Origin of the sequence: Pseudomonas putida (assembly GCF_026625125.1) — a bacterium.
Lineage (GTDB): Bacteria > Pseudomonadota > Gammaproteobacteria > Pseudomonadales > Pseudomonadaceae > Aquipseudomonas > Aquipseudomonas putida_X.
Window position 1 is genome coordinate 3,830,001 of record NZ_CP113097.1, and the last position, 55,340, is coordinate 3,885,340.

The window sequence follows — 55,340 nt, forward strand, 5'->3', positions numbered from 1 at the left end:
ACACCTAGCCCTCATCCGAAGGATTGCCGAGCACAAATGAACACCCAGCCCCGCAGCCTGGCCACTACGCTTTTTCCTATAGGCCTGCTGCTTATCGCCATGGCATCGATTCAGTCCGGTGCGTCTCTGGCCAAAAGCATGTTCCCCATCATTGGCGCACAAGGCACCACAACACTGCGCCTGATATTCGCCAGCATCATCATGCTGCTGATTCTGCGCCCCTGGCGCGTACGGATGACCATACAGACACTCCGTAATGTGATCATCTATGGCATGGCCTTGGGCGGGATGAATTTCCTCTTCTATATGGCACTGCAGACAACACCACTGGGCATCGCTGTAGCCCTCGAGTTCACCGGCCCATTGGCCGTAGCGCTTTTCGCATCGCGGCGGGCCGTTGATTTCCTGTGGATTGCGCTGGCAGTCAGCGGCCTGCTGCTGCTGATCCCGGTCGGCCATGGCGGCCAGCCCCTCGACCTCACGGGCGCCGTCTATGCACTGGGTGCCGGCGTGTGCTGGGCCCTGTACATTCTGTTTGGCCAACGCGCCGGAGCAGAACATGGGATTCAGAGCGCAGCACTGGGTGTCGTGGTCGCAGCGATATTCGTTGCCCCGATCGGCATCGCTCATGCAGGCACCGCACTGTTGACACCTGCCCTCATCCCGCTGGCCCTAGGCGTCGCAGTACTCTCGACTGCCCTCCCCTATAGCCTGGAAATGGTCGCCCTGACCCGCATGCCGGCACGCACTTTCGGCACGCTGATGAGCATAGAACCCGCCATTGGCGCCCTTTCCGGCTTATTGTTCCTCGGTGAGCTGCTGAGCTTGACCCAGTGGCTGGCCATTCTCGCCATCATTGCCGCGTCAGTGGGCGCCACGCTGTCCATGCGCCGCGACGCCAAGCCCCCGGTAGCGGCGGATTAGTTGAGAAATATTTTCATTGGCCCGGAATTGACCATTGTAGCGAGCAGCCCTGCTGATTAAGCTGTCACAGAACCATAATCTCTACGCTATCTACTTGCATGTACACGGATGCCAAAGACTATTCAGGAAGAACCGAAGCGATAACGACAGGGTCAGACAACTGATCAGCCCTGCATTTAAGGACAGGAATGAAACGTATTTTGCTCATCCTGGCCGTCTTGGCCATTGCCGGATGTGCCGCGACGGCCAAGACCGAGGTCAAAAGAGGGAAGAAGGGCCTGCACATAAACTGCTCCGGCCTCTCCTCGTCCTGGGACAAGTGCTATAGCAAGGCCGCCACGGCTTGCAGCACACGCGGTTACAAGGTCATCGCCCGCTCTGGAGACACCGACGAGGAGCCGGGTGATTACCTCTTCGGCATCAACCCCGCCGGTTATACCAGCCGCAGTATGATCGTTATCTGCAAGTGAACAGAAAGGGCAGCTCGTGAGCTGCCCTTCTTCTATTCACTGCCCAAATCGGCTGCTTACAAAGCTGCTGTTCGCGCCTCAAGCCAGGCCAACCCATCGCCTGACAGCAGGGGAGCAAGGCGCTCGCGGACCGTCGCGTGGTAGCCGTTGAGCCAAGCGAGTTCATCCTGGGTGAGGGACTCGGTGAGCAGGCAACGCGTATCGATAGGGCATAACGTCAGGGTCTCGAAAGTGAGAAAATCCCCGAACGCGCTTTTGCCCGATGCACGGTTGACCACCAGGTTCTCGATGCGCACACCCCAAGCCCCAGGGCGATAGGTCCCAGGCTCGATGGAGCTGATCATCCCCTCCTGCATGGCGGTCTGCGGTGTGGTTGCAGCCTGATACGCAATGACCTGCGGCCCTTCATGCACATTCATGAAATAGCCGACACCGTGGCCAGTGCCATGGCCATAGTCGACCTGATCCGCCCAAATCGGTGCCCTTGCGATAGCATCGAGCAGTGGCGACAGAATACCGCGCGGGAACGTGGCGCGCGACAGAGCGATCATGCCCTTGAGCACCCGGGTGCAATCCTGTTTCTGCTCAATGCTTGGCGTGCCGACCGGCACCATCCGCGTGATGTCGGTGGTACCCCCCAGATACTGTCCTCCCGAGTCGATCAGCAGCAAACCGTTACCTTCAATAACTGCGTGAGATTGCTCCGTGGCACGGTAATGGGGCATTGCACCATTGGCGTTGAAGGCAGCAATGGTAGAGAAGCTCAGCGAGACAAAATCGGGGCGCCGTGCACGTGCAGCACTCAATTTCTCATCGATGGTCAGTTCGGTGATGGCCTCCTTTCCCTGACTCGCTTCAAACCAAGCGAAGAACTCGCACAAAGCTGCGCCATCCTGCTCCATGACGCGGCGGATGTGCACCAGCTCCTCTTCACCCTTGCGTGATTTGCTCAACGTCGTCGGGTTCAACCCCTCAATCAGCGACACCTGCGGGCCCAGGTTCTTGAGCAGGCCACACGTCACGCGCGCAGGGTCGACCAAAAGCCGGCAGCCGGCAGGTATCGCTGACAGCGCCTCGCCAACCTGCGAATAATCACGCACCTCGATACCATCGGCTTCCAGTACTTGGCGCAAATGCTCATCAACCTTTCCAGCACCGACGAACAAAGTGGCCTGCTGTTGGCTGATCAATGCGAAGGAAACGAATACCGGGTTGTAGGAGACATCACTACCACGCAAATTGAACAACCAGGCGATGTCATCCAGGGTCGCGATGAAGTGCCAGTCTGCGCCCTTCTCTTCCATGGTGCGGCGCAACTGGGCAAGTTTTTGCGACCGACTGACAGTGGCGTGAGGCGGCAAGTGCTGATACACCGGGTTACCTGGCAGCGCAGGGCGCCCTTCCCAAACTTCGGCCAGCAAATCCTGATGGGTTAGCAAGCGAATGTCCCTGCTCTTGAGACGTTCCTCGAGCTGGCGCGCAGACGCCAGGGCCATGACCGCCCCGTCCACGGCCACTGCGCCTTCGGCCCGGACATTGTCGCCCAGCCACTCCAATGCACCCGGCTTACCCGGCAGCAGCTTCATGAGTTCGATGCCGCTACCTGCCAACTCCTTGAGGGCTTGTTCCCAGTAACGGCTATCGGCCCACACGCCGGCGAAATCCGCAGTGACAACCAACGTACCCACCGAGCCATCGAAGCCCGACAGCCACCGCCGCCCCTGCCAGTAGCCCGGTAGATACTCAGAAAGGTGCGGGTCGGCAGAGGGCACCAGCAGGGCATCAATCCCATCCCTGGCCATTACCTCGCGCACGCGCATCAGGCGCTCGGGCACACTCTGCTCATGGGTGGTTTGAACGTTCATTCGCACTCCTGCGGTATCTCGATTGATCCAGAGGCACGATAATGGAACAGCCAACCTCACCCTGCAATCTCGACGACCGACTCCCGGCCTGCAGGCCATCCCTGCGCGCGCAAGAATAAAAGCAGTAAGAGCCTCCACGAACCACCGATCGCTTCCACCTGAACTTCCCCAAGCCACGGGCTTCACAAGCAGTACATCCATTGCAGACAGGCTGATGCCCATGCCCAGCACCTGCGAATCAAAAGCGGGGGTCGTCCTCCTCGATACTCGCGAGCACACTCCAGAGCACGAACACACAGTGCACCTGAAGCTGGCTGAGGGCCTGGCCGAGCTTCTGGGATGCACGCGAGTGACCCCTGACAAGCCCCCCAACGCGGCCGACCACTATTATTACCTCCCCACAGAAACCCTCATCGATCCGCAACGCTATGCCCACCTGGGCATCCGCACTGAACATGACCTGTTCGGTGGCTTGGTCAGCCACCCTTATATGGCAACCAAGGCGATCTCCCATCCTTTGCCTGCCAATGCCACCTTCCCCGTAGGCTGGACTGACGACTTCGCCCGCCAGGCCAGCGATGCGCTGCTGTGTGGTTACACCGTATTCAGCAAGGCCGATGCCCGGCGAGCCGCACAGCTACTGCTGCGGGATCGCGCAGTACGGCTCAAACCCGTGCTGGCTTGCGCGGGGCGCGGCCAACAGGTGATCGTTGAACTGGATGAACTGGAGCCCTTGCTGGCCAACATTGACGATCAGGACCTGGCGTTGTGGGGGCTGGTGCTGGAGGAAGACCTCAGTGAAGTCGAAACTTTCAGCGTCGGCCAAGTGCGTGTCGCCGGCCTGACCTGCAGCTACTTCGGCACCCAGCAACTGACCCTGGACCACCAAGGCACCGAGGTTTACGGAGGTTCCGATCTGGTGGTGGTGCGCGGCGACTATCATGCCTTGTTGCAACTACCGCTGGAGGACCACCTGCGCCTTGCCGTCAACCAGGCCCTGACCTATGAGCATGCGGCCGAGCAGCACTTCCCTGGCTTCATCGCCTCCCGGCGCAACTACGACATCGCCCGCGGCAAAAACCATGAGGGCCATGTGCGCAGTGGCGTGCTCGAACAATCGTGGCGTCTGGGCGGCGCCAGCAGCGCAGAGCTACTGGCCCTACAGGCCTTTGCCGATGACCCGGCACTGCAACGGGTGCATGCCTCCACCCACGAAATATTCGGCACGCCCAACCTTCCCACTGACGCCACCCTCTTCTATCAAGGAAACGACAGTGAACTCGGACAATTCTGCAAATACGCGCGGATTCGCGAGCATGGCCATTCTGAGTGAAACCATCGAGCTGCAGGTCGAGGATGAAAGCATTACCGGCACTCTGGTCAGCCCCGGCAGCAAGATGCCCGGCATCCTTTTCGTACATGGTTGGGGCGGCAGCCAGCAACGCGACCTTGCCCGGGCCCGGCACATCACCGGCTTGGGATGTGTCTGCATGACCTTTGACCTGCGCGGTCACGAAAAAACCGAAAGCCAGCGCCTCACCGTAACCCGCGAACAGAATCTCAAAGACCTGCTGGCAGCTTACGATCGCCTGGTCAGCCATCCCGCCGTAGACAGCAGCGCCATAGCCGTCATTGGCAGCAGCTACGGTGGTTATCTGGCCACCCTGCTGACACTGCAACGGTCAGTGAAATGGCTGGCCCTACGCGTACCCGCATTGTACTGGGACGAGGAATGGGACACGCCCAAACAAACGCTGGACCGTCAACGCCTGAATGCCTACCGCCAACGCCTGCTCGGCCCCAGTGACAATCGTGCACTGGCCGCTTGCGCGCAGTTCGCGGGTGACGTGCTGCTGGTGGAGTCTGAACAGGATGACTATGTGCCGCACACCACGCTGATGAGCTATCGCTCGGCCTTCATCAGCGCCCATTCACTGACCCACCGCATAGTCGATGGTGCCGACCACGCACTATCGAGTGAAGAAAGCCAAAAAGCCTACAGTTCGATCCTCGCTTCGTGGGTCAGCGAGATGGTGACGGGTGCACGCCTGGACCGCTATCCCCACTACGCCCCCTGGTATGCCTGAAGATGGCCTTGTGAAAAACTGACCGTTCAAATCACCACATTGCGTACGAAACGCGTCGGCACGTCACCATCGTTGCGGTAGGCGTACAGGCAGTTACTGGGGAACACGTGAAACTGGCCCACGTGCAGGCAGTGTTCGGTCTGCTCAATGATCAGGGTCAGTTGCCCTTCGGCCACATAGATCTGTTCGCTCCAGCCCTCGGCATCGGCTTCACTGGTGTAGCACTCACCCGGCGCCAGCGTCCACTCCCAGATCTCCACCTCTCGCCGCGCGGCGCTGCTGGCCAGGAGCACCGCTTTGCTCTGGGGATGCTCACCGGCCCAGGCCAGCTCGTCGATGCGGCTGGTATCGCGCTGGTCGGGCGCCTGGATCAGCCGGCTGAAGGCGACCCCCAACGCTTCGGCTATCAGGTCGAGCGTCGTCAGGCTGACGTTCTTGTCACCGGCCTCGATCGCCACCAGCATGCGCCGGCTGACCCCTGAGCGCTCGGCCAAGGCACTCTGGCTCATCCCCACTGCATTGCGCAGGCCACGAACGTTGAGGCTCACATGCTGCAGCACCGAAGCACGGTGCGCGGAATCTTTGTGCACTATATTGCTCACTTTCACCGGTTGCGCAGTATACTGCCCACTTTGCGGCGATTGTGCGCTGCCCCTTCAGAGTAAGCAAGACCATGAGCCAACCGATGAACCGCCAGCAAACCACCGTCTCCTTGCGCCTGAGCAAAGCCGAGGTGGTACTGGTGTTCATCACCATGCTGTGGGGCGGCACCTTCTTGCTGGTGCACAACGTCATGACCGTGAGTGGCCCTATGTTCTTCGTCGGCCTGAGGTTCGCTGCAGCGGCCTTGTTCGTGGGGCTCGTCTCGGTACGCGCGCTGCCTGGGCTGACATTCACCGAAATGAAGGCTGGCGTGCTGATCGGCGCGACCATCATGCTGGGTTATGGTTTGCAAACCATGGGCCTGCAAACCATCAGCAGCAGCCAGTCGGCCTTTATTACTGCACTGTATGTTCCCTTCGTACCGCTGTTGCAATGGCTGGTGCTTGGCCGCCGTCCAGGGCTCATGCCAAGCCTGGGTATCTGCCTGGCGTTCCTCGGCCTGATGCTGCTCGCTGGCCCCGAAGGCGGGTCCCTGCATTTCAGCGAGGGTGAAGTGGTGACATTGGTGAGTGCCGTGGCCATCGCCGCTGAGATCATTCTGATCAGCCGGTATGCCGGACAGGTCGATGTGCGCCGCGTCACCGTTGTGCAACTGGCCACCGCCTCGCTGCTCTCGTTCCTGATGATCGTACCGACGCAGGAGCCCATCCCCGACTTTTCCTGGCTGTTGCTGCTCAGCGCACTGGGCCTGGGCGCCATGAGTGCCGTGATCCAGGTGGCGATGAACTGGGCGCAAAAATCAGTATCGCCTACCCGCGCCACCCTGATCTACGCCGGCGAGCCGGTGTGGGCCGGGATCGTCGGCCGCCTCGCCGGCGAGCGTCTGCCCGGGGTGGCCTTGCTCGGCGGGCTGCTGATCGTCATCGCCGTGGTGGTGAGCGAACTCAAAGTTCGACGCCATCGCCCGGCCAGCGAAGCGCTCGAGCTGGAGGGCGAACGCGAAGGCGGCCTGTAAAACAGCGAACAGCAGCTATGCTCTGTAAGAAACTGTTATAAAAAAACCGCCTGTCACACCTTGTTTGTATGATTCTGCGACAGCTTGCGTGTTGGTGATCAACCGCTCGGCACGTATGATCCTTGACAAACCTTTCCAGAATAGAACGCTATGTCCTTGATAGTGCTACTGCTTCTGCCGTTCGTGGGCAGTTGCCTGGCAGCTGTGCTGCCGCACAACGCACGTAACGCCGAGTCCATCCTGGCTGGGCTCGTGGCCCTGGTCGGTACCGTTCAGGTAGCACTGCTATACCCCCAGGTTGCCCACGGCGGTGTAATCCGCGAAGAGTTCCTCTGGTTGCCAAGCCTGGGCCTGAACCTGGTCCTGCGCATGGACGGCTTCGCCTGGCTGTTCTCGCTGCTGGTGCTGGGCATAGGCACCCTGGTGTCGCTGTATGCGCGCTACTACATGTCGCCACAGGACCCGGTACCACGCTTCTTTGCCTTCTTTCTGGCGTTCATGGGCGCCATGCTCGGCCTGGTAATCTCAGGCAACCTGATCCAGCTGGTGTTTTTCTGGGAGCTGACCAGCCTGTTCTCGTTCCTGCTGATCGGCTACTGGCACCACCGCGCCGACGCCCGACGCGGCGCCTATATGGCGTTGATGGTGACCGGTGCCGGCGGCCTGTGCCTGTTGGTCGGCGCCTTGTTGCTCGGCCATGTGGTGGGCAGCTATGACCTGGACAAAGTGCTGGCTGCTGGTGAGACCATTCGCCAGCACGCGCTGTATCCAGTGCTGCTGCCGCTGATCCTGGTCGGCGCATTGAGCAAGAGCGCGCAGTTCCCCTTCCAGTTCTGGCTACCTCATGCCATGGCCGCACCCACCCCGGTTTCAGCTTATCTGCACTCGGCGACCATGGTGAAAGCCGGGGTGTTCTTGCTGGCACGGCTGTGGCCGGTGCTTTCGGGCACCGAAGAGTGGTTCTGGATCGTCGGCGGCGCGGGGGCCATAACCTTGCTGCTGGGTGCTTTCGCAGCGATGTTTCAGAATGATCTCAAGGGTCTGCTGGCTTATTCGACCATCAGCCACCTGGGCCTGATCACGCTGCTGTTGGGCTTGAACAGCCCGCTCGCGGCAGTGGCCGCGGTGTTTCACATACTCAACCATGCCACGTTCAAGGCTTCGCTGTTCATGGCCGCCGGGATCATCGACCACGAAAGCGGCACCCGCGACATCCGCCGCCTCAGCGGGCTGATCCGGCTGGTGCCGTACACCGCGACCCTGGCGATGGTGGCCAGCGCCTCGATGGCCGGCGTGCCATTGATGAACGGCTTCCTGTCCAAGGAAATGTTCTTCGCCGAAACCGTGTTCATCAGCTCCACGGCCTGGGTCGAAGCCACGCTGCCAGTGATAGCTACCCTGGCCGGCACCTTCAGCGTGGCCTACGCCTTGCGCTTCACCGTCGACGTATTCTTTGGCCCTGCCGCCCAAGACCTGCCTCACACACCTCACGAACCGCCTCGCTGGATGCGCGCACCCGTCGAACTGCTGGTTCTCACCTGCCTGGTGGTGGGCATTTTCCCTGCCCAGTCGGTTGGCCCCTTGCTGGCCGCTGCAGCCCTTCCAGTGGTGGGTGGTACGCTGCCCGAGTACAGCCTGGCTATCTGGCACGGCTGGAATGCCCCGCTGATCATGAGCCTGGTGGCCATGAGCGGCGGTATCGTGCTCTACCTGCTGTTGCGCAAGCAGTTGCGCCGAGGGCGCTTCCCGTATCCCCCCCTGATCGAGCGGTTCAATGGCAAGCGCCTGTTCGAGCACGGCCAGGTGCACCTGATGTTACTGGCCAGGCGCATCGAGGGGCTGCTGACCACTCGCCGCCTGCAAGCGCAACTGTTCATGCTGGTGCTCGCCGCCTTCCTCGCGGGGCTCACACCCATGCTGTACAGCGGCCTGAGCTGGGGCGACCGCCCGAAAATCCCGGGGTCAGGTGTGTTCGTCGCCCTCTGGGTGATCGCTATCGCCTGCGCCATCGGCGCGGCCTACCAAGCCAAGTATCACCGCTTGGCGGCCTTGATCATGGTCGGCGTCTGCGGCCTCATGACCTGCATCACCTTCGTCTGGTTCTCCGCACCTGACCTGGCACTGACCCAACTGGTCGTCGAGGTGGTCACCACGGTCCTGATCCTGCTTGGCCTGCGCTGGTTGCCGCGGCGTATCGAAGGTGTCTCGCCGCTGCCCGGGAGCCTCGACCGCGCCCGCATGCGGCGCCTGCGCGACCTGCTGCTGGCGATCCTGGTCGGCGGTGGCATGGCGCTGCTGTCCTACGCCATGCTGACACGACCTACGCCGAACGACATTTCTTCGTTCTATCTGAGCCGGGCATTGCCACAAGGTGGCGGTACCAATGTGGTCAACGTGATGCTGGTTGACTTCCGCGGCTTCGACACACTGGGCGAGATCACCGTGCTGGTGGCCGTCGCCCTGACCGTATTCGCCCTGCTGCGCCGCTTCCGCCCACCCAAGGAGAGCATGCAGTTGCCCGCTCAGCAGCGCCAGCTTGCACCTGACGTGGTCACCGACCTGATCAACCCGCGCCATGCCACCGACACAGCTTTGGGCTTCATGATGGTGCCTGCAGTGCTGGTACGGCTGCTGCTGCCGATCGCCCTGCTGATCTCGATGTACCTGTTTATGCGCGGCCACAACCAGCCTGGCGGCGGCTTTGTCGCGGGGCTGGTGATGTCGGTGGCATTCATCCTCCAGTACATGGTCGCAGGCACCCAATGGGTCGAGGCCCAGATGAGCCTGCGCCCACTGCGCTGGATGGGCACCGGGTTACTCTGTGCGACCCTGACCGGGGGCGGCGCCATGCTGCTGGGCTACCCGTTCCTGACCACCCATACCGCCCACCTGCACCTGCCAGTGCTCGGCGATGTGCACGTGGCCAGCGCGCTGTTCTTCGACGTCGGCGTGTACACCGTGGTGGTCGGTTCGACCCTGCTGATCCTCACTGCCCTGGCCCACCAGTCGGTGCGAGCCTACCGCCCGGGTAATCCGTCGAAACCCAGCCAAGCAGGAGCCGCCTGATGGAAGAAGTCATTGCAGTCGCCATCGGCGTACTGGCCGCATCGGGCGTGTGGCTCATCCTGCGCCCTCGGACCTACCAGGTGATCATGGGCCTGTGCCTGCTATCGTACGGCGTCAACCTGTTCATCTTCAGCATGGGCAGCCTGTTCATCGGCAAGGAGCCGATCATCAAGGAAGGCGTGACCCAGGACCTGCTGCACTACACCGACCCGCTGCCCCAGGCACTGGTTCTGACGGCCATCGTCATCAGCTTTGCCATGACCGCCTTGTTCCTGGTGGTGCTGCTGGCCTCTCGCGGCCTGACCGGCACCGACCATGTGGATGGCCGGGAGCGTGAAGAATGAGCGAGATGAGCCGACTGATCATCGCCCCCATTCTGCTGCCGCTGCTGACCGCCGCAGTGATGCTGATACTGGGCGACAAGCACCGCCTGCTCAAGGCCCGCCTCAACCTGCTGTCGACCTTCAGCGGGCTGATCATCGCCGTCAGCTTGCTGTTGTGGGTGCGCGTCCAGGGCCAGGCGGAATCGATTGGCGTGTATCTGCCGGGCAACTGGCCCGCGCCTTTTGGCATCGTGCTGGTGGTTGACCACCTTTCGGCGCTGATGCTGACGTTGACCGGGGTCATCGGTATCAGCGCCCTGCTGTTCGCTCGCGCCCGCTGGGACAGCGCCGGCGCCAGCTTCCACGCACTGTTCCAGATCCAGTTGATGGGCCTGTATGGCGCCTTCCTGACCGCCGACCTGTTCAACCTTTTCGTCTTTTTCGAAGTGCTGCTCGCGGCCTCTTATGGCCTGCTGCTGCACGGTTCGGGACGAGCGCGGGTGCGCGCCGGCCTGCATTACATCGCCATTAACCTGTTCGCCTCTTCGCTGTTTCTGATTGGCGCCGCGATGCTTTACGGTGTGACCGGCACCCTGAACATGGCCGACCTCGCGCTGAAAGTACCGTTGGTGCCCGAGGCCGACCGTGGTTTGCTGCACGCGGGCGCGGCAATCCTGGCCGTAGCCTTCCTGGCGAAGGCCGGCATCTGGCCGCTGAATTTCTGGCTGGTATCGGCGTATGCCTCGGCCAGCGCACCCGTCGCCGCATTGTTCGCCATCATGACCAAGGTCGGCTTGTACGCTGTATTGCGGCTCTGGTCCCTGTTGTTCTCGGGCCAGGCCGGTGCATCGGCGCATTTCGGTGGGCAATGGCTGATCTACGGGGGCTTGGTCACCCTTGCCATCGCAGCCGTATCGATCCTTGCCGCACAGCGACTGGAGCGCATGGCGGCACTGAGCATACTGGTTTCGGCAGGCACCCTGCTGGGCGCGATCGGCTTCGCCCAGCCGGCCCTGACGGGTGCGGCCCTGTTCTATCTGGTCAACTCAACGTTGGCACTGGGTGCCCTGTTCCTGCTCGCCGAACTGGTGGAACGCTCTCGCTCGGCCAACGAGCCCCCGCTGGAAGACGAAGAAGGCAGCATGCCCTCGCCACTGGAATCACTGCACCCGCCCAAAGGGATCAACCTCGACGATGAGCAGAAGGCCGTGATCGGCCAGATCATTCCCTGGACCATGGCGTTCCTGGGCCTGAGCTTCATTGCCTGCGCCTTGCTGATCATCGGCATGCCACCGCTGTCTGGCTTCGTCGGCAAACTCAACTTGATCAGTGCGCTGTTCAACCCACTGGGGTTGGGGGTGCCGAACGAACGCCCGCTGTCCGCAGCCGGCTGGGCGCTGGTAGTTCTGCTCGTCCTGTCTGGCATGGCCTCGCTGATCGCTTTCGGCCGCGTGGGCATCCAGCGCTTCTGGAAGCCTGAAGAGCGCCCCTCTCCAGTACTGCGGCGCTATGAATGCCTGCCGATCGTGATTTTGCTGGGCCTGTGCATCATGCTCAGTTTCCGGGCCGAGCCCCTGCTACGATACACCCAGGACACGGCTGCCAGCCTGCAGGCCCCTGACACCTACATCAAGGCCGTGATGGCCGCGCAGCCGATACCCGGCCCGACCACGCTCGACGCACAGGTGCAGCCATGAGCCGACTTTTCCCCGCACCGCTGCTGTCTGTCGCGCTGTTCGTACTGTGGCTGCTGCTGAACCTCTCGCTAAGCCCGGGCAACCTGCTGCTCGCCGCCGCGCTTGGCATTCTGGCGCCGCTGCTGATGGCGCCACTGCGCCCCCAGCACGCCCGCGTGCGCAGGCCGCTGATGGTCGTAAAGCTGCTGGGCCGCGTGGGCATCGACGTCATCCAGTCCAACCTGCAAGTCGCCTTCAGCGTTTTGCGCGCCGGGCAACACCCGCCTCGCTCAGCCTTTGTCCATATCCCACTGGACCTGCGCGATGCCCACGGCCTGGCAGCACTGTCGATGATCACCACCGTAGTGCCCGGTACCGTCTGGTCAGAGCTGGCACTGGACCGTAGCGTCCTGCTGCTGCACGTGTTCGACCTCAAGGATGAAAACGCCTTCATCGAGCACTTCAAACACGCCTACGAACGACCGCTGATGGAGATTTTCCAATGACAGGCCTGCTAGCCTACGCAGTGCTCGCCAGCTTGTTCATCTTTGCCCTGGCCATGGGCCTGACGCTGATCCGGCTGTTTCGCGGCCCCTCCGCCCAGGACCGGGTACTGGCACTGGACTACCTGTACATCCTGGGCATGCTCATGATGCTGGTACTGGGGATCCGCTATGCCAGCGATACCTACTTTGAGGGTGCGCTATTGATTGCACTGTTCGGCTTTGTCGGCTCGTTTGCCTTGGCCAAGTTCCTGCTGCGTGGCGAGGTAATAGAATGACCGAGGTTCTTGAATTACCGCTCTGGCTCGAGCTCGTTACCGCCGCCCTGCTGCTGCTCGGCAGCCTGTTCGCGCTGATCGGGGCCATTGGCCTGCTGCGCCTCAAGGATTATTTCCAGCGCATGCACCCGCCAGCCCTGGCCTCGACCATCGGAGCCTGGTGCGTTGCCTTGGCTTCGATCATCTACTTTTCATGGCTCAAGCAAGGCCCGGTACTGCACGCCTGGTTGATCCCTGTTCTACTGTCGATCACCGTACCGGTCACTACCCTGCTACTGGCCAGGGCGGCGCTGTTTCGCAAACGCATGGCCGGGGAAGCGGTACCCGAAGAAGTCAGTAACAGCCAGGAGGGTGGCAATTGAGGTGCGGCAGGCTCATTGCTGGCTGATCCGCTGCAACTCTCGCCGCACCATCGCGACGTAGGGAGGTGGGCCTAATTGATAGAGCTGGGCCGCCACCCAGGTCAACCAGGCCCCCTTCATCTCATCGCGTCGCGCCAGCAAACGTTCTGCCTGTGCCAAGGCCATGGCCTGATGTTGTCGATGGAACGCGGCACGGCCGCCATCCGCCTCTTGCGCCTCGTTCATTCACTCGCCTTGAACGTGGTCAATTCACCCTTGCGCCATTTGGCGACCTTACCGGTCACGGCCTTGAGCAGCTTGCCCAAGCCCTCCTGGACTTGCTGTTGAGCCGCGAACACCAGCATTACGCCTTGGCCTTCACGAAACACGATACCTTCACCTTGCGGCACCGAGACAAAGGCATAGTCCCCGACACCATAGACGTTCAGTTTGATCTCGCGAAAGCGCATTTCCAACTTGCCGCCTTCACGACTGGGCAATACGGCAGCACGAAAGTGATCCCCCACCTTCAATTCCAAACGCTGCTTGTCATCGACTACCAACGCACTCTCGGTGTCGATTTCGGCCATATAGAGGCCTTCGGGACTTTGCTCGGTGACATAAACGAAACGGCCCTGAAACAGCTTGGCCAACTTACCGCGCAAATCGCCAAGGGCGAACAGAGCGTGGGTATCCAGAGTACTGACTGCCAATGAAGTAATCCTCAAATCGGTAACATCCGCCCCCACTCACCATCGGTGAGGCACGGCCCTTTCATTTCGATAGGCGAAAAGAGTAATGAAGCGATGTGCATAACGTCTGTGCCTTCTGGCTATAGAGCATGGAGGAATCTTTACTCCTGCTTGCCAGACTTCGCCCAAAGGACGGGTTTAGGCACATTCCCCAACCGGGAAGCGTAATGTCTTACAACTATTCCGTCAGAAAAGATGCGATAGATAACGCCAGGCCCTTCGGCAGAACGGGCTCTGCAATCCATCAGCGCATTACTGGGAAGGAAATATGCACGAAAACACAGAAACACGTCGAGAGGCAAAGCGCATTTATTCTCGCCTCACACCGCGTTACGTCGTGATACCTGCCGGCATCGAGTTCTTCCACGTCACCGAAAGCGCTACCGGTAGAGTAAAGGGGTTTCGACGTCGCCACCATGATGCCTGCGAGCTGGCCCGTAGCCTCGAAAACTGAACCACAGTCAGGCGGCTCGGCCCTTCTCGAGCTGTTCCAGCCAGGCCACCTGACACACCCGCGCCTCATCACGTGTCGCAAACGCAGGGCCCCGACGTTCACCGTCCACCAGAACCACCCAGCAGACTCGGCGGCCCAATACCTGCAAGGCAGCGGGCACACCTGAGCCAATCATCACGGCTACATCGACTCGGCTATTCATCATTCCCTCCGGAATTTACTTAGCTACCTAACGATACAGCCATGGTACGCCCGACACCCGGCCGAAAAAAGCCAACATTGGTATAGCACTATTGCGTCAGCAGCAACGAATCAGCCCGTACCCGCCAGCAAACGCAAAAAGCCCCAAGGATTGCTCCGTGGGGCCTGGCACACAACGCTCGGTCAGATCTGGCGCTGGTGGCGATCGAGCTGCTCGTGGCGCTCCTGGGCTTCGATGCAGTACTTGGTGGTCGGGCTGATCAGCAGACGCTGCAGGCCGATCGGTTCACCACTGTCATCGCACCAGCCGAAGCTTTCGTCAGCGATACGGCCCAAGGCCATTTCCAGCTGCGGCAGCAAACGCTGATCACGTTCGATGGCATTTACCAACCAGTGACGCTCTTCTTCGACCGAGGCCACGTCGGCAGGATCCGACGGGGTATCCAGGCTTTCGATGGTGGCACGGCTCAGCTCGATGCGTTCATGGGTTTCTACTTTCATCGCCTGCAGCAGGCCAGTGAAGAAGGCCAGCTGATCAGCGTTCATGTAGTCATCGGCCGACATGGCCAGCAACTGTTCCTTGGTCATCGATTTCTCTATGAAAAAATGTGCATTTGGGCGATTCGGGTGTCGCCAACGCCTCGGCATTGGCAACAGAATTCTTCAAGCGCCAATCGGCACTCTTTTGCAGGGGGCGGCAGTCTAAGGCCCCACGTCGCGAGGGGCAACACCAATCACGGGGTAATTGACCGAAATGACATGGTTTACGCCTGACGGCATCAAGTTGCCCCCGGACGATGTCACTGGCAGTACATCTTTAAAGCCAAGGCAGATAACCAACCCGGGCGGTTTCATGGCCCCCGCCCCTAGACAGCAAGAAGCAGCCTGGCCCTGATGCAAGGCACCAAGGCCAACACTTATCTGCCAATGGAGATCGAAAAGATACTGCTGCTGCACCGCGAAGGCCTTGACCACCACCGCGCAGCCATCGAACTGCGCTTGACCCGTGCCAACCAGACGGACGAGTGCGTTCACGATGCCGATGCGGCACTGAACATCAAGGCAATCGAAGACCTGTCGGCAACGCTGACAACGCAGGCGGTGGAGCAGAGAACGCAGGCGGGCATGAGACCGAAGTGCATCGCAGCCCGATCGACCTGGCTGCGGCAAAGCGGTACTTCTTCAACCATCAGGCCTGATCATAGGCAGGGGCAGTTTCGCTGCCCCTGCTGGTGCAGCTCAGCAGTCCTTGAACTGAGCCTCACGCTTGGCAATGAACGCCGCCATCCCTTCCTTCTGGTCTTCAGTGGCAAATGCGGCATGAAACACACGGCGCTCGAAACGCACACCTTCGCTCAGCGTGACTTCAAAGGCCCGGTTGACGCTTTCCTTGACCATCATGCTCACCGGGATCGACTTGCCAGCAATGGTTGCAGCCACCTTCAATGCCTCCTGCACCAGTTCGGCCTGTGGCACCACGCGCGCAACCAGGCCTGCCCGCTCCGCCTCCTCAGCCCCCATCAGGCGCCCCGTCAGACACAGCTCCATGGCCTTGGCCTTGCCCACGGCACGGGTCAGGCGCTGGGTACCGCCCATGCCCGGCAGTACGCCCAGGTTGATTTCCGGCTGCCCGAACTTTGCATTGTCGCCAGCCAGGATGAAGTCGCACATCATCGCCAGCTCACAACCACCGCCCAACGCAAAACCCGACACCGCAGCGATAATCGGCTTGCGGCGGTTGGCAATGCGGTCGGCATCGCTGAACAGGTCATCGACGTAGATCTGCGGGTATTTGAGCTCGGCCATTTCCTTGATATCGGCGCCGGCGGCAAAGGCTTTGGCCGACCCCGTCAGCACCACGCAGCCGATATTCGGGTCACGCTCGAGCTGGTCCAGGGCCTGGTTGATCTCACTGACGATCTGCGCGTTGAGCGCATTGAGCGCCTGGGGCCGGTTAAGGGTAATCAGGCCGACCTTACCGTGAATATCCAACAGGATGGTTTCGAATGCCATGCAGACTGCTCCTTCAAAGATTGCGCGCAATGACCATGCGCTGAATGTCGCTGGTGCCTTCGTAGATCTGGCAAACCCGCACGTCGCGGTAGATCCGCTCCAGCGGGAAGTCACTCAGATAGCCATAACCGCCCAGGGTCTGCAAGGCATCCGAACAGACCTTTTCGGCCATTTCCGAGGCAAACAGCTTGGCCATCGACGCTTCCACCAACGCCGGGCGCCCGGCATCACGCAGCGCGGCGGCGTGCAGCACCATCTGCCGGGCCACGGCAATTTTCGTCGCCATGTCGGCCAGGCGGAAGGCCACGGCCTGGTGCTCGATCAGCGCCTTGCCGAAGCTTTGCCGCTCCTTGGCGTAGTCACGCGCCACTTCGAACGCTGCACGGGCCATGCCCACGGCCTGCGAGGCAATACCGATGCGCCCGCCTTCAAGGTTGGCCAGAGCGATCTTGTAGCCCTCGCCCTCTGCGCCCAGGCGGTTGGCCACCGGCACATGCACGTTGTCGAAGACGATCTGGCAGGTGTCGGAGGCGTGCTGGCCGAGCTTGTCCTCGACCCGCGCTACCTGATAGCCCGGTGAATCGGTGGGCACGATGAAGGCGCTGATCCCGCGCTTGCCGGCCTCTGGGTCAGTCACGGCAAACACGATGACCACCCCGGCGTTCTGCCCGGAGGTGATGAACTGCTTGCTGCCATTGAGCACATAATGGTCACCCTCCAGGCGCGCACGGGCCTTCAGGCTGCTCGCATCGGAGCCAGCCTGAGGCTCGGTGAGGGCAAAGGCACCCAGCATCGCGCCAGTTGCCAGGGGGGTGAGAAACTGCGCCTTTTGCTGCTCGCTGCCAAAACGCAGGATCGGTACACACCCTACCGAGTTGTGCACGCTCATGATGGTCGAGCAGGCACCATCACCCGCGGCGATTTCTTCCAAGGCCATGGCGTAGGCCACGTAACCGGTGTCACTGCCACCCCATTGTTCCGGGACCAGCATGCCGAACAGGCCCAGCTCGGCCATCTCCTTGATGGCCTCCTTGGGGAAGCGGTGTTCCTGGTCCCACTGCCCGGCAAAGGGTTTCAGCCGTTCCTGAGCAAAAGCGCGTACTGCATCGGCGATCTGTTGTTGCTCGTCAGTTACCAGCATGGTTCACCTCAGTACAGGCATTCGACGGCCATGGCCGTGGCCTCGCCGCCGCCAATGCAGATGGCCGCCACGCCGCGGCGCAGGTTGTTCTGGCGAAGGGCCGACAGCAAGGTCACCAGGATGCGTGCGCCGGAAGCCCCGATCGGGTGGCCAAGGGCGCAGGCGCCGCCGTGGATGTTGACCTTGTCGTGCGGCAGGTCAAGGTGCTTCATGGCCGCCAGCGTGACCACGGCGAAGGCCTCGTTGATCTCGAACAGATCGACATCGGCCAGGTTCCAGCCGGTGCGTTTCATCAACCTGTCGATGGCCCCGATCGGCGCAGTCGGGAATAGCGCCGGGGTGTCTGCGAAGGCCGCGTGGCCGTGGATGACTGCCAGGGCTTTGAGGCCGCGCTTGTCGGCTTCGGAGCGGCGCATCAGGACCAGCGCCGCAGCACCGTCGGAGATCGAACTGGCGTTGGCGGCGGTCACCGTCCCCCCTTCACGGAAGGCAGGCTTGAGCTGCGGGATCTTGTCCAGGCGCGCCTTGGGCGGCTGCTCGTCGTCCTTGATGACGCGCTTGTCCTTGCCCTCGGTGACTTCCACCGGCACGATCTCGGCGGTAAAGCGGCCGCTGCGGATCGCGTCCTGGGCACGGGTCAGCGAGGCAATGGCGAACTGGTCCTGGGCTTCGCGGCTCAAGCCTGTGGCCTGGGCGCAGTCTTCGGCGAAGGTGCCCATCAGGCGGCCCTTGTCATAGGCGTCTTCCAGGCCGTCCATGAACATGTGGTCGATGATCCTGCCGTGGCCCATGCGGTAGCCGCCACGGGCTTTGTCCAGCAGATACGGGGCGTTGCTCATGCTCTCCATGCCGCCCGCCACCACCACGTCCGCGGTCCCGGCCAACAGCAGGTCATGGGCCATGATCGCGGCCTGCATGCCCGAGCCGCACATTTTGTTCAGGGTGGTGCAGGTGGTGTGCTTGTCCAGCCCGGCACCCAGTGCGGCCTGGCGCGCTGGCGCCTGGCCCAGGCCGGCCGGTAGCACGCAGCCAAACAGCACTTGCTCGACACTGGCGGCATCGATGCCGGCACGCTCCACGGCACCACGAATGGCCGCGCTGCCCAGCTGTGGCGCGGTCAGGCTTTTCAGATCGCCCTGCAGGCCGCCCATGGGCGTGCGCACGGCGCTGACGATAACGATCGGATCATTGGCGAGGGTCATGTTCACGCTCCTTACTTGGCAGCCATGCGCAGTGCACCGTCGAGGCGGATCACCTCGCCGTTGAGCATGCTGTTCTCGATGATGTGACGGGCCAGCGCCGCGTATTCCTGCGGGCGGCCCAGGCGTGGTGGGAACGGCACACCGGCAGCCAGCGAAGCACGTACCTCTTCGGTCATGCCAGCCATCATCGGCGTTTCGAAGATGCCCGGAGCGATGGTCATCACACGGATGCCAAAGCGTGCCAGTTCGCGAGCGGCCGGCAAGGTGAGGCTGGCAATGGCGCCCTTGGAGGCAGCGTAGGCAGCCTGACCGATCTGGCCGTCGTAGGCAGCGATGGAGGCGGTGTTGATGATCACCCCACGCTCGCCCGCCTCATCGGCGGCCCCTTCGGCCATGGCTGCAGCGGCCAGGCGCAGCAAATTGAAGCTGCCGATCAGGTTGACGTTGATGACCTTGGCGAAGCTGGCAAGGCCATGCGGGCCCTGTTTGCCCAGCACCTTCTCGGCGCCGACGATGCCGGCGCAATTGACCAGGCCATGCAAGCTGCCAAAGGCGCTGACGGCTGCGTCGACGGCCGCCTGGGCAGCCTGCTCGTCGCTGATGTCGGCCACGGCGAAGCGGGCGTTGTCACCCAGTTCACGGGCCTTGGCCTCGACGGCCTGAGCGTTGAGGTCGACCAGCATGACCTTGGCGCCAGCCTCGACCAGCATCTGCGCAGTGGCACCACCCAGCCCGGAGGCGGCACCGCTGACAATGAAGTGTTTATTGGCTATCTGCATGATCGGTTTCCTTTCAGGCGCTGGCAGGGGTGGCCTGTTGCGCGTGTTGTTTGGCGACTTCCTGGTTGCGCAGGATGAAGCGTTGCAGCTTGCCGCTCGGGGTCTTGGGCAGCTCGCTGACGAATTCGATTTCGCGGGGGTAGGCATGGGCATACAGGCGCTGGCGCACATGCTGACGCAGCGCTTCTTCCAGTTCGGCACACCCGACGACGCCCTGGGCCAGCACCACGAAAGCCTTGATCAGCTCGGTCCGTTCCGGGTCCGGCTTGCCGATGACGGCGGCCTCGACCACCGCAGGGTGCTCGATCAACGCGCTCTCGACGTCGAACGGCCCGACGCGATAGCCGGAGGTGGTAATCACATCATCGCTGCGGCCAACGAAGCTGATGCTGCCATCCGCGTTGAGCTCGACGGTGTCACCACTGAGGTAGTACTTGCCGATGAACGCTTTGGTCGGCAGCCCGTGGTAGCCAGCGAACCAGCAAAGTGGCGATTGCTCGCGGTCGACGGCAAGGATGCCCGGCTGGCCGACCGGCAGTTCTGCGCCCTGCTCGTCCAGCACCACAATGCGATGGCCGGGGACGGCGAAGCCGGCAGACCCCAGGTGCACGGGGTGTGAAAGGCCGTGGTGGTTGCACAGCACCATACCCAGTTCGGTCTGGCCGTAATGGTCGTGGATGGTCACGCCCAGCTCATTGGCGAACCAGCGGATCACCTCGGGGTTGAGCGGCTCACCGGCACTGCTGACTGCGCGCAGGCGGCCCTTGACGGGCGCCGAGAAAGCACTGCCGGCCGCAATCAGCATGCGGTACGCAGTGGGCGAGCCTGCCAGGTTGGTGATACCGAGCTTGTCGATCACCCGCGCGCAGCTTTCGACGCTGAACGGGCCATCGTAGAACGTGGTGGCGTGGCCCAGTGACAACGGGCCGGTAACTGCGTAATACAGGCCATAGGCCCAACCCGGGTCGGCCAGGTTCCAGAAGTTGTCTTCGCTGCGCAGGTCGATGGCGTCGCGCATGTAGCCCTGAAACGCGACAATGGCACGCAGCGGCACCTCCAGCGGTTTCGCCGGGCCGGTGGTGCCTGAGGTGAACATCAGCAAGAACGGATCGTTACCTGTGCGCATTACCGGTTCGCAGTCGCTCGGGGCGCCCGCCAGGCACTGCTGGTAGTCCAGCTCGCCGGCGCGGGCATTGACCGTGATGATGGTCGGGCAGGCCTGCACCTCGTCCAGCTTGCCACGGTTGAGGCTGTCGGTAACGACTACGCGGGCATGCGACTGCTCAAGGCGGTGCTCGATAGCCTTGGGGCCAAACGCAGTGAACAGAGGCTGGTACACAGCGCCAAGGCGCCAGGTGGCGAGGATGGTGACAAGAAGCTCGGGAGTACGTGGCATCAGCCCAGCCACCCGATCACCGGGGCCCACGCCGTGGGTTCTGAGCACATTGGCAAAACGCGCAGACTGCGCCTTGAGCTGGTCGAAACTGAACCGCGCCGTGTTGCCATCGCGGTCTTCGTGAATCAGCGCCAGCTTGCCGGCACCGGCATGGCGGTCACAGCATTCGACACAGGCATTGAGGGCTTGGAGGTCGCCATGCAGCGCCGCGGCAGCAGCCTGGCCTTGGTCGAACGCACGAGCAGCCTCGATGTAATCGCGCATCGTCGGACTCCTGGTTTCTTGTTTTTGGTGTTAACCATCGGTCCGACGATGTTCGCGCCGCTCAAGCAAGGCGGCAATGGCCAAAGCTGTCAATCTGGATGACTGGTTTGGCCGCCTTGGCCGTCAGCCGTCTCCACGGCCCAGCCCATGCAAGTAAGACTCGGTCAAACCTGCCAGCAGCCGCTCTGCATCGCGCTGTTCTTGGTCGTCCAGATCAGCGAGCTGCGAACGCAGCTGATCGGCCGGGATGGGTGGCCGGACAACGCGCAAGTTTGCCCTGCGCTGCAGATAGTCGGCATTGAGCGCTTCGAACAGCGGCCGGTGCTGTTCACGAAGGCAGGTTTGCCAGAACAGTCGGCTCAACAGGCTTTGGCTCAGCGCCTCGATCGTTTCACTGGCGAGCACAGCGGCAAGCACGTCATTGACTTGCTCATCGCTCACCCCGGCGGAGTCCGGGTAGCGCATCGCTCGTGGTTGGCCCGGCAAATCAAGGCGCTCGCGCAAACGCACCCGGTATGCCAACGACACGGCTGAACGCCCCACGTGTTCACCCTCGGCGCCCAGGCGCATGATCGCCCGGCTGGCCTGCTGCCATACCAGGTCAAGCCGAAATAGTTGCCGGCCGAATGCCATCAATCGTCCCCGCTGCGTCGGGTCTCGCGCATCGGTTTCAGCCTGGGCCAGCAAGACCCTCACATGAATATCACTGAAAATGTCACGGACCATGTCCGTGCACGAAACCGGTTGGCTGGCCACTTCAAAAACGCGTATGCGCAACGCCGGGTTGCTCTCGACCGCCTGCAACGCGGCCCATACATCCCGCGCAAGCGCATCCCGGCCGCCATCAGCAATGGCCGGGGCATAATCAGCCGTATGCTCCAGCCACGCCAGAATACGGAAGAAGCTCGCGCTGCCCGGTTCGGCCACCAGGCCGTCCCACAGCAACCCGCGCGCTGCTTGATCGGTTTCGGCGACATGCCCCAGCCACAAGGCTCGGGCACGGGGCAAGTCGACCCTTGCCATCGATTCTGGCAAATGTCCGTGTTCCTCGATGGGGTCCAGCACGTACAGCCGTTGCAATTGCGCCCGCCTTAGCGGGTTCCGGTCGACGACCAGCCCCCGGCGCCAGGCATGAGGCATTGCCAGCAACGCCTGCGGTGGTTCGCGCAACTGGTTGTCGCTCAGGTCGCAGTGCACCAACTGGCCGCACAGCTCGAGCCGGCTGGGCCAGGCTCCCAGCCGGCAGTGGCGCAGGTTCAGATGAGTCATTGCCGAGAAATGGTTGAAGTCCAGATAAAGGTGCTCCAGCCGGTTGTAGCTCAGGTCAAGATGGGACAAGGCAGTCATTGCCTGCAGCACACCGACGGTCTGCGCGTTGAAGCGGATCTGGTTATGCGCCAGGCGCAAGCGCTGTAGTTGCGGCAGGTAAGCGATCCCGAGCGGGATGTTGCGCAACCGGTTGAAACTCATGTCAAGCTCGGTCAGCGCAGTAAATGGGCGCAAGAAGTCCACTGGCACCAGATCGACCGCCGAGTTTTGCAGACTCAGGCGGGTTACACGGTGGAAATCGATGACACCCGGTAGGTCCGGCAAACTGTTGAGCAACATGCCGCTCAGGGACAAGTTCTGGCCTGTTGCTGTACCCGCATCGTCGTAAATCCAGTCCCCCTGCAAACGCCAAGCCCGCAGAATGGCGTCGGCCACTCGCCGCCGGAGTACCCGTCGCCGTGCGTCCAATTGAGCACTGCTCCATCGGTTGAGGTGGCGAATCAACTGATCATGGTCATCCTCAAGCTCGACGAGGCGTTCATAGGCCGGCCGCTGCCCGCTTGCAAGAAGCGCCTGCTCCTGGTCCAGTTGCGCCTCATCCAGCCCGGGATAAAGCTGACGCAAACGCTCGCGAATGCGCGCAGGGAACGAACGGCTGTCGCCCTCGGCACGGCCACTGAGCGGATAGCCAACACGCCCGTCCGGCAAGCGTCGTCCTGGGTTGAACCACTGAGCCTGAGCCGGCCATTGCAAGAGCTCAGCCACCTCGCGGTGCGTGGCAGGAAGCCTGGCCAGCAGTCGCTGGCGTAGCTGTGGACCGGCGTCGGCCTGGGCCATACCCAAGGCCGCGCGATGCTCAGGCGCCAACACCGCGGCAAGCATTTCATACAGGCTCGCCGGGTTGCCAGGGCCGAACGGCAACCCGCGCCCCAAGCCATCGTAAAGGTGGAACTGCCCGTCTTTACGCACCACGATCCTGCGCACGAAAGGGTCAACAGCGGTGCCAACGGCCTTTAGCAGCCGCCCGTGCGGGCCGGTATCGCGCAACTCGATGCTCAGCGCCTCGCAACTCACGCCTGCGTTGTTTTCCATCTCGCCCTGAAGCAGGGTGAGCGCCAGTTGGCCAGTGTCGTTGCAATAGCTGGCGGGCAGGTAAAGCCCCTCGAGCGTACGATTCAACCTGGCCAAGCGCAGCAGGGAGCGGGCTTTGTTCGCCAGCCCCAGCGTCACGTGCCCAGCTGACGTCGCCACGAAGCGTTCACCCTCGCTGGCCTGGGTGGCCAGTGCCTGCGCATAGGCTTGCGGTAAACCGGCGAAGTCACGTTTTATCAAGGGCAGCAGGGCGTCGTCGACAGCCGGTGGCGTGCTCAGTTGTTCGAGAAGAGGCCCCTGCAGCGCAGCGCGCTGACGCAACAGGACATCGATGTCGGTACTGGCGGAACGGGCCTGGCACCACTCCAGCAATGCATTGTCCTGTGTGGCCAGCGAGTAGCTGGCCAGGCGCGTGAAGAACGACTCGATACGTGCATGGGCCTCGAAGCGCCGCAACGTCTCACGCAGGTTTACAGGCGCCGGCCGGTTTTCGACCAGCACGCCCCGCAACTCCTCGGCATCCATACCGGCAACCCGCAGCACTTGCGCCGCCTGCTGTGCATCAATGACCGGATGCTGCGGCCACAGGGTGTCGAGCATCCAGCGCACGTCGCTCCAGCGTTGCGGCTGGTCGCGCAGCAGTCGCCAGCCGCGCTCGCCGTTGTGCAGTACCGTTGGCCCGTACGCCTTGTCCACGCCAGGATGACGCAAGCGGTATGGGGCTTCAGGCTCACTGCGCTGTACTTCATAGTAACGCTGGCCCCTGCGCATCCAGCGCCTGTTGCCATCGCCATAGAGGCCATCGTCACGCAGGGCGATGGTGCCGGGATTGGACGCGTAGGCGGTGATGTCATCGGAACACAACAGGCCACGCCGTCCCCCCACGTTCACAGGCTGCAAGCCATCGACAAAGCTGCTGCGCAGAAAACTCACGGCGGCGGCGGTCACCCCTGTGGCAGCCACTGTCTCGGCGACCCCCAGCATGTGTTCCAGAGCCTCGTGCTGATGCCCCCGGACCCAGTCCTCGACGCCCTCGAAGACTTCGCCAAGCGTCTGCGCCACCAGTTGGCCCAGCAGCAGCGCGCCGACGACAGGGATGAACAGCCCAGCCAGGTTGAACAAGTCAAGGCCGGCAGCATGCCAGGCCGCATGGCGAGCGCGGGCGGCAGCCGTATCAGCGTCTGCTGTGGGTACCAGTAACAGCCTGGCATCGTCCTTGACTCGCTGCAGCTGTTGCGCGGCCAGCGCGGCGAACAGGTCGCCAGGCGCAGTAGCGCCCTTGAGGGCCAGATCGGGCCTTGCATCCCTGAGGCGTCCGCTGAGCACACCTGCGACGCTTGCCCGATGCCGCAAGCTGATGAGCTGAAGGAAATAGTCCCGGTAGGCCTTCTCTTGCAAGGCTGCAACCATCGCAGTGTTCATCGCCTCGGTGGAGTCGAAGCGGCGAAGGGCCTGCACCGGATCACTGGGCAGGTAGACGACCACACCCCGATCATTGCCCACACCGTCGCGCAAGCGAATGAACAGCCCGTCAGCCACGCGTTGGCCCAACATCTCCAGCAAGCCGGGGTAACCGTGCAGACCCGAGTCGGGATGGGCACCACCCCCCTCAACCATCTTGCGCAAGGCTTGCTGCACCTGCTCGTCGATATCACCCTTGAGGGTTGCGACCTGCGCAGCCAGTGCCAGGCCCGAACGCTTGTCCTGGGCAAGAATGTCTTGGGTGGTGGCACTGAAAATACGCTGCAGCTCGGTCTGGTAGAGCTGGCCGACATCCAGCGCACGGCACGTCTCAACCAGTTGCTCGGGCGTGCCGGTCAACAGAGTGTCCCGCCCAGGGGGGACGAGCCCGGTACCCTGAAAAAACGATTCGTCAGGGCCGAAGTTACTCATGAGCCTGAGCAATCCATTCTGCCGAGCCGCCGAGTAACGGTAAGTCTGCTGGAATGTTCCGGGCAGTGTGCCGATGCGCGGCGATACCTGCAGCCACTCCAGCCCTGCCAGGGTCATGCCTGCGGGCAGCGGCTTGATCAGCACTGCGGACAGGTGTTTCTCGGCGAACTGCTGCAGAGGCTCGAGGGTCAACGTGAGCCCGCGAAGACGGGCCTGGCTGGCGTGGTGGGCGTTGAGGCTGGCGCGCAGGGCGGCGATCTGAGGCTGACTGGCCCGTTTGAGCCAGTCGGGTAGCCTGGCAGCGATGAAGGCATCGGTTGCTTGTTCATGGCGGGTAACAGGGTTCAAGGCGATGGAAGTCATGGGTGTGCCGGGAGCAAAAGATGGGGCTGGCATGCTCGCCAACCGGCACTGGGCAAGGCATGAGGAAATACCACCGTAGCCACCGCCTGAGGTCGCAGTGGCGCCCTTTCAGCCTGCCGCGCCCCGAGCCAGGATCAGCGCACGGTAATGCCCGGGGTTGCAGCCGAACCACTTGCGAAACGCCTTGTAGAACGAACTGCCGTCGGCAAAACCAAGGCGCTCGGCGATTTCCCCCATGGGCGCTTCGGCCTGGCTCAACCAGGCGATGGCCAGCTCACGCCGGACGCTGTCCTTGAGTACCTGGTAGCTCTGCCCCTCCTCCGCCAGTCGACGGCGCAAGGTTGACGGCGACAGGCACAAATCCCGTGCCAGGGCGTCGGCATCCGGCCAATGGGACGGGTCCAGTTGCAGCAGGTCGCTGCGGATGCGCCACGCCAGGCTGGCCGGATCACGGTACTTGACCAGGATGTTGCCAGGCGCTTCGGCCAGAAAGCGCTGCAGGTCCTCGGGGCTGCGGCGCAGTGGCACGTCAAGGCAATCGGCACTGATGATCATGCGGGTGCGCGGCCGCTCGAACTGCAGGTTCTGCGAGAACATCACCCGGTAATCGTCGCAGTACGGCGGCTCGGCACAGCGCAGCTCGATGGCCAGGATGGCAATGCGTCGCCCGGCCAGCCAGCAGGCCACGCCATGCACGATCATCCAGAAGGTGAAATAGGTGAACGCCCGCCGTGGGAGGTCGCGCGGCTCATTGATGACAATCTCGGCCAGGCCCTGCTGGCGCACCAGGCTCGGCTGCAGGTCCTCGAGCATCAGCGAAAGAAACGCCAGCGCGGTTTCCAGGCCCTCGCCCAAGGTTGGCTGAGCCATGCTTGCCCGGCACAGGAACGCCAGGCTGCCGCTGCGCAGGCCGCGCGGGTCCATGGCAAAGAATTCATCGTTGCAGCGCCGCGCCAGCAACCGCCAGAGCCGGGCATAGGCCTGGGCACTGACCCGTGCATCCGGGGCCTGCAACTGCCCGGCGTCGATACCGGCACGGGCCAGCAGCGGCGCATCCGGCTCACCCGCCGGGCAGGTCTGCAACAAGGCCTCACGCACCAGTTGCATGGAAATGGTGTCTTTCTCGCTCATCTGCAGTCCATCAGGTTATGCCGGCATCTCGGCCCGGCTCAAAGGCTGGCCGCCAGGCCCAGGAATGCCTGGATCAAGCGTAACTCACGGCGCCGCTCCAGGCAGCCAACCATGTGCTGGTTGACCAGGCCCTGGCCGCCTAACGGTCGCGCCACCACCCGGGGGTCGTTGGCCACTTCGGTAGACGACACCACGCCGATGCCCAGTTGCGATGCGACTGCCTCGGTGACCGCCTCACGGCTGTCCAGCTCCAGCTGCACCCGGGGCTGCACGCCAGCTGTAGCGCAGGCCTTGTCGAAGGTGCGCCGGGTAGTGGAGCTGGGTTCGCGCAGCACCATGATCTGCTGGTGCAGCTCGGCCAAGGCCAGGTCACCCTCGCCCCCAGCCCAGGCGTGCCCTGCTGGCAACAACGCACACAAGCGGGATTGGCACAGGCTCTGAAGATACAGGCCCTTGCGTGGCTCGATCTCTGTCAGCACCGCCACATCGGCATGCTCGGACAACAGGGCAGCCAGCGTCTCCTGAGCGTTACCCAGGCGCAGATTGACCGTAATGCCGGGGTAGCGCTCGCGTAACTGCGCCAGCATGGGCATGACCCGGTGCGGGCCATCGGCAGCCACCTCCAGGCGCCCGGTCAGCAGTTGCTGGTTGGCTTCGAGCATGGCCTGTGCCTCTTCAGCCAGGCCGAACATGGCCCGGGTGATGGCCGCCAGCCGCGTGCCCTCTTCGGTCAATTCCACGCGCCGCGCCGTGCGCCGCAGCAAGGTGATCTGGTAGTGCTCCTCCAGAGCCTTGACGTGCCCGGTCACTGCCGGCTGGCTGATGAACAGGCGCTCGGCAGCACGGGTAAAGCTGCCCTCACGGGCCACTGCATCGAAGGCACGCAGCTGAAACAGGTTCATATTTATCGGCCTGACTTATAGCTGGGATAACAACAAACAATTTGATTGATGGAAGCGCGAATTGCAACCTAGGCCTCGTAGTTTCAGCCCACCGCTTGCGAGGAATAACGGAATGAGCAACGCCCCTATTCTGCTGACCCCAGGTCCCCTGACCACATCACTGCGCACCCGCCAAGCGATGCTGGTGGACTGGGGCTCCTGGGACCGCGACTTCAACCAGTTGACTGCCAGTGTCTGCGAGCAACTGCTGGCAATCATCGACGGCGCCGCCAGCCACCACTGCGTCCCCCTGCAAGGCAGTGGCACCTTTGCCGTGGAAGCGGCCATCGGCACCCTGGTGCCACGCGATGGCAAGGTCCTGGTGCTGATCAATGGGGCTTATGGCCAGCGGCTGGCGAAGATCTGCAACGTGCTGGGCCGCACCTACAGCACCTTCGAAACCGCCGAAGACCAACCGACCACCGCCGCCGATGTCGACCGCCTGCTGGCTGCCGACCCCGCCGTGACCCATGTGGCGTTGATCCACTGCGAAACCAGCACCGGCATCCTCAACCCGCTGCCCGAGATCGCCCAGGTGATCCAACGCCACGGCAAGCGCCTGATCATCGATGCCATGAGCTCGTTCGGCGCGCTGCCCATCGATGCCCGCGAAATCCCTTTCGAAGCGCTGATCGCCGCCTCCGGCAAGTGCCTGGAAGGCGTACCCGGCATGGGCTTCGTCTTCGCCGAAAAAGCCGCCCTGGCCGCTGCCGAGGGCAATGCCCATTCGCTGGCCATGGACCTGCACGACCAGCACGCCTACATGGCCAAGACCGGCCAATGGCGCTTTACCCCACCCACTCATGTGGTCGCGGCCCTGCACGAAGCCCTGCAGCAATACAACGAGGAAGGCGGCCTGCCGGCGCGCCACCGACGCTACGCCGACAACTGCAAGACCCTGCTCGACGGCATGGCCGCCATCGGCCTGCGCAGCTTCCTGCCCGCCGACATCCAGGCGCCGATCATCGTCACGTTCCACGCACCGAACGATGCCCGCTACCAGTTCAAGGACTTCTACGAGCGGGTCAAGGCCAAGGGCTTCATCCTCTACCCGGGCAAGCTGACCCAGGTCGAAACCTTCCGCGTCGGCTGCATCGGCGTGGTCGGTGCCGATGGCATGCAGGCCGCCGTGAATGCCGTGGCCGACGTGCTGCGGGAAATGGAAGTGCTGGACATCTGACCCTTTGCCCACCCGAATTCAGGAATTAGCGCACATGAACTACAAAAACCCCACCCAGCTGCAAGCCGCCATCCTCGACTGGGCCGGCACCGTGGTCGATTTCGGCTCGTTCGCCCCCACACAGATCTTTGTCGAAGCCTTTGCCGAGTTCGACGTGCAGGTGTCCATCGAGGAAGCGCGCGGCCCTATGGGCATGGGCAAGTGGGACCACATTCGCACGCTGTGCGACGTGCCGGAAATTGCCGAGCGCTATCGCAACGTGTTCGGCCGCACGCCGACCGACGATGACGTCACCGCCATCTATAACCGCTTCATGCCGCTGCAGATCGAGAAGATCGCCGTGCATTCGGCGCTGATCCACGGCGCTCTGGACACCCTCACCGGCCTGCGCCAGGACGGCTTGAAAATCGGCTCCTGCTCGGGCTACCCGAAAGTGGTGATGGACAAGGTCGTCGAACTGGCGGCACGCAACGGCTATGTCGCCGACCATGTGGTGGCCACCGACGAAACCCCCAATGGCCGCCCCTGGCCGGCACAGGCACTGGCCAATGTGATTGCCTTGGGCATTGATGATGTGGCGGCCTGCGTCAAGGTCGACGACACCGTGCCGGGCATCCTCGAAGGGCGCCGTGCCGGCATGTGGACCGTGGCACTGGTGTGCTCGGGCAACGCGCTCGGGCTGACCTGGGAAGGGTACCAGGCGCTGAGCGCCGAGAAGCTGGAAAGTGAACGCAAGCGAATTCATGAGATGTTCGCAGCGTCACGCCCGCACTACCTGATCGATACCATCAATGACCTGCCCGAGGTGGTCGCCGATATCAACCGGCGGTTGGCCAAGGGGGAGATGCCGCAGACGTTCTGACCGGTGTTCGTTGCTGCTTTCGTCGGCGCCCCGGCTCCCATGACGGCCCCGCTGTTTCATCAACGATGGGGTATCTGTGAGAGCCGGCGTGCCGGCGACAGGGCCGGCTCAGACTGCCCTGTTCAGCTTCACCCAGGAGGAGAACTTGTCGATGAAGCCCTGCAGGAAGGGCCGGGTCTTGTCATTGAGCTTGCCACTGTCCTCGAAGAGGCTGGCCGCCCCACCGATATAAGCTTCGGGCATCTGCATGCAGGGCATGTCGAGAAACACCAGCGACTGCCGCACGGCATGGTTGGCGCCGAACCCGCCAATGGCCCCGGGCGACACGCTCACCACTGCCGCAGGTTTGCCACTCCAGGCGCTTTGCCCATAGGGACGCGAACCCACATCGATGGCATTTTTCAGGCAGCCCGGTATGGAGCGGTTGTACTCCGGAGTGACGAACAGCACCGCATCGCTGTGCCGGATCTCATCGCGAAAGCGCTTCCACGGCTCAGGCACACCCGCAGCCTCGACATCTTCGTTGTACATGGGGAGATCGCCGATTTCGACGATTTTCAGGGAGAGACTGGACGGTGCCAGCTCTGAAAGGGCACGGGCCACCTTGCGGTTGTACGATTCCTTGCGCAAGCTGCCGACGACGACCGCTACCGAATACACCTGGCTCATGGCGATTTTCAACCTTTGCTGGGGTAAGAGACGTTGTAGTTATAGATGACCATCGCCCGGCGCTAAGGTTTTTTTCCTCCGGCAGAAAACTTCCAGGTACCATCCACGGTCTATTCCTGCAGACATTTCCCACGTAATTCAGAGGTTTTCACCTAAATGGCAGCAGTAATGGTCGGCCAATTCCACGCCCGTGACGCCGAAGGCCGTATCTACCCCGTGCACGAGTTCCAAGAGTCCACCCTGCAGGCCGACGGCAGCGCACTGGGCGCGCCGGTTACCACCTATCGCCTGGCCATCGGCGATCGCGTCAACCACTTGGGTGAAGACCGCTTTGAACTGGTCCAGACGGGCGTCGAGATCATTCGCATTCCTTGACGCAATCGACCGTATAGCTTCCCGACTCATTCTGCAGGCCGTGAACATCGGCGACGAAACCGGGAAAATCGCTGTTGAAGGCGCGGGCAAACGCCAGGTAGTCGAGGATCGGGCGGGTCGCGTCGGTGAACCGTTCCCCCGGCATGATCAGGGGGATGCCCGGCGGGTATGGCACCAGCATGACTGCCGAGACGCGGCCGAGCAATGCCTCGATCGGTACCGCTTCCACCTCACCGCGCACCATATGGTCGTAGGCTTGGGCCGGGCTGAGGGCGACTTCCGGCAAGCGTCCGAACAAGCCTTTGAGCTGCTTGGCCGTGGCATTGACCCGATAGCATTGATGCAGCTGGCGGCACAGGTCGCGCAGCCCGAGGCCGTGGTAGCGTGCGGTGTCGACTGCAACGATGCTCGGCAGGCACTGGCTTAGCGGGGTATTGCCATCGTGATGGCGTTTGAACTCCAGCAACTCGGTCAGCAGTGTGCTCCACTTGCCCTTGGTGATGCCCATCGAGAACAGCACCAGGAAGCTGTAAAGGCCGGTCTTCTCCACCACCAACCCGCGTTCCCATAGAAACTTGCTGACCACTGCCGCCGGGATGCCCTGCTCGTCCAACACACCGTCGGCTCGCAACCCCGGCATCACCAAGGTGACCTTCAGTGGGTCGAGCAACACATAATCGCCCGCCAGTTCGCCAAAGCCATGCCACTGCGCGCCGGGTTGCAGCAGCCAGTCCTGCGCCGCGAGCTGGTCGATACCCTCAGCCCCCGGCGGCTGCCAGATGCTGAACCACCAATCGGGGGCAGGCATATGTGCATGCAAGTTGGCCAGGGCGCGACGAAAGCTCAGTGCCTCGTCAAACATCTCTTGCAGCAGCGAGCGCCCTGCAGGCCCCTCCATCATGGTCGAAGCCACATCCAGAGAAGCGAGGATGCTGTATTGCGGTGAGGTGGAGATATGCATCATGAAGGCTTCATTGAAGCGATCACGGTCCAGCTGGCGCTGGGCGCCGTCCTGCACATGGATCATCGACGCCTGGCTGAAGGCAGCCAGCAGTTTGTGCGTGGAGTGCGTGCTGAACACCAACGGGCTGCCCTCGGTGCAGGCCGTACCCATCGCATAGCGTCCGGTGAAGAACTCATGGAACGCGGCGTAGGCGAACCAGGCTTCATCGAAGTGCAGCACCTCGGCGTTGCTACCCAGAGCCTGCTTGATCAGCCCGGCGTGGTAGCACAGCCCGTCATAGGTTGAATTGGTCACCACCGCCAGTTTGATGCGTGGTTCGCGCCCTTTGGCCAAAGGGTTGGCGCGCACCTTGGCCTGGATCGACTCAGCGCTGAATTCGCTGAGCGGGATCGGCCCGATGATCCCAAGCTCATTGCGCTCCGGGGACAGGTAAATGGGAATGGCGCCCGTCATGATGATGGCGTGGACCACCGACTTGTGGCAGTTACGGTCGACCAGCACCAGGTCATCACGGCCGACCATGGCATGCCAGACGATCTTGTTGGCGGTGGAGGTGCCATTGATCACGAAGAAGGTATGGTCGGCGCGAAAATTGCGCGCCGCCCTGGCTTCAGCCGCTGCCAAAGGTCCCGTGTGATCGAGCAGCGAGCCCAGTTCTGGCACCGAGACGGACAAGTCCGAACGCAGGGTATTTTCGCCGAAGAATTGATGGAAAGCTTGACCCACCGGGCTTTTGCGATAGGCCACGCCACCGCCATGGCCGGGCGTGTGCCAGGAATAATTGGACTGCGCAGTGTGCTGTACCAGGGCCTTGAAGAACGGCGGCAGCAAGCCGTCGAGGTAGTTGTGGGCAGCACGTGCTACCTGGCGGGCGAGGAATGGCACGGTGTCCTCGAACAGGTAAAGGATGCCGCGCAGCTGGTTGAGCTCGCTCATCGCTTCAGCGGGAGCGTTCTCCAAGGTGACCTGTTCGCCCAGGGCAAAGATTGGCAGGTCAGGCGCACGCTGGCGGGCCAGGCGGATCAATTCGGCCATGTTCTGCAGCAGGTGGGTGTTTTCGCCAACGCCTTCGGCGGCGATCAGCATGCAGGCCAGCCCATGATGAGTGGCAGCGACCAGGCGCGCTTCGGCATTGTCTGCGGCGGCAAGAATGGCGAAGCCGTCCTGGCGCAGTTCCTCGGCAATCCCCCGCACGCGCTCGCCGGCTACGCTGTCGGCCTTGATGGCGCGGTGGACGATGAGGATGGGGAACTTGAGGTCCTTGTACATCAGGCTGCTACCTCCGAAGGACAGAGCGTCTCTCACAGGGTAGTAGAGCCTGGTGTTGTCAGTGCGGCCCTGTCGCAGGCACGCCGTTTCCTGTACGGGCCTGCAGTTCAGTAAAGAGCTGGTGGGCTTACCGGCGACAAGGCCATGGCAGGCCCAGCATCAACCGGCTGGCGTTTCGGTCAATGCCTGCCACATCGACGGCCCGCCCGCCGATTTGGCGATCGCCGCCAACCGCTCTGCATGCGCCTCCAACTCCTCGGCACTGGCCATGATCACCCGCCCAGGCGCACGCCCGGTGATCCGGCGGATCTCGCTGCCACCACTGCCCTGCCCTTCAGCGTCACCGTCAGCCCCATTGCCAGCCAGCGAAAGGCTGGTCTGGCCACCGGTCATCGCCAGGTAGACGTCGGCCAACAACTCCGAGTCAAGCAACGCGCCGTGCAGTTCACGGCCGGAGTTGTCGATGTCGTAACGCTTGCACAGCGCGTCAAGGCTGTTGCGCTGCCCCGGGTGCCGGGCCCGGGCCAGCAGCAGGGTGTCGAGGATGGTGCAATGCTGCGAGATGTCGGCACGGTCACGCTGGCCGAGCAGGGCGAACTCGTTATTGATGAAGCCGACGTCGAACGCGGCGTTATGGATGACCAGCGTGGCACCCTGAATGAATTCGAAGAATTCCTCGGCTACATCGCCGAAGCGCGGCTTGCCGACCAAAAAAGCGTCGGTGATGCCGTGGACATTGATCGCGCCCTCGTCACTCTCGCGGTCCGGTTGCAGATAGACGTGGAAGTGCCGACCGGTCAGGCGCCGACCAATGACCTCGACGCAGCCGATCTCGATGATCCGGTGGCCTTCACTGACCGGCATGCCGGTGGTTTCAGTATCGAGAATTACTAATCTGGTTTCCAACAACTGTAAACGCTCCAGCTCTGATGGGAGCGATTATACAGGCTTTGAGCGAAAAATCTGTTGTCATTTTCATCGCCATTGTGTAAAAACGCCGCATGGATACCTCAAATTCCGACAAGAAATGTAAAAACCGTTTCCGCATTAGGCGCTTCATCGCCAAAGCCGGATGGAGGTATGCGCTCCTGTTCGACAGCGCGGAAGGTGCGATGCCAGCGTATTGGCCGACGGCATTCTGTAGTCACAGCCTCGCTCACATGAGCGCTGCCACTGAGTTGAAGCACCTCGAAACCATAAAAAAAATTGAGGAATGGGCGGCCAGTCAGAGTGTGGTCATTGTAGATTTGCTTCGATCAGGTAAAGGATTCACAGCGCAGCAATTGGACTCATTAACTGAGTCACTTAACAGGAAACGGAGGCTGTCAAAAGACGATGAAAAAGGAGCAACTGTAAACGCGAGAACATATAACTCATCTCTCGACGAGGCCAGTCGCTATTTTTCTTGGCTGTTCACTCACCTGCGCAGCACTTCCAACTCTCTCGCCGACGTGACATTCCTGAGTGAACTCAAAAAGGCTTTAAAAATTCGAAAGCGCAAAAAAGGTTCTCGCGCGGCATATACCCAAGCGCTTTTGAATAAAAAGATCTCCGAACCCACTCGAAAAGCACTCTTCGAGAAGTTCGACAACCCATTAAAATCAAGCAATACTGATTTTCAAAAAGGTATTTCATTCAGGGACACCCTGATGCTGAGAATCTTCTATGATCTAGGCATCAGACTTGGTGAACTACTATCATTAAAGCTTGAAGACTTCATTCCAGCAAGAGGGGGAGATCATGCCTACATCAACATAGTAAGAAACCAGGATGACGCTTTTGATCGAAGAGTCAATCAGCCGGTAGCCAAAACAAACGGTCGAATGCTCGCGATATCACCGGAGCTTGAGAGTGAAATACTCAAATACCTGGGCGACTGGAGAGCCTTCATCCCAAACGTTAGCTTCGAAGATAATGCATTCATATTTGTTGTTCATAAAGCAGGGATAAACCAAGGGCAGGCACTGGAAATAAGTTCGATTCGCTCCTACTTTACCACCTTACGCCTGAGCGATAAACGGCTCTGCGGACTTCACCCACACTTGCTCCGCCATGATTGGAACTATCGATTCTCAAAGGAATGCAAAGACCGCAAAACCCCTGAGAAAGAAGAAATAGAACAGCGATGCTTCCTTATGGGATGGGTGCCAAACTCCAGCATGGCTAAACATTACAATCGCAGACACACTGCTGAAGAGGCATATACCGCCAGCGTATCAATGGCCTATTCAATCACCCGCCCAAAGAGAGATTGAGAGCATGATACCAGATGTCAATCAATCACATTCCGATAGAGCCTCCCAGCATGCGACTGAGCCACTCATAACCGTTGAATATGAAGGCGATAGGTTAAAGATTGTCGGTGAAGCCACGATCAACATCAAGCACGCTCTCGCCCTCAGCAAACAGTCTTTAGACGGCTACAAAAACACAATCGCACTCATCGGTAGAGTTGGCATATACGCCCCTTCCAACTTAGCAAGCATCGTCAGATCGTTTGAAAGAGGCCTTAAGCTTGCCAAATGCAAAAACCTCGACCTTACAGCTTACTTAACCATGAAATCGAGATTGAAAACCTCGGATAAAAACAGGTTAATTATGCTGCTCAAAACCTGGCAAACTGCGGGATTCTCCGGCCTAGATGAAGGCCTTCGAAAAATACTACCGTATGAGTGTGGATCATCGAGCGCTAAATCTTATCGACTCTTCAGTGAGACAGGCGGGCCGTACTCAGAGCAAGAATACGATGACCTGCTCAGCACATATTGGTATGATTTTGAATGCGGTAAATCATCTCTACAAAATACCACACTAAACTTGTTGAATGCCAGCCATAGCCGTAGACCTATACAGTACGCACACCTAAAAATTTGCGACTTTGAAAATATTGGCGAAACAAACTCTGTCAAAGGGCCAAGGGTTTCATACCCTGGAGCCAAAGATCAGGGGGAGATTGGATTTCGGATGTCCAAGCAAGAAACTCACCCGCTAAGTGATGACCTTTGGAAACTCTGTAGCCTGCAAATTTCTGACACTATATCTAAATTCAAGGAGTGGACTGGCTACAAACCTACCCCCGATGAAATACAGCAACTCCCTTTCTTTTTAACACCGTACAAAAAATGGCTGCTGTTAAAAAAAGACGAGGTTGAGCGGTACGCATCTTCACTTGAGCTATTCTCATCGGAGTTATGGCACCTTTCTGCGACTTCGATTACAAAAAAATTGAGTTCAAGAAATGGCTCACCGGTGCACTCTTACAGGACGAACCAAAACCTTAATGAATTCGCATATCGCATGCGTTACACCAAAGTAAAACAGCTGGCGAGACTCGGTGCCTCCCGAAACGTATTGAGGTACTGGCTTGGCCAAGAAAGTCTGTCCGCCATTGAAAGCTATTACGATGACCCTGCCGAGCTAGCCAGGGCAGTACAAGAGAGTGTTGGCTACATCTATGCCCCGATAGCGCAGGCGTTCATGGGCTGCCTCGTCAATAACGAAACAGATGCCATTAGGGGGACTGATCCCAGTAGCCGTATCGAGCTTGATGGCAACCAAATTCTAGGAAACTGTGGTCATGAAGGGTTTTGTTCAGCATCAGTCCCGATCCCATGCTACCGGTGTACAAAATTTCAGCCGTGGGTAGACGGCCCTCACGAACAAGTATTAGCACGACTGCTTAAGCGTCAAGAGCAGGAAAATAATATCTTCTTTAAGAGCACGACACGGAGACTTCTGACACCTTTACAGCTCGACAAGGATATCCGAGCTGTAGAAAGGGTTATAGCACTCTGCAAGCAACGCTTGAAGGATGAATAGAATGCCAGTAATACCGTTCAAGTCCAAACCAACTTTATCAAGCGAGGCCAACCTAGCCGCATACATCGAATATGCAAAGCTAATTGTTCTTACTGGAAACCATGGCTTTGAATGGAACGATGCTATATGGAAATTCCCAAGAACTATGATTCGCTTTACAAAACTAGAACAAAACCGAACCTTATCCAAGTCGGCCATACCAAACAGCGATCAAGTGTTCGATCATGACTTTACTGAATTCTCGAAAGCATTCTTAATAAACTCATTATCAGAAAACCCCAAAACACATATCAGGCGTTGTTTTCAGGGATTACAGTACCTTGATGCTGCCATGAGAACCTCTGGCGCAAAAACATGCATAACGAAAGTCAGCCGAGTTCATCTGCAAGCAGCCAGAGAATTGATCGCAAAGACGGGTAGCCCCGTGGAGCTAGGTGGAGTATTGCAAAGTATTGCTCAAAACATTGCAAGGCACAACCTGACCACCAACGATATCGCCCTTTGGAAACATGGCTTCAAAAAAAAGATAAAGCCTGATATTAGCAAGCTTCCATCTGATGAGTCTATTATTGCCCTGGCAGAAATTTTTGGGCGCGCCTATACAACTGAGCTAGACGACGAATCAATTTATCTAACGAGCCTGACTGCACTTCTAATTTCTGCACCCCTAAGAATAAGCGAGCAACTCTGGCTGCCTATAACGCTACTTGATAGCGACCTTGACTCAACTGGCATAGAGCAATGGTTTATCAAGTTCTTTTCCAGCAAATATGGCCACCACACAAACAAACCATTTGTATCTATAATGTCAGGCCATGCCCGCGCCGCAATTACTCGACTTGCGGCTATCACTGAAGATGGTCGCAGCCTCGCGAAGCATATTGAAAGCGGATCAACTGAATTCTACCCCCACTCAGGCTGCCCACAAGTACCGAGAAACCAAATTTTAACCTTAGATGAGATCGCTCTTGCATTAGGGGTAAGCAAAAAACAAGCAACGGCATCGTTATTTACCATGACAGGCTCCTACTGCACGACAGGCTGGTGCCTCGATTCTCTATGGCGGACAGTTCGAGAGTACAACATCTCTCGCAACCCCTACTTCCCATATCAAGTTAACCCACAGAAATATGACACAACCCCACTTCGAATGTCTGAATCCCTGATGTGCTTTCGAGCCAGCCAGCTCGTACCCCAATACAACACGAGCCCTGTAATACTGTCACCCATGAACCTGGATTATTTTAACAAAAGGCTCACTCACTCTAAAATCAACAATCAAGGAACGTTGGTTAGCTCCTTCTTCGACCGGCACGGCTATACCGGCTTGATACTTAAGTCTCACCAACTGCGCCATTTCACCACGACCGCAGCTCAAGAGGGAGGCTTGAGCCTAGATCTCATTACAAGATGGCGCGATTGTGCTTCAGAGCACCAGTCCAGAACGTATATGCATAAGGATGAGAAAAGAATCGCTCGGGACATAGCTGACAGCCGAATGGCTGCTGTAGAGGTCGTGCCAACTCCTATATCCAGAGAAGAATATAGCTTCTATGACAAAGGGCCGGTGATCACAACCATTTACGGAATTTGCACTCACAACTGGGTTGTCTCTCCATGTGAGAAATCAGCTGACTGCACGGACTGCTCAGAACTCCTTCATTGCAAAGGCCACCGTAAGTCGCGAGATGCCATTCAGCGCGACCGAGACCAAATCGCAGAGAACCTCGCAGCGGCGCTACAGGCAATCGAGGATGGGAATCGACCCGCGACTCGATGGGTTGAGCACCATTCTAGGCGCCTAGAGCGCTTAGACCAACTATTAGCCATGCATGATGACCCTGCTATACCCGATGGTAGCGCAGTGATGGCTCCAGGTTCAGACTTTACTCATCCTGGACGAATTTTGAGCACCAAGCACCCAGAAGGTACTACGCCTGCAGCCTACAACGTCGTGGACGATAGCCTCTATGGAGACGATTTGCTAAGCTGTTTGAAACTATTCAGAGAGCAAGATTAGATGCCTAACGCATTCACACAGAAGGAAATTAGAGCCATTACGAATCTAATTCGCGAGTGGCCTATATCTGAGAAACTAACCTGGGACTTAATATGCGAAGCTAGTCAGGTCGTACTAGAGGTCAAACCCACACGCCAATCATTATCCACAAAACAACTCATAAACAACGCATACAAAACAAGAAAACTAGAAATCGCATCTAAGAAAAAAGAAACAGACAATTTAATACTTCCAAAAAGCCTAACTGCCGCAGCAATACAAATACGAAACCTGCAAGAAGAAAACCGCCTACTGAAAGCCGAACTATCCACAATGGCCGAGGCCGCTCGCACCTTCATTTACAACGTCTCGCTACGTGGTGCCACGGAAAAAATCACCATGGAAGAACTCAGCAAAAAACCGCCGAAGCCCGACCGAAGGTAATCAAGCAAATTATATACAGCACATGAAAACCATCAACATGAATTACAGCCCGGCATCCTTAAATATTTTTCTTAAGAGCGCAGCGACCATTTCAATTGATCAACCTAATCAACATAGCCAGACCACACATGGTAAGATATTTTAGACACACCCCCAGCTGATGGCCTTGTAAAATGTTTTCATTTATCCGATGGTGGAAGTCACTTCTCAAAGAACAGCCAACGACTTGGGAGTTCAACCGGGAACAACAGTTTATAAAGGCGATCAATAGTCTTCAGAACTATTCAGTGACGGATCGCGGCACAGTTTCTATGGATCCCGAGGAGATCAGAGACTACGTCATTGCCCGCCGCCAGGAGCTTAGCCACCTAGTTGATCCGAAGTTCCGTGGGGATCCTCCAACAGAAACCATAGGTCGCGTAAATGAGGCGTGTGTCGAAGTGATCTCTTGGCGACAATTGGACGACCAGGCAGCCATCCGATACGTATGCCTGCAGTCGCTTGATGGCAGAGGGTTCTGCGTTGCGTCTGCCCGCTACTTTTCGGCTGAGGGAACGTTGTCAGCACCATGTGATGAAGAACGAGGGATTGCGCATAGACTGATGGGCACACCCGGAGAGCGGCCTCTGGAATGGCACCCAACGCTCTCGGCAGCGCTAGAGGCACATGAGATGGCATTATGAGCATCTGACACAGGACTGCATATTCATGTGATGTGGCAATTTCAGGAGCCCCTTGGATTGGCAACAGTGCATTAGCAGATGCCCCGCGCTTTTCCGGTGGCTGAGCCCCATCGCCCCGAGCTCGCTGCTGTCGCCATGAGCGCCTGGACGGCATTCAGACCTTGGGCAGCACGATGAGCCAGTGTCATCCTTTGGGTCTGAGCAGCTCCTTTTACCGAACCGATATACGGATAAGATACTGATTTTTCGTCGGAAAAATCGAGTATCTCTCCTTCTGGCCTTGACCCTCCCCACTCCACAGTCTTCATTCCTCATACCACAAAGGAGGAATGCGAATGTCGCCCCCCTGATCTGTTCTACCCAGATTGCGATCCCGTTAAGGTGGCTGGCGGGCCCGACTAAGGTTTCGCGAAGATGCAGATCGCAATCACTGGCCAATGGTCTAACCGCGCATTCGCTCAGCAGATCAGGTTCCGGAGTCCAAATTGAACGGTTTCCCTACCAGTGATCGGCCCTAACATTGGACACGCTCAGTTTAAGAGTATGCTCTTAACATACTGATTTGAAAGGATATTTTTCTAAGATCTTCCTTGACTACTCCAGACTGATGGTCTTCATTTCTTGTACGTCCAGAAGAGAAATGACCATGAGATCAGTACCTCTTTTCCAGTTGGAATGCGCTCCAATAGCCCTCGCTGATGGTTTCCACTACGTTGTGCTCAGCGCTCTGCAGTGGAAAACTCCCAACCTTGACCTGATGGCAACAGCCAACAAGCAGCGCTTTGCCGTTCTCTACCAACAACCGCTAGAGGAAAGGTTTGCCATGGAAACCCTCGAGCAGGCACACATCCATGGCGCCCTCTCCGGGGTGAAGTTGGTAGCCGTTCACAAAGACACGATCCATCTCTTCTTTGGTGACGAGGTGGCGGGCATTACCCTCCCTGCCATTGAGTCCTTGTGGGAGCTGGTCAAAGATCTTATTCCTAATCGAAGGCTGGCTCTCGATTTTTCGTGCGAAGCCGAAGTCTACTCAGGACGCTCAGACTACGCATTTTGGCCTGCCGTCAAAGAAGTGCTTGAATCGAATAACCTGGGGATTGAGAGATACCCGGCGCCTGCGCTCCACGACTGTGCAGAAGAAATACTTAACGGCGAGAATCTGGAGTTTCATAAAGCTCACAGGAATATCCTTCAATACTCCGCTGCCCAGCCAGTCACATCCATTGGAATGTGTCCAATGGATTTGTTCCTGGGGTCTCAAGCAGAGCACTCCCGCTGCCTTACGGCGAAATCCTACAACCCCGACACTCAACATTTCAGTGGCACAGGCACGCAATGTTTCGGCTTGCTGATCCCTCTATAAATTCCTAAACAGCCACCCCTCCAATGGTATTGATGATGATCTACTCCCGCTTACTTTATACCGAGTATGAGCAGCCTCACCATGATGATGGCGAAGGTGCATATACGATTTTTTCCACACAGCAAATATTCGGTGCTGACTGTATCCCCCTTGATAAACTTTACATCCAGAGGTTTGCTGTGCTGTGGGAAGGACAACCTGACACCAGGGTAATCGATCTGATCGAGCAAGCGATTATCCTGACAATTCTTTCCCCAGTGAAGATTTTGAACGCATCCAAAGGCACGCTCGTCATCGTGTATGACAGCAAATTAGTCGGCAAGAATTACATGCTTTTCCGGATGACCTGGGAGAAAATTGCCGCTGAAGTTATGTATGACGAATGGACGGCACTTTTCATTAAAGATAGCGATGCAGGGTTGGGCTTGGATGGAGGCAGGATCTTCAGGAAGTTTTCTCGCGGCATATTGGAAAACAACGTGATTGGAATCGTGGAGTTCACGCCTGACATGTTCTTATTTAAGGATGATTGGACAGAAGAGGCTATGTTTGGCTCAGGGGAGCAGCAGGACTCCCGCGATGAACCTCCACCAGACATGAAACCCTTTTAGATAGGTCAGTGCTGTAAGGGCGTCCTGGCTAGGTTTGGCGCGCCCTACGGGCCGGCTGTCGTGAACCAAGCCGCTCGCCGTATGTCGGCGTCCTGGCCCTTACGGGCTTCCATCCTCGCGTCTCCGCCTACCTGGCTGCGCGCTCCGCTTGCCGGTGCTGGGCAGTTCGAAATGGCTATGCCTATCACTACTCCTTCAATAGATCGGTGGCCAGCGAACTGGGGCAAAACACATGAGGAGGCAGGCGCTCGCTTGCACTAGATTGCCTAGCAGTGGTCGTTGTAACGTACTTTCTGGAATGTAACATTGACAATGTTACATTCCAGAAACCGCGTTACATAGGTAGGTTCACGAGAGGGATGTCATGACCTGTATTCTGGTTGCTCATCTGGGCAACGAAGTCATTATCGCCGCAGACAAGCGTGTCACCCACATCGCTGAGGACGGCGTGAAAACACCTTGCGGTGACACCGAGGAAAAAATTGTAAGAACCGAGGTTGGCGTCATCACGGGCGCTGGCTCACTGGCGATGCTGGAGCCTGTCAAATCGCTTGTTAGAGACCACGGTTTCAATAGCCCTGATGACGTGCTGGATTTGATCCTGCGCGTGCGCGACTCGTTTTCAGAGATCCACGCCGACAACCCTCGCCTGCATGCCGATCTAGCAGAGACGTCCTGGATGTTCACGTACCCGACGCTGGTGAATGATCAAGCGGTTACTCGGTTCGTCTACTTCCACCAGCAGCACGGAGCTGATTCGTTGAGGCGATTGGATGCGGGCAGGGTAATGTGCTTCCCCGGTGGTTTCTCTCTGGAACAGGCGCAAGAGCTGCAGGTCAAGCTTCAGGATGCGGTGACCAAATCTCTCAAGTCCTGTCCTCCCGAACAGGCCAGGCAGTTGGTGATCTCGCGCATGCTCACATTGATGAGTGAGATCTCCAATACAAGCGAAACTGTCTCACACACATGTGACATCGCTCTTGTTGACGGTAGACAGGTGTACGTTGCCATGTCGGCCTCGGCTGGCGTTGAGGCGCTTTCGTTTGTTCCGATGGCCCACCTACCAAGCTGTTGAGCTGGTCTGTGAGAACTTCCCTCTTAAAGAAATGGCAGATCACCGCTACTCATAAGGATCCCTTTTGGGGACATTAGCCCATCAAAACGCCATTAATGATCCATTTTGGGAACATTAAGTGGGACGTTGTGCCTTCGCCCAAATACGGAAGTGCTGCGCAGCTAGACCGCCGGCAATCAGACTATAAATTTGGTGATCGACTGTCGCCGGGGAGGCTGTATGGAGAAGGTCTTTAGCAAGAGTCAAGCTCGGCGCCGCTGGCGTAGGATCATGAAGCTCGTCCAGCAAGGCGAGACCTGCGTGATCACCAGGCTCGGCAAGCCAGTATGTAAGGTTTGTCCACCTGATTAAGCATTGGAGCACATTTGTACTCTTTCGGAGAACGAGCCGCCCAGGCCTTTCGGTAGCTACGACCTAGCCGAGCTTGATACGAAGTCGTTTTACCGATAGGGTTGCTGCGTTTGTGTCTGGCACCAACGCCTCAACCCTGAGGAAAAGAACTCTTCACTGGCACGCCGAAAGCCCGCCCGGAAGAGCCAGAGACCCCGAGCAGTACCCTGAACCGCCTAAATGGCGGTTTTTTTCTACCTGCCGCTAGATGCTTTCACTTGTACCGCAGCGGGAAGCGTCCATGTTAGTCGAGCGTGCTCCATGGGCTGACCGATTCCAGATGCATTTACAGAACACTGCTACCGAAGCAATGCCTGTGGGTACCCCACCCCGCAGTTTCCCCACCTGCTTTCACTTCATGGTCATTCCACTCACGTTGGGAGAGGCCGAGAGGTATCAATGACGATCACCCTGTGCTTTTGAGTACGAGGATCTTCGGGTTCCCCAGGAAACCAGCTCAGCGACTCGTAGCCCATAATCCTCCCTTCACGCACGACGTCTTGGTAACACGCCACAGCGTCTTCCAGTGCGGAGCAATCAGATCGCGGAATCAGAACGGGTAGGCCTGGATCGTACTTCTGCAGCTCTTCAATCAACTCTCCGACGTTCACATTTTTGTCCTCGAATAGCGGCCTTGTGGAGACCGATGGCGACGTCCTTCATGTATACGCGTGGGATTACTCGCTTTCCAGTCGTGGTAGGCTTGGTTAATACATAGCCTCCTATCGAACAACCTTCAGGAAATGGACGATGCTCACTGGTTGCCAACCCGCTGAGAATGCAGCATGACGCTCAAAACCTCTTTCGCTAGCGTTCTCCGCGCCCTGCGTAGCAAGCGCAATATCACTCAACGAGATTTCGCCGACACTACCAGTCGCACGTACCTTTCGAAGCTTGAGCTGGGTAAGTCGAGCATTACCCTGGACAAGCTCGATCAGGTCAGTCGGCGCCTGGAACTCAGCCCGCTTACCCTCCTCACCCTTACACTCAGCGAAGATACTGGTAAGCCTCCTTCTGAGCTGATCTCCAAGCTGCAGTTAGAGATTGCAGATCTGCAACGGGAAGATGGCTTACACGGTCTTCGAGCGATCCCAGAGATGGGCCACCAAGTGCGTCGCTTGCCCCATAGAGCCAGGAGCGGTCATGAGTCGAACTGCATGCAGGCAGAGCTCGCCTTCGCGGATTGATCGTCCGTATAGCCTTAGAGCATGTGGCAACAGCGCTCCGCCACCGAGCCAAGGTGTAACGCACAGAGCTCACCCTGCAGGGACAGCTGTCGTGAACCGCACCCTGGCTTCGCCAGGTTCCGGCCCTATCGGGCTTCCATTCTCGCCTCTGGCCCATCGTGAGCGGGCGCGCTCCGCTTGCGGTCGTTTCTGATACCCGAGCATCCGCCACCCTCCGTCAAACCAACCTGGCGATGCCCTTTCCGCAGCCTGTTGCGGAGTCATTTTGGCTGACTTATGATCAGGCCAGGCGGTGATGGTCGCCTGGCGCCTGTTTCGCGAAGCAATAGCCCATCGTAGATACACCCTTTCGTTTTACATCGGCATGTCCCTAACCAGGCGCTGCCCGGTGAACAGGCAATCGGTAACCAAAGCGTCAAATGGTTTTGGAGACATTGCTATGTCCGATTTTTCCCCTCTCAGCATCATCAAATCGCAAGCCAAGCAGCATGCTCGTGAACACGACATGAAGCTTTCTGCTGCCCAAGAAGCGCTTGCGCGTCAGGCAGGGTTCGAGGAGTACCACGAGCTCGTTGTCGTCGCCCGGCGAAATCCCACGGATCCTCGGCTGATGCTCGCCGCCTTTGGCGTGCGTGACTTCAAGGACGCCCTCCACAAGGACGATGTGTTCTCCGAGCTGGATCAAGAGCTGGAGGATCTGCTTTCCGGCCCCATGGCCGAGACCAACGCCAGCGAGTTCGCTATCGACGAATACGAGGTAGAGTCAGCCGCCTATGACGATGCGACTGGTGTGCTTAGGCTGGACATGTCAATCACCTGGAAAGGTAAGCAGGATCCTGATCGGGTCTACTACGGCACGGCTTTCTTCCTCCAAGCGGAGATTGATCTGATTCGGCGGGATAGCAAGTGGTCGCTCGGGAAAGACGGTGTTTCCATCACCGGCAGCGAAACGGATGCAGACGTGATCGCAGGGATGAATGGGACTACATGGCGCAACAGCAGGCCGCTGAAGCCGAGGAGAATCGTCCCCGCAGTAGCATGGCGTAAGCGCTGGCCAATGAGCTGAAGATATCGCTGGAGGATGCGGAGCTTCTGGCAGACGCCGAAGTAACCGCGAACACCTCGGATGACGGGATGATCTACAGCTATTGGGTGGACGTTGAACCGTATGCCGAGGGAGCCCTGCGGGCTGACCTGCTGGCCCGGTTCGGCACCTTGGAGTTCGAGCTGGACGTCAACTTCTTCGACGACATCCATCCCGACATGTAAGTGAACTGGGGGGTGGTCGGCTGATGAGCTGGCCACCTTCAGCTCAGTTCCGCGAGAGTGAGGGCTTCGGCATGCAGGTGATCAGCGCAACGCAGGCAAGGCGGCGATTCCATAGGATCATGAAGCTCCTGCAGCAAGGGCACTCGTTCGTCATCACCAAAAACGGTAAGCCGGCCTGCAGGCTTGTGCCACCTGAGGTGCCGTGACATGCGCACGGCGTGCTGAAAAATCCGCAAAGAAATCCGAAAAAACAGGGAGACTTCTTCGCTGTAAGCCAGGCGTGACGAGGTCTCCAGGGATTTCTTGAATCCGCAAATTTGCTGGCTCGCCCCTCCGGGGACAGCTGTCGTGCACCCAACCCTGGCTGCGCCCGGTTTTGGCCCTACGGGCTTCCATCCTCTCGCCTCTGGCCCTTCGGGCCGGCGCGCTCCGCTTGCAAATTTGCCAACAAACGCAAAGACCACTGCGATCCACTAATGGACTGACTGCCCAAGCGTGCCAGCCTTGTGCAACTGGTAGTCGATGACGGTTTGATACAGGTGATCAGCCTCAAGACGGAGTCTTTCGATCTCCTCGGCTGGTCGCCCTTCATCTATAGCCTTTTGATGGGCACGGACGGCTTGGAGAGCCTGCTGCAAGAGCGGCTCGCCGGCCTCTGCCATGCCCAGGATCGTCCTCTTCACCGCGACCTCTTACTGCGATGGGCGCTCAGGTGCTCCAGCTCCTGGTGCCACACCTCCACGAACTTTTTGAAGTCGCGTAGATAGGGCCCTTCTGCCAGGCGGGTTGATCCAACACTCGCAGCTTGAAAGCGCTGCAGCCATGGCTCGGGGATGCTGTCCTCGACGAGCACTTGAACGCCGCTGTGGAGCTTCGTGGTGACGACATCGACGAGCTCCTGGGCGGAGAGCTGATCACCACTCACGATGTCCCGCAGGCCCTGGTCAACCTCGTCGAGCTCAGCCAGCACCTTTTCAGCGCGAGCGTCTCCAGGCTGTAGATCGGCAAGTGCCCACAGCGCTCTGCGCCTCGCGATCTCCAGCCTCCGCAGCCGATGATCAATCGTCACATCACTTCTCCCTGCCGCAGGTGGACGTCACAGGCCAAGTTCGACTTCTAACTGCGATCCCCGCAAGGTACGGGTGAGCTCGCCTCTCGGCAGTCTTGCCAGGATCCCATCGGAGAGGTCGTTGGCGTGCCGGGCGTACAACGTGACAACACCTGGTACAGGCACGCGATCTGGAACGAGGGCCCCGACTCGCACCTGGGCAATTTTCAGTATATTCACGACATCTGCGGGTAGCGTGTCAGTCGACAGGTGCTCGACGGTCGGCCTTGTGGGAGGGCTCGCACCGCCCCACAGATCTACAATCGTTTCCAACAGCTTTTCGGGGCCGAAATACGCCAAGGCGATTTCCCACAGGCAGCCTTCCTGGGACAGTTTCAGGCGGGCCCTAGTCATTGCAGAGGTTCCAACAGATGATGCTCTTTCTCGATTGTGAGTTCACTCAGCTCAACGCGCAGGCGAAGCTGATCTCCCTGGCACTGGTTGGCCAAGATCGCAGGGAATTCTACGTGGAAGTGATCGACGCGTGGCGAGAAGAAGAATGCAGTGATTTCGTGAAAGAGATCGTACTGCCGCAGTTGTGGGGTGGTGAGTACGCCATGCCAATCATCGAAGCCAGGTCGGCGCTCCTGCGGTTCCTGGCAACCTACGATGAAGAACTCGAGATTGTCACTGACGCACCTGCCTACGACTGGGAGCTGTTCTGCGAGCTCGTCTATGACGATGGGAAATGGCCCCAGAACGTCAGGAATTTCCCCACTGATGCCACGACCCTGACCGCGACGAACGATGGGGACGAACTGCCTCACCATGCCCTGTTGGACGCCAGGATCATCGCAAGCATGTTCAAAGCTACAGCGTAACCATCTCACGCTCAATGGATTGCCTGAGGTGCTCGGGCATGTTGTTGCAGACGTGGAAGTCGACTGGCACCCCCACCAAGGCCTGGAGCTCATCCTCGAGCTCGGCGATGTCGAACAAGGAAATCTTGCCAGCCATTTCTGGAGGGATGGTGGCGAGCAGATCGAGGTCACTCCCATCGTGGTCATCGCCTCGAGCGGCAGAGCCGAAGAGTTTGGGCTCAATAAAGCCATAGGTCTCGATCAGGCGTCGGATGTCCCCTTCCTTTCCCCGTATCGCGTCAGTGGGCCTCATGCCTTTCTCCAAGTTGCCGCTGAGCCGCGAGCAAAAGGCAAATTCTGCACTTTGCTGCAGGAGATCAGTCTCAGGTAGGCCATCTGTTAATGATCTTTTTCAGCGGGCCCGCCAAGAGCATGCAACTGGTAGTCGGTGACAGCCTGAAAACGATGCTCAGCCATCAACCGCAGACGCTCGAGCTCAATCCCCACGACTCCATCAGCCTGGGCCTGATGGTAAACCTTCAGCGCTTCCACAGCCTCGGTGTACAGCGGATGGTCGGGCATGAGCACCTTGCTCAGATCTCTTTTCATGATCCCTCCCTTTCGCCATAGCGATCCCACACGACGCGATGCCATCAAGGCTTGTGTTTAGCCTACCAATGCTGATCAGCCTGGACGGAATGGGCGTACATCAATGCTTCGTCGGCGAGCTCCAGCATGTCAGCCAAGGTTCCTGAGTCTACGGCATGCGTATCACGTAGCGCATATGCGTGATGCAGAAGCTCCCTGTGATGTTTCTTAGGTGCGAGGAGCAGGGCCTCGGTGTCGTTGAGCAGCTGCCGCCACTCTTGGATCGACATTACGGGCAGATTGGTGCCTGTCATGGCGGTACTTCCTATAGCTGTATGGACATACAGTATTCGGAAAATATCCTGCTGCATAGGTACTGCGGACGAAATGCGCCTCTGATGAGAATAGATCGGTCTCTGGAACCTGGTAGGTTTTCATTGAGAGTGGCGATGCCTCGCCCAAATGAAAAGATTGTTCCAGGTGACGCAACGCTACGCCGCAATGGGGAAATGTAGGGTCGAGATTTGTCACGCTACGATGGCGTCGATTTCAACGTGTTATGTTCGGGCCATTACCCAAGGAGCGGAGTCATGGATCAGATTACTCAACTCGACGACAGCATCGAACGTTTGGCCCGTCTCGCGGACGAGCTTGAGCAGCAGGTAGCTCCCCACCCCGCATCCCGGTTGAGGTTGATCATCTGGCTCACCGACTGGGTAGGTAGTCCGTCAAGGTTGGACGAAATTGAGCAGGGTTTGCCGAGCATCCCACAAAGCCTAGTTTCGGCTTACACAGCCTGGGTTCACGCCAGCGATATGCGGTAGCCCTCGCCCCATACTATTCACGTCCTTTTCACATGCGGTGTGGGAACGTTAGCTATCCCTACGTGTGATAGAAGCTCCCTTGCCCGCCTAGCAGCGGGCTTTCTTTTGCCCGCAACTACCCTCATCGCGGGCGGCCCAATAATGCGTGATCGCTGGCATCTGTGCACAGCGACCACCAGAGTGCTGATTTTGACGTCTATGCCACCTGCTGCACAGCAGGCCGCTGATCGGTCGCGAGTCGTCTTGCACGCCCCACACCCCAGGCCAGAGCTCGGGTCATCGACTCACCTGGTCGAGAGTCAAAAGCTTCTTCGTGAAGAGCCATGCCACAGCCCGCATACATGCCGATGAACATCTGTGTCTGGCCCGTTCGGGAAAGCCTCACCTGGACATCAATCGAGGTGCCGTCATCCAGCTCCTCGCCATGGCTCCGGTGATGAAGCACAGGATCGGCCCAAGCCCAAAAAACTTCACCGCGTATACGCATGCCGCCCTCCTACGACTTTAGTCTTATAGTCCATCAACCATAGCGCGGGATGATGACGTTTCAACCCTCCAGGAGATTGGCTCTCATCATTCAGATAACCGGCAGAACGCAAGCTAGCGTGAAGACGCATGCTGACCAGTACCGACAGATTTCCCTCCCACTCTGTATTCTGCTAGCCTGAGAATGTGCGTGCGCAAAGGAGGTCGATGGATGAGTACCCATATTTTGGAAGCCTGCTTTAGAGGTGAAGAGCCAGAGCTGTTGCATTTGCCGGTGCTTACCCAAGCATTCAATGCTCTTCCAGCAATGACTCTTTACAACCTGATATCCGCAATCAGATTGCATCCTGTAGCAGCTAGGATGGCCAGCAAAATCCTTTGTGAAAAAATCTCCCAAACCAATCTGAACAATGCCGTTAATGGCATTATCGAAAAATACGCTGCACGCAGACCCTATTAACTCAGCCTAAATTTGAAAATATCGGGCTTTGCATAACAGCATAAACCTCTGCTCGCCTTCCAACCAACTCACCTCGTGCATAGGCTTCCATCGCATGGTCGATTCTTTGTTGTTCCTCAGGAAAAAACTCTAATACCCAGGCGCGGAGTTTCGGCAACAAGTTTTTGTCATAGTCCATCTGCTCCTTGAGGAAAGCTGCGTAACCATATGATGAAGCCAGTACATCGTCGGGGGCAAAAAACCTTAGCCACTTCGTCATGGAATCTACATCGCCGCCGAAATTCAATAACAGATCTAAACACCTAATGAGCTGAGCGGGAGCGTTGTAGAGCGTATAATCACGCACCGACAAGCACCCTGCACAGTGTTCAGCAGCAATATCCTCCAATTCGCCGAACGCTTCATCATCCAACTCTTGAAAATCGCTATAACCCGCTCCATTCGCCGCAATCCGCCCCTGATCAATTGAAGCGAAACGAATTGAACCTGTAGATACCTCAACAGAAATCAGAATTACAGGTAGTGGACAGACTGAAAGATAGTTTTTTGTACTTCGCTTCAACCTAATGTTAGGCGAGTGCTTTCGTGAGCTTTTGATCTGAACCTTGAAAATTATCCCCGTTGCACTCCCATCAGCATCGAAAATCTCAACCTCTCCGTCTATTCCGTAGTCTTTATCTTTCTCCAGCCTTCGATAAAGCCAGCCTTTATCAGCAAAAGCATTTTCAACTAATACTTCACCTTGGCTGCCTACTCGATGGGAGATCGTGCGTTTTGGCATTTCTAAGGACATTACGTGACCTTGATGCTCGATGATCCGACAAGCTCAATACCAGCCGAAAATTAACTGGTAAACGAGATATTTTGGAAATGCTTAGCAGAGAGTCACGAAGTCTAAATTTGGGTGCCACCTCTAAACGCCAGACTCAATGACATCAAGCTCACATTGGCATTTCCAGCCTTTAACAAAACCTGAATCTCTTAATTGACACCCTCTATTTAACCCAACTCAACTCTAATCATCTTTATCCCTATGAAACATATTGAGACTATCGTTGAAAATATTGTGAATCTCAGGCTCATCCATGATGTTAGTCTTGGGGCTACGTTTTGAATCAGGATCTGAAAAAAAATTAAAGAACATGACCATTGGTATACTCGCCGCGACCACCAAAACAAATGAGAGTGCAAAGATCACTCCACCAAAGGCTTTGCGGCAGTATGCGGCGAAGAAAGCACTTGCGATAGCGAGAGCTACCACCCCAATACTCTTTCCTACATGTTTTATCACACTACTTTTAGACACCTCAATCATCTCCGCTTCCGTGTGCAATCCCACCAGTTTCACCTAGAGAAAGCAGATGACCTATGCGTCTAGAGGCCAGCTTCATGTTTTCAACCAAGGACGGAACGTCACAGTCTTCCTTCCGGTACTGCGGTATCGTCGCAGAGATTGAGCCGGCAACCTGCCCATCGATGAAGAACGGAACGCCGATACCAAAGGCGCCGAGAACCCGTTCTCCGTCACCCACCGACCATCCTCGATCCCTGATTGACTGAAGATCAGCTCGGAGCTTGGAATGGGAAGTTATGGTTGCCTCGGTGAACCTCTCAAGCTTCAAACCATCGGCAAAATCTGCCGGCAAATGGGCTAGCACAGCTTTGCCTGCGCCCCCCGCATGCAGCGGGACATCTACCCCAGTTTCCAGCTTGTAATGGATAGGCCGCCAACCTTGAATAACCTCAAGGAACTGGGCTTTGGAAGTAGCCCCGTCAAACGAGAGGTACGCAATTGTCTCTCCCGTTTCCTTCACGAGAGCGTCAACGATGGCCTTGCAGAGTTTCACCGGAGAGTAGGTTTCATTGCTCAGCAGCGCAGCCCATTGGTACAGACGGGCACCTGGATAGATCACCTGTCCATCAATGTGTATCAGGCGTTCCAGAGTGGCAGAACCAATGATTTTCTTGGCAGTTGCCGCATTGCATTGCAACTGAGCAGCCATGCCCAATCTGCACCTGTAACCATTTGGCTCTGCGCAGGCCAACTGCAGCAGCCCCTCTAGCCGGGCGACGATAGAACTGTCGCCATCGTTGATAACCTCACGACCGAAGCTGTCAGACACCCCAAATTCCTGTGATAGCCGGTCGGCTATCTCATTGAGGGTGGCCCGGGCAGAGTCCCGAACCTTGGCATCAATACTCCCAAGATCGTGAAGCGACACCAAGATCAGCAACCCCGGAGCCAATTGCCTCACCACCATCGAAACAGCTGGGGGAAACTCGGTCTCGGAAATGCCCTGCGGCGGTTCAATCGATGATTGACCAGGTGAGATTTCATCTGAAGAGGGATGCTGTCGAAGGTACTCACTGAACGCTCTGCCGATGTCTCCGAACTCCAAGGGGAAAGGATTTCCGCTCTTGGGCCTGAAGAACAAAGTGGCCGGGGCCTCGCCACAGTGCAGGACGTAGTAACCATTCAAATGCGGCGCATACACCGACAACAATGCCGCCTGCTTTGCACCCTCCGCCAGGCCGTCGAGGAGATGCCGAGCTCTCTCCAACAGACGACTGCGATGATTTAAAGCGTGCATTAGCACCCTGAAGCGAGGCCCCACTCGATACTTTCCGACCCCATCCTCAACCGCAAAATCTCGGTCAACCAAAGCCACCAAGATGCGATTGATGGTGCTCCGGCTTTCACCTAGGTCACTAGCCAGCTCTCTGACGCCCCACGCTTCACCATCCGCTCGTCTGACCAGAGCATCCAGCACTTCAATCAATCGACCGTGACTGGACGTAGCTGCGGGGGCTTTGGGAGCCGCATTTTCAGTGGGCGCGTTAGGCATTTAATCGACTTGCTGAGCATCGGGAAGGCCCCATTTTGTGCCGGTTTAGCGCTGCAGAGCAATCGCCGCCTGTTGACAACCAGGCTGAACGCGAGGATTCTTCAAAAAACAAAACAGGACACTGTCCCATTTTTTAACAATGGACGTGATCCACAAAGTGGAGTGACCTATGAATAACAACAATACGTTGACGGAGTCCGTCGCCATGCCTGAGCCTGGAATCGAACGTAAGACGAAAGCCAAGAAGGCCACTGCGGCAGCCGTCTTTGGTACGTTCGTTGAGTATTACGACTTCAGCATCTACGGATACCTTGCTGCCACCCTTGCTCTGGTCTTCTTTCCTTCGGACGATCCGACAACAGGGTTGCTCAACACCTTCCTGGTCTTCGGCTCGGCATTTCTTGTCCGCCCGATTGGCGCAGTAGCGTTCGGCTGGCTCGGGGACAAGGTAGGACGTCGAGCAAGCCTGATTGCGAGCATCACCCTGATGGGGGCTGCCGCGACACTCATCGGCCTGTTGCCTGGCTACGCGCAAATCGGCGTCTGGGCCCCTATTCTCCTCGTTGCACTTCGCATGCTGCAGGGCTTCTCTGCTGGCGGTGAAATCGGCGGCGCGGCCAGCTACATCCGTGAGTGGGCTCCAGCCAATCGTCGCTCGCTGTACATTTCCTTCCTGCCGTCGATTGCACAGTTCGGTAAAGGGCTCGCCGCAGCCATCGCCGGTCTTGCAGCTGCATGGCTGACCGACCCGCAGATGGCTGATTGGGGTTGGCGTATTCCTTTCCTGCTGGCTCTGCCGCTCGGCATCATTGGCCTGTGGATGCGCCTTGGGATCGAAGACAGCCCGGAATTCGAATCGAAAGAAACCGACGCGAACAAAGAACACAGCGCACCTTTCGCTGAGCTCGTGCGTGATTACATGCGCCCGCTCACCAAGGTCATGATGATCTCCCTGGTGCAGAACATCGGCACCTACATCGGCACTGTCTTCATTGCCGCGTACTTCAGCTCAATCTTGGGCTACTCGAAGGGTCAAGCCTCCACCATCGTTCTGGTAGCAGTCAGCTTCGCAGCCCTGATGATCCCGCTGGCAGGTCACCTTGGCTCGATCATCGGCAGCAAAGCCGTGCTGCGCCTGGCCTACCTCGGCTACGCAGTTCTTTCCGTCCCATCGTTCCTCCTCATGCAGCAAGGCCAGGTCAGCATGGCTATGGTTGGACTGGCCCTGGGAATGATCCCTTACGCGCTGTGCCTGGCCGGCACCTACTCGGTCATGCCTGAGTTCTTCCCTACCCACGTTCGCCATACCGGCGTCGCGTTTGGCCACAGCGTTGGTGCCGTTATCGGCGGCGGCATTGGGCCTTTCATGGCCACTTGGCTAATCGGCGCGACCGGTAACCAAACGGCACCCGCTTTCATCCTGAGCTGTGCCGGTATTCTCGGCCTGATCGTGTTGTGGACTGTCCGCAACCAAGCTGCCGCCGACGACAAAAAACATCAATTCGCCTGAGTACAACAGCATGTCTCTCATTTACGTCACCAGCCCCATTCACGAAACAATCCTCTCTCGCCTTTCGGATCTCGGAGAGGTTCGTCTCGGCTACGGCCCAAATGCCGTTGCGTATGAAGAAATCCGAAATCAGGTTGATGCCGTGTTTCTGCGTGGTGGCCACATCAGCGCCGAAATGATCGCAGCCTCGCCGAAGCTGCGAATTGTTGCTCGCCATGGTGCCGGCTATGACAACGTCGACTACAAAGCAGCCGCCGACCACGGCGTCTGGGTCACGAACACTCCTGGTGCAAACCAGCGCAGCGTGATCGAGCATGTCTTCGCGCTGCTCTTATCGCTGTGTCGCAAGCTGCCGCTGGCATCTGAGCAAACCCGCAACCGGGTCTGGGCAGAAGACCGCCTCTCGCTGACTGGCATCGAGCTCGAAGGACGTACATTGGGCCTGGTGGGGTTCGGCAACATTGGCTCCAGCGTTGCACCTGTAGCTGAAGCTTTCGGTATGAAAGTGATCTTTACC

At 58.6% G+C, this 55,340-nt stretch carries 57 protein-coding genes (1 of these 57 only partly in view); 30 read left to right on the forward strand and 27 right to left on the reverse strand.

All coding sequences use genetic code 11. From position 1 onward, the window contains the following. The first annotated feature begins 36 nt into the window (after positions 1-36). On the forward strand, positions 37-924 hold the full coding sequence (rhtA, locus tag OSW16_RS17690) for a threonine/homoserine exporter RhtA (RefSeq protein ID WP_267817241.1): 888 nt from the start codon (positions 37-39) through the stop codon (positions 922-924). 188 nt (positions 925-1,112) lie between these two features. Further along, positions 1,113-1,394 (forward strand): hypothetical protein, encoded by a 282-nt coding sequence (locus tag OSW16_RS17695; protein WP_241806983.1) that lies wholly within the window; start codon positions 1,113-1,115, stop codon positions 1,392-1,394. A 56-nt stretch (positions 1,395-1,450) separates the two neighbouring features. On the opposite strand, the gene OSW16_RS17700 is transcribed toward OSW16_RS17695, so the two are convergent. Beyond that, positions 1,451-3,259, reverse strand: coding sequence for an aminopeptidase P family protein (locus OSW16_RS17700; RefSeq protein ID WP_267824027.1), 1,809 nt, complete (start codon positions 3,257-3,259; stop codon positions 1,451-1,453). 214 nt (positions 3,260-3,473) lie between these two features. Between OSW16_RS17700 and OSW16_RS17705 the strand changes: the two genes are divergently transcribed. Together OSW16_RS17705 and OSW16_RS17710 are read left to right on the forward strand one after the other, a co-directional pair. After that, positions 3,474-4,592, forward strand: a complete 1,119-nt coding sequence (locus OSW16_RS17705; RefSeq protein ID WP_267817245.1) for a DUF3182 family protein — start codon at positions 3,474-3,476, stop codon at positions 4,590-4,592. Next, positions 4,576-5,346 carry an alpha/beta hydrolase family protein gene (locus OSW16_RS17710; protein ID WP_267817247.1) on the forward strand — a complete coding sequence of 257 codons (771 nt, stop codon included), beginning with the start codon at positions 4,576-4,578 and terminating at the stop codon, positions 5,344-5,346. The genes OSW16_RS17705 and OSW16_RS17710 overlap by 17 nt, the downstream gene beginning before the upstream one ends. Before the next feature lie 26 nt (positions 5,347-5,372). On the opposite strand, the gene OSW16_RS17715 is transcribed toward OSW16_RS17710, so the two are convergent. Then, on the reverse strand, positions 5,373-5,936 hold the full coding sequence (locus OSW16_RS17715) for a helix-turn-helix domain-containing protein (protein WP_267817249.1): 564 nt from the start codon (positions 5,934-5,936) through the stop codon (positions 5,373-5,375). Between the two features lie 83 nt (positions 5,937-6,019). On the opposite strand from OSW16_RS17715, the gene OSW16_RS17720 reads away from it, so the two are divergent. The 7 genes from OSW16_RS17720 to OSW16_RS17750 all read left to right on the forward strand — a co-directional run bounded on the left by OSW16_RS17720 (position 6,020) and on the right by OSW16_RS17750 (position 13,172). Further along, entirely contained in the window at positions 6,020-6,964 is a 945-nt protein-coding gene (locus tag OSW16_RS17720; protein ID WP_267817251.1) for a DMT family transporter, read from the forward strand. A gap of 150 nt (positions 6,965-7,114) precedes the next feature. After that, a complete protein-coding gene (locus tag OSW16_RS17725) occupies positions 7,115-10,030 on the forward strand; it encodes a monovalent cation/H+ antiporter subunit A (protein WP_241806989.1) in 2,916 nt (971 codons plus the stop codon). Continuing rightward, complete coding sequence (locus OSW16_RS17730) at positions 10,030-10,374, forward strand: Na+/H+ antiporter subunit C (RefSeq protein WP_043213881.1); 345 nt, start codon at positions 10,030-10,032, stop codon at positions 10,372-10,374. The genes OSW16_RS17725 and OSW16_RS17730 overlap by 1 nt, the downstream gene beginning before the upstream one ends. Continuing rightward, positions 10,371-12,050 carry a monovalent cation/H+ antiporter subunit D gene (locus OSW16_RS17735; RefSeq protein ID WP_267817261.1) on the forward strand — a complete coding sequence of 560 codons (1,680 nt, stop codon included), beginning with the start codon at positions 10,371-10,373 and terminating at the stop codon, positions 12,048-12,050. Before OSW16_RS17730 ends, OSW16_RS17735 begins: the two co-directional genes overlap by 4 nt. Next, entirely contained in the window at positions 12,047-12,535 is a 489-nt protein-coding gene (locus OSW16_RS17740; protein ID WP_267817263.1) for a Na+/H+ antiporter subunit E, read from the forward strand. The genes OSW16_RS17735 and OSW16_RS17740 overlap by 4 nt, the downstream gene beginning before the upstream one ends. Next, a complete protein-coding gene (locus tag OSW16_RS17745) occupies positions 12,532-12,810 on the forward strand; it encodes a K+/H+ antiporter subunit F (RefSeq protein WP_241806992.1) in 279 nt (92 codons plus the stop codon). The genes OSW16_RS17740 and OSW16_RS17745 overlap by 4 nt, the downstream gene beginning before the upstream one ends. Next, the gene (locus tag OSW16_RS17750; protein WP_267817265.1) at positions 12,807-13,172 is read left to right on the forward strand and encodes a Na+/H+ antiporter subunit G; all 366 of its coding nucleotides are present in this window, start codon (positions 12,807-12,809) and stop codon (positions 13,170-13,172) included. Before OSW16_RS17745 ends, OSW16_RS17750 begins: the two co-directional genes overlap by 4 nt. Before the next feature lie 12 nt (positions 13,173-13,184). Here OSW16_RS17750 and OSW16_RS17755 read toward each other — a convergent pair whose 3' ends face one another. From OSW16_RS17755 to OSW16_RS17810, 12 genes are all read right to left on the reverse strand, one after another. Further along, on the reverse strand, positions 13,185-13,397 hold the full coding sequence (locus tag OSW16_RS17755) for a hypothetical protein (protein WP_267817267.1): 213 nt from the start codon (positions 13,395-13,397) through the stop codon (positions 13,185-13,187). After that, positions 13,394-13,864 (reverse strand): hypothetical protein, encoded by a 471-nt coding sequence (locus OSW16_RS17760; protein ID WP_241806995.1) that lies wholly within the window; start codon positions 13,862-13,864, stop codon positions 13,394-13,396. The genes OSW16_RS17755 and OSW16_RS17760 overlap by 4 nt, the downstream gene beginning before the upstream one ends. Positions 13,865-14,364: 500 nt before the next feature. Further along, on the reverse strand, positions 14,365-14,559 hold the full coding sequence (locus OSW16_RS17765) for a hypothetical protein (protein WP_267817269.1): 195 nt from the start codon (positions 14,557-14,559) through the stop codon (positions 14,365-14,367). A 182-nt stretch (positions 14,560-14,741) separates the two neighbouring features. After that, positions 14,742-15,146, reverse strand: a complete 405-nt coding sequence (locus tag OSW16_RS17770; protein ID WP_012315289.1) for a TraR/DksA family transcriptional regulator — start codon at positions 15,144-15,146, stop codon at positions 14,742-14,744. Positions 15,147-15,797: 651 nt separating this feature from the next. Next, positions 15,798-16,571 (reverse strand): enoyl-CoA hydratase, encoded by a 774-nt coding sequence (locus OSW16_RS17775; RefSeq protein ID WP_267817274.1) that lies wholly within the window; start codon positions 16,569-16,571, stop codon positions 15,798-15,800. Positions 16,572-16,584: 13 nt separating this feature from the next. Next, positions 16,585-17,712, reverse strand: coding sequence for an acyl-CoA dehydrogenase (locus OSW16_RS17780; protein ID WP_267817276.1), 1,128 nt, complete (start codon positions 17,710-17,712; stop codon positions 16,585-16,587). An 8-nt stretch (positions 17,713-17,720) separates the two neighbouring features. Beyond that, positions 17,721-18,914 (reverse strand): acetyl-CoA C-acyltransferase, encoded by a 1,194-nt coding sequence (locus OSW16_RS17785; protein WP_267817278.1) that lies wholly within the window; start codon positions 18,912-18,914, stop codon positions 17,721-17,723. Positions 18,915-18,925: 11 nt separating this feature from the next. Beyond that, positions 18,926-19,693 carry an SDR family NAD(P)-dependent oxidoreductase gene (locus OSW16_RS17790; RefSeq protein ID WP_267817280.1) on the reverse strand — a complete coding sequence of 256 codons (768 nt, stop codon included), beginning with the start codon at positions 19,691-19,693 and terminating at the stop codon, positions 18,926-18,928. A gap of 13 nt (positions 19,694-19,706) precedes the next feature. Further along, a complete protein-coding gene (locus OSW16_RS17795; RefSeq protein ID WP_267817282.1) occupies positions 19,707-21,353 on the reverse strand; it encodes an AMP-binding protein in 1,647 nt (548 codons plus the stop codon). A gap of 123 nt (positions 21,354-21,476) precedes the next feature. Beyond that, entirely contained in the window at positions 21,477-25,970 is a 4,494-nt protein-coding gene (locus OSW16_RS17800) for an NEL-type E3 ubiquitin ligase domain-containing protein (RefSeq protein ID WP_267817284.1), read from the reverse strand. Positions 25,971-26,078: 108 nt separating this feature from the next. Then, positions 26,079-27,101 (reverse strand): AraC family transcriptional regulator, encoded by a 1,023-nt coding sequence (locus OSW16_RS17805; RefSeq protein ID WP_267817286.1) that lies wholly within the window; start codon positions 27,099-27,101, stop codon positions 26,079-26,081. Positions 27,102-27,139: 38 nt separating this feature from the next. Next, positions 27,140-28,003: a LysR substrate-binding domain-containing protein gene (locus OSW16_RS17810; protein WP_267817288.1), complete on the reverse strand. Its 864-nt coding sequence runs from the start codon at positions 28,001-28,003 to the stop codon at positions 27,140-27,142. 112 nt (positions 28,004-28,115) lie between these two features. Between OSW16_RS17810 and OSW16_RS17815 the strand changes: the two genes are divergently transcribed. Together OSW16_RS17815 and phnX are read left to right on the forward strand one after the other, a co-directional pair. Next, positions 28,116-29,222 (forward strand): 2-aminoethylphosphonate--pyruvate transaminase, encoded by a 1,107-nt coding sequence (locus OSW16_RS17815; RefSeq protein ID WP_241807006.1) that lies wholly within the window; start codon positions 28,116-28,118, stop codon positions 29,220-29,222. A gap of 34 nt (positions 29,223-29,256) precedes the next feature. Beyond that, on the forward strand, positions 29,257-30,084 hold the full coding sequence (gene phnX / locus OSW16_RS17820; RefSeq protein ID WP_267817291.1) for a phosphonoacetaldehyde hydrolase: 828 nt from the start codon (positions 29,257-29,259) through the stop codon (positions 30,082-30,084). Positions 30,085-30,192: 108 nt separating this feature from the next. Here the strand turns inward: phnX and OSW16_RS17825 are convergent, their stop codons facing one another. Beyond that, positions 30,193-30,753, reverse strand: a complete 561-nt coding sequence (locus tag OSW16_RS17825; protein WP_267817293.1) for an NADPH-dependent FMN reductase — start codon at positions 30,751-30,753, stop codon at positions 30,193-30,195. Positions 30,754-30,909: 156 nt separating this feature from the next. Between OSW16_RS17825 and OSW16_RS17830 the strand changes: the two genes are divergently transcribed. After that, complete coding sequence (locus OSW16_RS17830) at positions 30,910-31,128, forward strand: hypothetical protein (RefSeq protein ID WP_241807009.1); 219 nt, start codon at positions 30,910-30,912, stop codon at positions 31,126-31,128. On the opposite strand, the gene OSW16_RS17835 is transcribed toward OSW16_RS17830, so the two are convergent. Both OSW16_RS17835 and dnaQ read right to left on the reverse strand, forming a co-directional pair. Next, complete coding sequence (locus tag OSW16_RS17835; protein ID WP_267817295.1) at positions 31,112-33,361, reverse strand: Orn/Lys/Arg decarboxylase N-terminal domain-containing protein; 2,250 nt, start codon at positions 33,359-33,361, stop codon at positions 31,112-31,114. The two genes, OSW16_RS17830 and OSW16_RS17835, sit on opposite strands and share 17 nt — an antisense overlap. 159 nt (positions 33,362-33,520) lie before the next feature. Next, positions 33,521-34,225 carry a DNA polymerase III subunit epsilon gene (gene dnaQ / locus OSW16_RS17840; RefSeq protein WP_418942203.1) on the reverse strand — a complete coding sequence of 235 codons (705 nt, stop codon included), beginning with the start codon at positions 34,223-34,225 and terminating at the stop codon, positions 33,521-33,523. Between the two features lie 137 nt (positions 34,226-34,362). Between dnaQ and OSW16_RS17845 the strand changes: the two genes are divergently transcribed. From OSW16_RS17845 to OSW16_RS27160, 11 genes are all read left to right on the forward strand, one after another. Continuing rightward, a complete protein-coding gene (locus OSW16_RS17845; RefSeq protein WP_155249896.1) occupies positions 34,363-35,616 on the forward strand; it encodes a site-specific integrase in 1,254 nt (417 codons plus the stop codon). 4 nt (positions 35,617-35,620) lie between these two features. Then, a complete protein-coding gene (locus OSW16_RS17850; protein ID WP_021783235.1) occupies positions 35,621-37,180 on the forward strand; it encodes a hypothetical protein in 1,560 nt (519 codons plus the stop codon). 1 nt (position 37,181) lies between these two features. Next, entirely contained in the window at positions 37,182-39,200 is a 2,019-nt protein-coding gene (locus OSW16_RS17855) for a hypothetical protein (protein WP_155249897.1), read from the forward strand. Beyond that, the gene (locus OSW16_RS17860; RefSeq protein WP_155249898.1) at positions 39,201-39,623 is read left to right on the forward strand and encodes a hypothetical protein; all 423 of its coding nucleotides are present in this window, start codon (positions 39,201-39,203) and stop codon (positions 39,621-39,623) included. It begins immediately after the preceding gene. Between the two features lie 1,329 nt (positions 39,624-40,952). Then, complete coding sequence (locus OSW16_RS17865; RefSeq protein WP_155249899.1) at positions 40,953-41,669, forward strand: hypothetical protein; 717 nt, start codon at positions 40,953-40,955, stop codon at positions 41,667-41,669. A 35-nt stretch (positions 41,670-41,704) separates the two neighbouring features. Then, positions 41,705-42,280 (forward strand): hypothetical protein, encoded by a 576-nt coding sequence (locus OSW16_RS17870; RefSeq protein ID WP_021783239.1) that lies wholly within the window; start codon positions 41,705-41,707, stop codon positions 42,278-42,280. A gap of 364 nt (positions 42,281-42,644) precedes the next feature. After that, the gene (locus tag OSW16_RS17875) at positions 42,645-43,355 is read left to right on the forward strand and encodes a hypothetical protein (RefSeq protein WP_267817304.1); all 711 of its coding nucleotides are present in this window, start codon (positions 42,645-42,647) and stop codon (positions 43,353-43,355) included. Positions 43,356-44,530: 1,175 nt separating this feature from the next. Further along, complete coding sequence (locus OSW16_RS17880; protein ID WP_119714000.1) at positions 44,531-44,932, forward strand: helix-turn-helix domain-containing protein; 402 nt, start codon at positions 44,531-44,533, stop codon at positions 44,930-44,932. Positions 44,933-45,371: 439 nt separating this feature from the next. Next, positions 45,372-45,998 (forward strand): hypothetical protein, encoded by a 627-nt coding sequence (locus OSW16_RS17885; protein ID WP_267817307.1) that lies wholly within the window; start codon positions 45,372-45,374, stop codon positions 45,996-45,998. A gap of 68 nt (positions 45,999-46,066) precedes the next feature. Beyond that, a complete protein-coding gene (locus OSW16_RS17890; protein WP_267817310.1) occupies positions 46,067-46,201 on the forward strand; it encodes a hypothetical protein in 135 nt (44 codons plus the stop codon). Positions 46,202-46,320: 119 nt separating this feature from the next. Next, positions 46,321-46,407, forward strand: coding sequence for a hypothetical protein (locus OSW16_RS27160; protein WP_241493086.1), 87 nt, complete (start codon positions 46,321-46,323; stop codon positions 46,405-46,407). A gap of 267 nt (positions 46,408-46,674) precedes the next feature. Here OSW16_RS27160 and OSW16_RS17900 read toward each other — a convergent pair whose 3' ends face one another. The 3 genes from OSW16_RS17900 to OSW16_RS17910 are packed head-to-tail and all read right to left on the reverse strand — an operon-like array spanning position 46,675 to position 47,663. Next, positions 46,675-46,863, reverse strand: coding sequence for a hypothetical protein (locus OSW16_RS17900; protein WP_267824033.1), 189 nt, complete (start codon positions 46,861-46,863; stop codon positions 46,675-46,677). Positions 46,864-46,880: 17 nt separating this feature from the next. Further along, on the reverse strand, positions 46,881-47,270 hold the full coding sequence (locus OSW16_RS17905) for a hypothetical protein (RefSeq protein ID WP_267817312.1): 390 nt from the start codon (positions 47,268-47,270) through the stop codon (positions 46,881-46,883). Between the two features lie 27 nt (positions 47,271-47,297). Further along, a complete protein-coding gene (locus OSW16_RS17910; protein ID WP_104444415.1) occupies positions 47,298-47,663 on the reverse strand; it encodes a hypothetical protein in 366 nt (121 codons plus the stop codon). 17 nt (positions 47,664-47,680) lie between these two features. Between OSW16_RS17910 and OSW16_RS17915 the strand changes: the two genes are divergently transcribed. Next, on the forward strand, positions 47,681-48,130 hold the full coding sequence (locus tag OSW16_RS17915) for a 3'-5' exoribonuclease (protein WP_267817316.1): 450 nt from the start codon (positions 47,681-47,683) through the stop codon (positions 48,128-48,130). On the opposite strand, the gene OSW16_RS17920 is transcribed toward OSW16_RS17915, so the two are convergent. The 3 genes from OSW16_RS17920 to OSW16_RS17930 all read right to left on the reverse strand — a co-directional run bounded on the left by OSW16_RS17920 (position 48,120) and on the right by OSW16_RS17930 (position 49,011). Then, positions 48,120-48,422, reverse strand: coding sequence for a nucleotidyltransferase family protein (locus tag OSW16_RS17920; protein WP_104445305.1), 303 nt, complete (start codon positions 48,420-48,422; stop codon positions 48,120-48,122). The genes OSW16_RS17915 and OSW16_RS17920 overlap by 11 nt on opposite strands. Before the next feature lie 86 nt (positions 48,423-48,508). After that, a complete protein-coding gene (locus tag OSW16_RS17925) occupies positions 48,509-48,718 on the reverse strand; it encodes a hypothetical protein (RefSeq protein ID WP_136912799.1) in 210 nt (69 codons plus the stop codon). Between the two features lie 62 nt (positions 48,719-48,780). Next, entirely contained in the window at positions 48,781-49,011 is a 231-nt protein-coding gene (locus tag OSW16_RS17930; RefSeq protein WP_136912798.1) for a hypothetical protein, read from the reverse strand. Positions 49,012-49,287: 276 nt separating this feature from the next. Here OSW16_RS17930 and OSW16_RS17935 point away from each other — a divergent pair, with 276 nt between their 5' ends. Continuing rightward, on the forward strand, positions 49,288-49,521 hold the full coding sequence (locus OSW16_RS17935; RefSeq protein WP_003256721.1) for a hypothetical protein: 234 nt from the start codon (positions 49,288-49,290) through the stop codon (positions 49,519-49,521). A 196-nt stretch (positions 49,522-49,717) separates the two neighbouring features. Here OSW16_RS17935 and OSW16_RS17940 read toward each other — a convergent pair whose 3' ends face one another. Further along, positions 49,718-50,008 (reverse strand): hypothetical protein, encoded by a 291-nt coding sequence (locus tag OSW16_RS17940; RefSeq protein WP_196173080.1) that lies wholly within the window; start codon positions 50,006-50,008, stop codon positions 49,718-49,720. A gap of 210 nt (positions 50,009-50,218) precedes the next feature. Between OSW16_RS17940 and OSW16_RS17945 the strand changes: the two genes are divergently transcribed. Then, a complete protein-coding gene (locus OSW16_RS17945) occupies positions 50,219-50,467 on the forward strand; it encodes a hypothetical protein (protein ID WP_196173078.1) in 249 nt (82 codons plus the stop codon). 1 nt (position 50,468) lies between these two features. Here OSW16_RS17945 and OSW16_RS17950 read toward each other — a convergent pair whose 3' ends face one another. The 3 genes from OSW16_RS17950 to OSW16_RS17960 all read right to left on the reverse strand — a co-directional run bounded on the left by OSW16_RS17950 (position 50,469) and on the right by OSW16_RS17960 (position 53,313). Beyond that, positions 50,469-51,260 carry a DUF4365 domain-containing protein gene (locus tag OSW16_RS17950; RefSeq protein WP_196173076.1) on the reverse strand — a complete coding sequence of 264 codons (792 nt, stop codon included), beginning with the start codon at positions 51,258-51,260 and terminating at the stop codon, positions 50,469-50,471. A 222-nt stretch (positions 51,261-51,482) separates the two neighbouring features. After that, entirely contained in the window at positions 51,483-51,782 is a 300-nt protein-coding gene (locus tag OSW16_RS17955; protein WP_267817327.1) for a hypothetical protein, read from the reverse strand. Next, complete coding sequence (locus tag OSW16_RS17960; RefSeq protein ID WP_196173073.1) at positions 51,775-53,313, reverse strand: IclR family transcriptional regulator domain-containing protein; 1,539 nt, start codon at positions 53,311-53,313, stop codon at positions 51,775-51,777. The genes OSW16_RS17955 and OSW16_RS17960 overlap by 8 nt, the downstream gene beginning before the upstream one ends. 169 nt (positions 53,314-53,482) lie before the next feature. Here OSW16_RS17960 and OSW16_RS17965 point away from each other — a divergent pair, with 169 nt between their 5' ends. After that, positions 53,483-54,823, forward strand: a complete 1,341-nt coding sequence (locus OSW16_RS17965) for an MFS transporter (RefSeq protein ID WP_196173071.1) — start codon at positions 53,483-53,485, stop codon at positions 54,821-54,823. A 10-nt stretch (positions 54,824-54,833) separates the two neighbouring features. Continuing rightward, positions 54,834-55,340 carry the 5' portion of a hydroxyacid dehydrogenase gene (locus OSW16_RS17970; RefSeq protein ID WP_012051543.1) on the forward strand. It continues 468 nt past the right edge of the window, so 507 of the gene's 975 nt are visible here — the first part of the coding sequence; the start codon lies at positions 54,834-54,836; its stop codon lies off the right edge, out of view.

What these genes read in the sequence shown, in the direction of transcription:
- OSW16_RS17915 (WP_267817316.1), top strand. Translation starts at nt 47,681, where the DNA reads ATGATGCTCTTTCTCGATTGTGAGTTCACTCAGCTCAACGCGCAGGCG.
- OSW16_RS17870 (WP_021783239.1), top strand. Translation starts at nt 41,705, where the DNA reads ATGATCTACTCCCGCTTACTTTATACCGAGTATGAGCAGCCTCACCAT.
- OSW16_RS17885 (WP_267817307.1), top strand. Translation starts at nt 45,372, where the DNA reads ATGTCCGATTTTTCCCCTCTCAGCATCATCAAATCGCAAGCCAAGCAG.
- OSW16_RS17745 (WP_241806992.1), top strand. Translation starts at nt 12,532, where the DNA reads ATGACAGGCCTGCTAGCCTACGCAGTGCTCGCCAGCTTGTTCATCTTT.
- OSW16_RS17835 (WP_267817295.1), bottom strand. Translation starts at nt 33,361, where the DNA reads ATGTACAAGGACCTCAAGTTCCCCATCCTCATCGTCCACCGCGCCATC.
- OSW16_RS17955 (WP_267817327.1), bottom strand. Translation starts at nt 51,782, where the DNA reads ATGATTGAGGTGTCTAAAAGTAGTGTGATAAAACATGTAGGAAAGAGT.
- OSW16_RS17950 (WP_196173076.1), bottom strand. Translation starts at nt 51,260, where the DNA reads ATGTCCTTAGAAATGCCAAAACGCACGATCTCCCATCGAGTAGGCAGC.
- OSW16_RS17925 (WP_136912799.1), bottom strand. Translation starts at nt 48,718, where the DNA reads ATGAAAAGAGATCTGAGCAAGGTGCTCATGCCCGACCATCCGCTGTAC.
- OSW16_RS17805 (WP_267817286.1), bottom strand. Translation starts at nt 27,101, where the DNA reads ATGAGCGAGAAAGACACCATTTCCATGCAACTGGTGCGTGAGGCCTTG.
- OSW16_RS17770 (WP_012315289.1), bottom strand. Translation starts at nt 15,146, where the DNA reads ATGACCAAGGAACAGTTGCTGGCCATGTCGGCCGATGACTACATGAAC.
- OSW16_RS17920 (WP_104445305.1), bottom strand. Translation starts at nt 48,422, where the DNA reads ATGAGGCCCACTGACGCGATACGGGGAAAGGAAGGGGACATCCGACGC.
- OSW16_RS17790 (WP_267817280.1), bottom strand. Translation starts at nt 19,693, where the DNA reads ATGCAGATAGCCAATAAACACTTCATTGTCAGCGGTGCCGCCTCCGGG.
- OSW16_RS17940 (WP_196173080.1), bottom strand. Translation starts at nt 50,008, where the DNA reads ATGCGTATACGCGGTGAAGTTTTTTGGGCTTGGGCCGATCCTGTGCTT.
- OSW16_RS17830 (WP_241807009.1), top strand. Translation starts at nt 30,910, where the DNA reads ATGGCAGCAGTAATGGTCGGCCAATTCCACGCCCGTGACGCCGAAGGC.
- OSW16_RS17930 (WP_136912798.1), bottom strand. Translation starts at nt 49,011, where the DNA reads ATGACAGGCACCAATCTGCCCGTAATGTCGATCCAAGAGTGGCGGCAG.
- OSW16_RS27160 (WP_241493086.1), top strand. Translation starts at nt 46,321, where the DNA reads ATGAAGCTCCTGCAGCAAGGGCACTCGTTCGTCATCACCAAAAACGGT.
- OSW16_RS17800 (WP_267817284.1), bottom strand. Translation starts at nt 25,970, where the DNA reads ATGACTTCCATCGCCTTGAACCCTGTTACCCGCCATGAACAAGCAACC.
- dnaQ (WP_418942203.1), bottom strand. Translation starts at nt 34,225, where the DNA reads ATGCCGGTCAGTGAAGGCCACCGGATCATCGAGATCGGCTGCGTCGAG.
- OSW16_RS17700 (WP_267824027.1), bottom strand. Translation starts at nt 3,259, where the DNA reads ATGAACGTTCAAACCACCCATGAGCAGAGTGTGCCCGAGCGCCTGATG.
- rhtA (WP_267817241.1), top strand. Translation starts at nt 37, where the DNA reads ATGAACACCCAGCCCCGCAGCCTGGCCACTACGCTTTTTCCTATAGGC.
- OSW16_RS17780 (WP_267817276.1), bottom strand. Translation starts at nt 17,712, where the DNA reads ATGCTGGTAACTGACGAGCAACAACAGATCGCCGATGCAGTACGCGCT.
- OSW16_RS17935 (WP_003256721.1), top strand. Translation starts at nt 49,288, where the DNA reads ATGGATCAGATTACTCAACTCGACGACAGCATCGAACGTTTGGCCCGT.
- OSW16_RS17880 (WP_119714000.1), top strand. Translation starts at nt 44,531, where the DNA reads ATGACGCTCAAAACCTCTTTCGCTAGCGTTCTCCGCGCCCTGCGTAGC.
- OSW16_RS17825 (WP_267817293.1), bottom strand. Translation starts at nt 30,753, where the DNA reads ATGAGCCAGGTGTATTCGGTAGCGGTCGTCGTCGGCAGCTTGCGCAAG.
- OSW16_RS17735 (WP_267817261.1), top strand. Translation starts at nt 10,371, where the DNA reads ATGAGCGAGATGAGCCGACTGATCATCGCCCCCATTCTGCTGCCGCTG.
- OSW16_RS17875 (WP_267817304.1), top strand. Translation starts at nt 42,645, where the DNA reads ATGACCTGTATTCTGGTTGCTCATCTGGGCAACGAAGTCATTATCGCC.
- OSW16_RS17900 (WP_267824033.1), bottom strand. Translation starts at nt 46,863, where the DNA reads ATGGCAGAGGCCGGCGAGCCGCTCTTGCAGCAGGCTCTCCAAGCCGTC.
- OSW16_RS17845 (WP_155249896.1), top strand. Translation starts at nt 34,363, where the DNA reads ATGGATACCTCAAATTCCGACAAGAAATGTAAAAACCGTTTCCGCATT.
- OSW16_RS17795 (WP_267817282.1), bottom strand. Translation starts at nt 21,353, where the DNA reads ATGCGCGATTACATCGAGGCTGCTCGTGCGTTCGACCAAGGCCAGGCT.
- OSW16_RS17785 (WP_267817278.1), bottom strand. Translation starts at nt 18,914, where the DNA reads ATGACCCTCGCCAATGATCCGATCGTTATCGTCAGCGCCGTGCGCACG.
- OSW16_RS17960 (WP_196173073.1), bottom strand. Translation starts at nt 53,313, where the DNA reads ATGCCTAACGCGCCCACTGAAAATGCGGCTCCCAAAGCCCCCGCAGCT.
- OSW16_RS17855 (WP_155249897.1), top strand. Translation starts at nt 37,182, where the DNA reads ATGCCAGTAATACCGTTCAAGTCCAAACCAACTTTATCAAGCGAGGCC.
- OSW16_RS17720 (WP_267817251.1), top strand. Translation starts at nt 6,020, where the DNA reads ATGAGCCAACCGATGAACCGCCAGCAAACCACCGTCTCCTTGCGCCTG.
- OSW16_RS17810 (WP_267817288.1), bottom strand. Translation starts at nt 28,003, where the DNA reads ATGAACCTGTTTCAGCTGCGTGCCTTCGATGCAGTGGCCCGTGAGGGC.
- OSW16_RS17705 (WP_267817245.1), top strand. Translation starts at nt 3,474, where the DNA reads ATGCCCATGCCCAGCACCTGCGAATCAAAAGCGGGGGTCGTCCTCCTC.
- OSW16_RS17765 (WP_267817269.1), bottom strand. Translation starts at nt 14,559, where the DNA reads ATGAATAGCCGAGTCGATGTAGCCGTGATGATTGGCTCAGGTGTGCCC.
- OSW16_RS17730 (WP_043213881.1), top strand. Translation starts at nt 10,030, where the DNA reads ATGGAAGAAGTCATTGCAGTCGCCATCGGCGTACTGGCCGCATCGGGC.
- phnX (WP_267817291.1), top strand. Translation starts at nt 29,257, where the DNA reads ATGAACTACAAAAACCCCACCCAGCTGCAAGCCGCCATCCTCGACTGG.
- OSW16_RS17860 (WP_155249898.1), top strand. Translation starts at nt 39,201, where the DNA reads ATGCCTAACGCATTCACACAGAAGGAAATTAGAGCCATTACGAATCTA.
- OSW16_RS17775 (WP_267817274.1), bottom strand. Translation starts at nt 16,571, where the DNA reads ATGGCATTCGAAACCATCCTGTTGGATATTCACGGTAAGGTCGGCCTG.
- OSW16_RS17945 (WP_196173078.1), top strand. Translation starts at nt 50,219, where the DNA reads ATGAGTACCCATATTTTGGAAGCCTGCTTTAGAGGTGAAGAGCCAGAG.
- OSW16_RS17725 (WP_241806989.1), top strand. Translation starts at nt 7,115, where the DNA reads ATGTCCTTGATAGTGCTACTGCTTCTGCCGTTCGTGGGCAGTTGCCTG.
- OSW16_RS17755 (WP_267817267.1), bottom strand. Translation starts at nt 13,397, where the DNA reads ATGAACGAGGCGCAAGAGGCGGATGGCGGCCGTGCCGCGTTCCATCGA.
- OSW16_RS17865 (WP_155249899.1), top strand. Translation starts at nt 40,953, where the DNA reads ATGAGATCAGTACCTCTTTTCCAGTTGGAATGCGCTCCAATAGCCCTC.
- OSW16_RS17740 (WP_267817263.1), top strand. Translation starts at nt 12,047, where the DNA reads ATGAGCCGACTTTTCCCCGCACCGCTGCTGTCTGTCGCGCTGTTCGTA.
- OSW16_RS17695 (WP_241806983.1), top strand. Translation starts at nt 1,113, where the DNA reads ATGAAACGTATTTTGCTCATCCTGGCCGTCTTGGCCATTGCCGGATGT.
- OSW16_RS17750 (WP_267817265.1), top strand. Translation starts at nt 12,807, where the DNA reads ATGACCGAGGTTCTTGAATTACCGCTCTGGCTCGAGCTCGTTACCGCC.
- OSW16_RS17850 (WP_021783235.1), top strand. Translation starts at nt 35,621, where the DNA reads ATGATACCAGATGTCAATCAATCACATTCCGATAGAGCCTCCCAGCAT.
- OSW16_RS17890 (WP_267817310.1), top strand. Translation starts at nt 46,067, where the DNA reads ATGATCTACAGCTATTGGGTGGACGTTGAACCGTATGCCGAGGGAGCC.
- OSW16_RS17910 (WP_104444415.1), bottom strand. Translation starts at nt 47,663, where the DNA reads ATGACTAGGGCCCGCCTGAAACTGTCCCAGGAAGGCTGCCTGTGGGAA.
- OSW16_RS17710 (WP_267817247.1), top strand. Translation starts at nt 4,576, where the DNA reads ATGGCCATTCTGAGTGAAACCATCGAGCTGCAGGTCGAGGATGAAAGC.
- OSW16_RS17965 (WP_196173071.1), top strand. Translation starts at nt 53,483, where the DNA reads ATGAATAACAACAATACGTTGACGGAGTCCGTCGCCATGCCTGAGCCT.
- OSW16_RS17815 (WP_241807006.1), top strand. Translation starts at nt 28,116, where the DNA reads ATGAGCAACGCCCCTATTCTGCTGACCCCAGGTCCCCTGACCACATCA.